This is a genomic window from Sphingomonas sp. HMP9, from assembly GCF_013374115.1.
Taxonomy (GTDB): Bacteria; Pseudomonadota; Alphaproteobacteria; order Sphingomonadales; family Sphingomonadaceae; genus Sphingomonas.
In genome coordinates, this window is the sequence record NZ_AP022673.1 from 3242501 (window position 1) to 3298964 (window position 56464).

A 56464-nucleotide genomic window follows, 5' to 3' on the forward strand; every position below is an offset into this window, starting at 1 on the left:
AGGCATGACCAGGATGAAGGTGCAGTAACATGCACTGGAGGTCCGAACCGATTAACGTTGAAAAGTTACCGGATGAGTTGTGTTTAGGGGTGAAAGGCCAATCAAGCCGGGAAATAGCTGGTTCTCCGCGAAAACTATTGAGGTAGTGCCTCGCACGAACACCTTAGGGGGTAGAGCACTGGATGGGCTAGGGGGTCGCGAGATCTACCAAACCTAACCAAACTCCGAATACCTAAGAGTGATATGCGGGAGACAGACGGCGGGTGCTAAGGTCCGTCGTCAAAAGGGAAACAGCCCTGACCTACAGCTAAGGCCCCCAAATCGTATCTAAGTGGGAAAGCATGTGGGACTTCCAAAACAACCAGGAGGTTGGCTTAGAAGCAGCCATCCTTTAAAGAAAGCGTAACAGCTCACTGGTCTAAACAAGAGGTCCTGCGGCGAAGATGTAACGGGGCTCAAGATACGTGCCGAAGCTTAGGGTGTACCACTTATGTGGTACGCGGTAGCGGAGCGTTCCGTAAGCCTGTGAAGCGATCTGGTAATGGGTCGTGGAGGTATCGGAAGTGCGAATGCAGACATGAGTAGCGATAAAGAGGGTGAGATGCCCTCTCGCCGAAAGACCAAGGGTTCCTGCGCAAGGCTAATCCGCGCAGGGTGAGCCGGCCCCTAAGACGAGCCCGAAGGGGGTAGTCGATGGGAACCACGTTAATATTCGTGGGCCTGGTGGTGTGTGACGGATCATGTGTGTTGTCATCCCTTATCGGATTGGGATGGCTTCGAAATGGTTCCAGGAAATAGCCCCACCGTATAGACCGTACCCGAAACCGACACAGGTGGTCAGGTAGAGTATACCAAGGCGCTTGAGAGAAGTGTCCTGAAGGAACTCGGCAAATTGCCTCCGTACCTTCGGAAGAAGGAGGCCCTCACTATGCGCAAGCACTTTGAGGGGGCACAGGCCAGGGGGTAGCGACTGTTTAGCAAAAACACAGGGCTCTGCTAAGTCGGCTTCAAGACGACGTATAGGGCCTGACGCCTGCCCGGTGCCTGAAGGTTAAGTGGAGGGGTGCAAGCTCTGAAATGAAGCCCAGGTAAACGGCGGCCGTAACTATAACGGTCCTAAGGTAGCGAAATTCCTTGTCGGGTAAGTTCCGACCTGCACGAATGGCGTAACGACTTCCCCACTGTCTCCAGGACATGCTCAGCGAAATTGAATTCTCCGTGAAGATGCGGAGTACCCGCGGTTAGACGGAAAGACCCCGTGCACCTTTACTGCAGCTTCAGAGTGGCATTAGGAAGAAACTGTGTAGCATAGGTGGGAGGCTTTGAAGCATCGGCGCCAGCTGATGTGGAGCCATAGGTGAAATACCACCCTGTTTGTTTCTGATGTCTAACCTCGTTCCGTAAGCCGGAACAGGGACCCTCTGTGGCGGGTAGTTTGACTGGGGCGGTCGCCTCCTAAAGAGTAACGGAGGCGCGCAATGGTGGGCTCAGGACGGTCGGAAACCGTCTGTTAGAGTGCAATGGCATAAGCCCGCCTGACTGCGAGACTGACAAGTCGAGCAGAGACGAAAGTCGGTCATAGTGATCCGGTGGTCCCTCGTGGAAGGGCCATCGCTCAACGGATAAAAGGTACGCCGGGGATAACAGGCTGATAACCCCCAAGAGCTCATATCGACGGGGTTGTTTGGCACCTCGATGTCGGCTCATCACATCCTGGGGCTGGAGCAGGTCCCAAGGGTTTGGCTGTTCGCCAATTAAAGTGGTACGTGAGCTGGGTTCAGAACGTCGCGAGACAGTTTGGTCCCTATCTGCCGTGGGCGTCGAAATTTGAGAGGAGTTGACCCTAGTACGAGAGGACCGGGTTGAACATACCTCTGGTGTACCAGTCGTTCCGCCAGGAGCGCAGCTGGGTAGCTATGTATGGACGGGATAACCGCTGAAAGCATCTAAGCGGGAAGCCTCCCTCGAGATAAGATTTCATAGAGCCGTCGGAGACCACGACGTTGATAGATCGGATGTAGAAGTGCGGTAACGCATGGAGCTAACCGATACTAATTGCTCTATTCGCGCTTGAGAGTCTCACACCATCAATGACAACACTGGGCCTAGCCCAACGCGTCTGATGCGTGCGGATGATTAAGACGACGCCAGATTGCCAATCCCCTCGCCGTCGAGGGATTGGTCCAAATACCAATACACCAGCACTCGGTGTTCCGAGAAGTTGGTCTACAAAATGCACGGTATCGATTTTAAAACCCTCAGGCTTTGCAGTAATGCGAAACCCGAGGGACCCAGATATTCACAGTCACGCATGTCGCACCGGCTTCATTGCCTGGTGGCTATAGCGTCGGTGTCCCACCCGATCCCATTCCGAACTCGGCCGTGAAACCCGACTGCGCCAATGGTACTATCGCTCAAGCGATGGAAGAGTAGGTCGTCGCCAGGCATTGAAGCCCGTGCGACATGCAACGCACAACACAATATCAAAACCCATTCACACACGTCTCATACCCCTTCGCTAACGCGAATGTCGCGGGGTGGAGCAGCCCGGTAGCTCGTCAGGCTCATAACCTGAAGGTCACAGGTTCAAATCCTGTCCCCGCAACCACCGCTATAGAACTACAACCGCCGCCCTCACGGGCGGCGTTGTCGTTTGTGGCAAACGCTAGCAAATCGGCGACCTTTGCGAGGACCTCTGCCTCGGGACCATCCGTGCCGTCCGGGTAGATCGTCACGCTCGATAAGCGTCGCCAGTATCTCTGCCGATTCGCCGCGGGCCGCCTCGGTATCGAGCGTTTCGCGCAAGCGGCCGACCTTCTCTTCGAACAGTTGCAGCAGAGCCGGATGCGGCAGGACCTTGGCCGAAGGCACGGCTGTGGTTGGCGTATGCAACTGTCCTTCCAAGCGCGCTTTCTCGGTCTCCCGTTCGCTAAGGAGCTTCAGCAGGGTAGGGCTGGCTACTGCCGCCAGCATGTTCGCAGCCAGCGCGTCGATCTCGCGGGTGACCACGGCAAGGCGGTCGATGACCAATTGGTCATGGTCCGCCGACGTGCTGATGAGTTGCGCCATCTCACGCTTGAATTCCTCGGCGAATAGCCGGGCGTGGTCCCCGGTTAGCAACCGGTGTTGGAGGATCGAGAGGGTTGCAGTTTCGAGTGGCCCCTTGCGGACCGACACCGTGTTCGAGCAGGTGCCGCGCTCCTTCTGGCCGGCACAACGGTAATAGTCCTTGCCGGATATCGTGTAGGCCGACCCGCAGCAGCTACACATGATAAGGCCCGACAGGAGGTGCTTCTTACGGTTCTGGCGGGCGACCGGAACGTTTGTGCTGGGACGTAGACGCCGCGTGATCTGGGCCTGAACCGCGCTCCACTGCGAGTCGTTGACGATACGAAGATTGGGCACTGAACCGCGCCGGGTTTGCCGGAGGCTCCAACTCCTGAGAAGGTGGAGCCTGTATGAGCAAGACGACGAACAAGTTTGCGCCGGAAGATCGCGAACGCGCGGTACGGATGGTTTTCGACCACGAGCGGGATCATCCCTCGCGATGGGCAGCGGTGGTGTCGATCGCGGAGAAGAGCGGCTGCGTTCCGCAGACGCTGCATGAGTGGGTGAAGAAGGCTGAGGTCAACAGCGGCAAGCGTGCCGGTGTCCCGACCGAGGTTGCAGACAAGTTGAAGGCGCTCGAGCGCGAGGTCCGTGAGCTGCGGCAGGCCAACGAGATTCTGCGCAAGGCGTCCGCATATTTTGCGCAGGCGGAGCTCGACCGCCCGTTCCGGCGATGATCGCGTTCATTGACGATCACCGCGATGCCTATGGGGTCGAGCCGATCTGCCGCGTCCTGCCGATCGCCCCATCCACCTACTACGAGCGCGTCGCGCAGCGATAGGATCCGACACGCCTGTCGGCGCGGGCGCGGCAGGATGCGGTCCTAAAGCCTGAGATCGCGCGCGTGTTCGCCGAGAACTTCGCGGTCTACGGCGTGCGCAAGGTCTGGCGGCAGATGATACGGGAGGGCGTACCCGTCGCCCGCTGTACGGTCGCGCGACTGATGCGCGAGATGTGCCTGGCAGGCGTGATCCGGGGCAAGCCGGTGCGCACCACGATCAGCGACAAGGCGGCGCCGTGCCCGCTCGATCACGTCAACCGCCAGTTCTACGCGCCAGCGCCTGGACTTGCCCCGATAAAGTGGAGAGGCATTTGCTCAGCGTGACGCAGTTCGTTCGAACTGGGCGGGGCTGATGTAGTCGAGCGCGGAGTGGCGCCGGACGGGGTTGTAGAAGCCGTCGATATAGCGGGCAATGGCCTGTGCGGCTTCGTCGCGGGTATAGAAGACGGTGCGCCAGACGAGCTCGGATTTGATCGTCTTGAAGAACGTCTCGACCATCGCATTATCGTAGCAATTTCCCTTTCCCGACATGGAGATACGGATGCCGTGGCGGCGCAGCTCGGCCTGGTAATCCACCGAACAATATTGACTGCCGCGGTCCGAGTGATGGATGAGCCCTTCAGGCGGACGCCGCATGACGAGGGCCTTGCGCAGCGCGGCGAGCGCCAGATCACGGTGCAGCCGGTCGCCGACGGCCCAACCGATCACACGTCGGGAGAAGAGGTCGATGACCACGGCCAGATAGAGCCATCCCTCCCGCGTCCAGACATACGAGATGTCCACGCCCCACTTCTGGTTGGGTGCCGTTGCAGTAAAATCCTGGTCGATGATATTCGGTGCGATCGGCCAGCTGTGCTCGCTGTCGGTCGTTCGTTTGAACCGGCGTTTCTGCCGGCCCCGTAGGCCGTTCTCACGCATCAGTCGCGCCGTGCGCCTGCGTCCGATGGCGAAGCCATCATCCTGCAACTCGCGTGTCATACGCGGGCTGCCATAGGTGCCGTTCGACAGCGCGAACGCAGAACGGACATGCGCCAGCATCACCATATCGTCGCGTTGACGCCGACTGGCAGGTCGATCTTTCCACGCGAAATAGCCGCTCGGGCTGATGCCGAGCACTTGGCAAAGGCGGTGTACGGGGAAATCCTTCTTCGCCTGATCGACGAGCGCGAACCTCATCGACTTCCCTCCCGGGCGAAAAAAGCGGTCGCCCGCTTCAGTATGTCGCGCTCTTGTCGGAGGATCTCGTTCTCCCGCCGAAGGTGCTTCAACTCGGCAGCCATATCTGCCTGCGGCGCCTCGCCGGGCATCTCCATCAATCGATCACGACGACGGCCGATCCAGCGTACCAGCGTAGACAGGCCAACGCCCAGATCCTCCGCCACCGCACGCTGCGTACGCCCGCTGGTCGCCACCAGCCGGACCGCCTCGTCCTCGAATTCCTTCGTAAATCGTCGCTGCTTCGTCATCGAGTTCACCTTTCATCTCAGGAAAACTCTCCACTTTTCTGAAGCAAGTCCAGCCGAACATGCTGTGGGTCTCGGACTTCACCTACGTCGCGACCTGGGCGGGGTTCGTCTACGTAGCCTTCGTTATCGATACCTATGCTCGGCGGATCGTCGGCTGGCGAGCCAGCAGGATGGCTCATGCCAGCTTCGTCCTTGATGCCTTGGAACAGGCGCTTCACGATCGTCGGCCGACCCATCGGGGCGGCCTTATCCATCATAGCGACCGTGGGTCGCAATATGTGTCCATCAAGTACACCGAGCGCCTCGCCGAGGCCGGGATCGAGCCCTCGGTCGGCAGCGTCGGCGACAGCTACGACAACGCTTTGGCCGAGACGATCAACGGTCTCTTCAAGGCCGAGGTCATCCATCGCCGTGGACCCTGGCGATCCTTCGAAGCGGTGGAATACGCGACCCTCGAATGGGTCGACTGGTTCAACCATCGCCGGCTGCTGGAGCCCATCGGCAACATCCCGCCTGCCGAAGCCGAAGATCAATATTATGCTGCCGCGGACAACATCGATATGGCGGCGTGACTCACAACCCAACGCCTCCGGTAGACCCGGCGCGATTCACTCACCCTCCTGATGACCGCTTTCAGCGTCTGTCGCACCGAGTGCTACGTCCGCTATTGGGCGTTTTCGGCCAATCCCCCTTTCCCAAAAGGATGGTGTTTTGGGAATCCTTCGTCATGCCAGAAGCATAAGGATGCTGCTCCGCTCTACGCGTGAACGGCGTGAGCGGAGTAGCACAACGGAATGGCCTACATCGTCTATCTCTCTATGATTGGAGGGCTTCGACTTCGTAGTTCTTCGCCCAGGCGTTCAGCTCACCCGGAAATATGTCATGAACGAGAAAGAAGCGATCCCAAAACGGCGTCTCGCGTAGCTTCTCGCAAAAGAGCTGGTAGCTGTGATGATCCTTTGACTCGATCATCCATATATCGCTGATCTTGGCCGTATAGAACTCAACGTCGTACCACTTGAGCCGGACCCGTCCCTTAAACTCATCGAGTATGGGCTGGAAGGTCTCGCGCGCGTGAGCCAATCGGGTTTCGAACGTAAAACTCAGCCATTCCGGCGAGGTCTTGACCATGAAGAACGTTGTGAGGGCGGCTTCGAACTGGGTGGGTTGGGTATCCATGATGCGTCCTTGCTTCGTTGATTGACGCTCAGGAAGATGCGAGCATACGCTCACCTTAGCTACTCGCATTGGCTCTCATGACCGCACAGCCCCAAGATCAGCGCACCCGCCCACGCAAACAGCCAAGGCAGGCGCGCGCGCAGCACACCGTGAACGCGATCATCGAAGCCTCTGCTCGCATTTTAGAGGAGCAGGGGCATGGTGGTTTCACTACGAACGCGGTGGCTGAACTGGCCGGCGCCAGTATCGGCACGCTCTACCAGTACTTTCCCGACAAGGATGCGCTGCTCGGCGCGCTGATCGCCCGCGAAACATCCCGCCTTGTCGAGGAAGTCGAGGCTGCAAGCATGGTAGCTACCGGACGGGGGGCTCTCGATGGTGTCATCGAAGCCGCTGTTCGACACCAGGTGCGTCGCCCTCGGTTGGCACGGTTGCTCGATTTCGAGGAAGCGCGCTTACCGCTCGATGGCGACACGCAGCTTGTAAGGGCGAAGATTGTGACGCTCTTGGCAGACATTCTCAGCCGGCCGGACCTTCCTCAACAGTCCGACATGCCGTCCGCCGCGGGCGACGTTCTGGCGATCATCCGAGGAATGCTCGATGCCGCTGGCGAACGGGGTGAGGAGGGACAAGCGCCGCTCATAGTGCGGGTTCGTCGCGCCGTGCTTGGATATCTGGCGATGCCCGACAGCGTCGAGGCTTGACCGCTATTCATCAAACCCAAGAAAGCGCGCTGATTTAGCGTTCCCGATTAAGATCGAATTTTGGGAAAGGGGCGACTTGTTCGCTGCGACAGCGCAAAGGAACGACGCCGCCCTCTACCAAGCTATTTCAGTGGCAGGAACAATTCCGCGACCGCCTCATGCTCCGGCACTTCCGGGAAGAAGGCGACGCGCTGGCAGTAGAGCGGAAAATCCCGCGCCTCCTCACCAGTGGCGGGTAGCCAATCTCGGTAAAGGTACAGGGCGGCCGGCTCCAGATTTTCGGTGTTGCCGACGACGCGCAGCACCGCGCAGCGTCCGCCGGGGATGATGCCTGCCTCGATCCGCTCGCCGTTTGCCTCGATCGGCCGATCGGTGCCGACGCACAGGTCCATGCGATACTCGGCCGGGGGCGTCGTGCAAGGATCGGAGTAAAAGACGTTAAATGTCGGGCTAACCTTCGGCGACAGGCCGGTTCTCTTCCGCCAAGCAATAAACCGCTGGATGGTAGCGCCGATCGTCGCCGGATCGCCGCGATGCTCCATGATCGCCACCGGGGTCGGGGCTACGTCGCGGATTGTCACATCGTCGGGTGTGTAGGTGGTCTGCATGAGCTTACTCCTCGCGGTGTTGAGAGGCCCGAAGGCCGCTAGCCACGGCTCCCAATCGGGAGCCTTCCTGAACGACGACGGCGATTGCCCGACCCGTTGCCGGAAGGCGCGGGCAAAGGCATCCGGGGCGTCGTAACCGGCGTCCATCGCTATTTCGGTAATGCTCTGCGCGTCCCTGTAGGCCAGCCGATAGGATGCACGCTTCATGCGGGCGAGCTGGACGTAGCGATGCACGGATAGCCCGAAGGTCGCCGTGAACTGCCGGTGGAAGTGGAATTTCGAAAAGGCCGCGATGCCGCTCATCGCATCCAGGTCTAGATCATCGCCCAAATGCCGGTCGATGTGATCTAATACCCGCTGCATCCGGGCATGGTAGTTGGGAAGCGCCGCCTTCATCGTCCTGTCCTCCGTGGCGTCGCCAGCTAGGCGCTCCCGGATATGACGCGCTCGACCGATCTTGCGGTTCTAGCATGGCTCACGGGCTTTCCCGAAAACGAACCCGGCATGGGAACGGCGGGCAACCACGACGAGTGAACTGCCCTCGCTGCAAGCCGCTTTCACAAAAACCGTTCCTAAAACGTTTTCCCGAAATGGCGTCATCTCGACGGAGTTACGGGAATGACTGGCACGCTCTTTAGGCGACGCAAAACACATGATCGTCGTCAGGCGGCAGGTTAGGCGACCGGCGCTGCCCCAACCGATGCGTGGTCGATGCGACAAACCCTGTCGCCTTGTCCGATTATGCGGAAACTAAAGTTCGGAGGTTTTCCGTCACCCACCTGAAGGGGGGAGAAGTCGCTCACGGCGTCAATTCAGGGTACGCCTTGGGTGACTACCTGATGTGGTACACAAATGCCGTTCAAACAGAAACGGTAGCAGCGAAAATTGAACGCCTCACTAGATGGTCTAGAGTTAGATTGAACGACAGGATGCGTAGCTAAGCGCCCTGGATTGCCCCATGAGTCATTGCTTTAAACGTCAATAGCGAGCACTCTTGGCGAGCAACGTTCGGCGTCACGCAGTCGCACTCATGATATCTCGCCAACTTCGACTATCTCAAAGGCGGCTAGAGATGGCGATCTTGCGTGTCTTGTTGTCAGAGGGCTCCTATAATGACTTACCGCCTCAGCTTTTGCAGTGCGTTCAGCTTGCCGACGGCGCCGATTCTTAGAGTCTTTGCGTGCGACCGCGCTGAGTACGCCAAGCATCGTGGCGTTAACCGCTGCGAACATCTGACCGGCAAAATCGTCGGCTGGTGCCGCTCGGCTCCACGGCGTCGGCAGGTCGAGCGCGATGACCCGAACCTGCTTGAAGCCGATCAGCTTTCCCAGCTGGTACACGCCGAACTAACTAATGGCGTCAGCAACGACAGTGGGTCAACAATCTAAAGGGGCTGCGCGTCCCCGCAACCATCCTTGCACAACGCCTCCGAGGGAATACCTGCGGAGGCTTTTCGCGTTTCTGGCCTGGCGTATGGCTGCAGTATGGACGCAAGCTCACCGCGCAGCTCGATGTTCAGGTTCCCGCCTCTATGGGCCGCAACGCCGCTTTGATCAGCGCACACACGCGTTCCAACGCCCACGCCGTCAGCGTGGTGTACCGGAACGCCGCGGTGAGCTGCCCGACCATCAATGCAGCATGTTATGTACGACCTGTCATCGACCCGGCGTTCAAGTGCGTCGTCGCTATTGCCGCTCGCCGCGCGGTGACGTGACTCCCGTTTTTGCCTCCAGTTGGCGCGAAAGTCCGACTTCGGAAAGGGACGGACTGAACTTGCCCCGATAAAGTGGAGAGGCATTTGCTCAGCGTGACGCAGTTCGTTCGAACTGGGCGGGGCTGATGTAGTCGAGCGCGGAGTGGCGCCGGACGGGGTTGTAGAAGCCGTCGATATAGCGGGCAATGGCCTGTGCGGCTTCGTCGCGGGTATAGAAGACGGTGCGCCAGACGAGCTCGGATTTGATCGTCTTGAAGAACGTCTCGACCATCGCATTATCGTAGCAATTTCCCTTTCCCGACATGGAGATACGGATGCCGTGGCGGCGCAGCTCGGCCTGGTAATCCACCGAACAATATTGACTGCCGCGGTCCGAGTGATGGATGAGCCCTTCAGGCGGACGCCGCATGACGAGGGCCTTGCGCAGCGCGGCGAGCGCCAGATCACGGTGCAGCCGGTCGCCGACGGCCCAACCGATCACACGTCGGGAGAAGAGGTCGATGACCACGGCCAGATAGAGCCATCCCTCCCGCGTCCAGACATACGAGATGTCCACGCCCCACTTCTGGTTGGGTGCCGTTGCAGTAAAATCCTGGTCGATGATATTCGGTGCGATCGGCCAGCTGTGCTCGCTGTCGGTCGTTCGTTTGAACCGGCGTTTCTGCCGGCCCCGTAGGCCGTTCTCACGCATCAGTCGCGCCGTGCGCCTGCGTCCGATGGCGAAGCCATCATCCTGCAACTCGCGTGTCATACGCGGGCTGCCATAGGTGCCGTTCGACAGCGCGAACGCAGAACGGACATGCGCCAGCATCACCATATCGTCGCGTTGACGCCGACTGGCAGGTCGATCTTTCCACGCGAAATAGCCGCTCGGGCTGATGCCGAGCACTTGGCAAAGGCGGTGTACGGGGAAATCCTTCTTCGCCTGATCGACGAGCGCGAACCTCATCGACTTCCCTCCCGGGCGAAAAAAGCGGTCGCCCGCTTCAGTATGTCGCGCTCTTGTCGGAGGATCTCGTTCTCCCGCCGAAGGTGCTTCAACTCGGCAGCCATATCTGCCTGCGGCGCCTCGCCGGGCATCTCCATCAATCGATCACGACGACGGCCGATCCAGCGTACCAGCGTAGACAGGCCAACGCCCAGATCCTCCGCCACCGCACGCTGCGTACGCCCGCTGGTCGCCACCAGCCGGACCGCCTCGTCCTCGAATTCCTTCGTAAATCGTCGCTGCTTCGTCATCGAGTTCACCTTTCATCTCAGGAAAACTCTCCACTTTTCTGAAGCAAGTCCAGACAGATGAAGCGGAAGCAGTCTTCTGAAGAGCAGATCATCGGCATCCCGAAGGAAGCCGAGGCAGGTGCGGTGGTGACGGATCTGTGTCGCCGGCACGGGATGTCTAGCGCAACCTATTACACCTGGAAGGCCAAGTTCGGCGGTCTAGAGGTGTCCGACGCAAGGCGTCTACGGGCGCTTGAGGAAGAGAACGCCCGGCTCAAACGGTTGCTGGCGGACACAATGCTGGACAATCCTGTCCTGAGCGAAGTCGAAGGGGGGACCGAACTGACCTCGAACGCAGTGCTTGCATGGTCGGGCGATGCCGGCGTCGAGTGGCACTATATCGCACCAGGCAAGCCTACGCAGAACGGGTTCGTCGAAAGCTTCAACGGTCGCATGCGCGACGAACTGCTCAACGAGACGCTGTTCTGCACGGTCCGCCAGGCGCGCTCGATCCTCGCGCGCTGGGTCGATGATTACAACACTGAGCGGCCGCACTTCTTGCTCGGCTACGCCACACCAGCGGCTTTCGCCGCCGAACTCTAAAAAGCGACGGGCGGGCTTAAACCCGGCCGTTGCTCCACCCGCGCTGTTGCGCGACAACAACGGTCGGTCTCTGGTTGCCGCTGGATGAAAGGCGGGGGGCACGTCAAACCGCGCTCCTACGGGGAAACAGTTGGACTAACGATTTTACCTACCCGCACCCGGCAGCAATGGTGAAACGCCCGGCATTCGATCGAACCTTGAGCAGGCCATTTCCGATCGCGGGCCTACGCCCCGGCGTCGCTACGCGACATCTGAATACCGATGTTCGACCTCCATCATCTCGAAGACCGCCTTCGCCGTCGATCATTGCGTGTTCGACGAACGGACCAATCTCGCTGCGAGGGTTGCGCTCGCGCCATCGGTGAAAAGATCGGCTTGCACAGCATCGTTGCCAGCCAATGCTCTGGCGGCGCGGGGAAAAGCGGCTAGGAACGAGGCAAAGATCGAGGAGAGAGACATGAGCGTGACGGAACAGGCGGTCGGCGTGATCGGCGCCGGACAGATGGGCGCAGGCATTGCGCAGGTATCGGCGCAGGCAGGGTACCGCGTGCTGCTGGCCGACGTGTCGCTGGACCAGGCGGCCCAGGGTAAGGCGGGTATCGCCAAGGCACTCGGCCGGCTGGTCGAGAAGGAGAAGATCGGAACCGAAGCGCGCGATGCGGCGCTCGCGTTGATCGAGCCGGTCGCGAGTGTCGCGGCGATGGGCGACTGTGCGATCGTGGTCGAGGCGGCGACCGAGCGCGAGGCGGTGAAGCGCGCGATCTTTGCGGAGGTCGGCAAGGTACTGGGGCCGGACGCGATCCTGGCATCGAACACCTCGTCGATCCCGATCACGCGGCTGGCGCAGGCGGCGCCCGATGCGGCGCGGTTCATGGGCGTGCACTTCTTCAACCCAGTGCCGGTGATGCGGCCGATCGAGCTGATCCGCGGCCTTGCGACGTCGGACGCCACCGTAGCGGCGGTCGAGGCGTTTGCGGAAAAGCTCGGCAAGCAGGTGGTGCATGCGAACGACGCGCCGGGCTTCATCGTCAATCGCGTGCTGATGCCGATGATCAACGAGGCGTGCTTCGCGCTGGGCGAGGGCGTGGCGACCGTGCGTGACATCGACCTCGCGTGCCAGCTTGGATTGAACCATCCGATGGGCCCGCTGACGCTGGCTGACTTCATCGGCCTCGACACCTGCCTGGAGATCACGCGCGTGTTGTTCGAGGGGACGGGCGATCCGAAGTTCCGGCCCGCGCCGGTGCTCGTCAAATATGTCGAGGCCGGGTGGTTCGGTCGGAAGACCAAGCGCGGCTTCTACGATTATTCGGGTGCCGAACCGGTGCCTACCCGGTAATGACCTGCGCGCCGGTTGGAGCGTCCGGGTCGTCTCTGATGTCAGCGCGCACGGAGTAGGATCGGAGGCGGTCCTACCGGCGCGGCGCGGTAGGTCGAACGCGGTCGGCGCAGCAGCCTCGACCGCGTTCGACCAGCGCCGTCGCGCACTGCACTAGGTCACGTCATCGCGTCATTGGGCCGCGCCATCGAGCAAGACGACGGTGGCGGCAAGCGGCGCGGACAAGGCATGGTAGCTCGATACGGCGGCGAAGCCTGCGACACCTGCGCCGAGCGCGACGATGCAGAGGAACTCGAACGCGGACGATCGGTGCCTGCTGCTGGCGGATCGATCGACCGTGCGCCGGGCCGAGTCTGAGCGCGGCGCGCTGCGTCGATCGATCGTCTTCTGACGGCGATCGAGTACGGGCTCGCTCAACAACGCGGCGAGACTGATCGGGTCCTGCGTTCGCACGCCGAAACGGCTGCCCCCGTTCCACACCACGCGGCCGATGATGATGAGCGTCCCGCGGCGGATCTCGACATAGGTACCGAGCGGGGGTGGTTCGCTGCTCGAGACGAGCATACCCTTGTCCGACAGCTCATGAATGCATCCGCTCGACCATTTGCCGCCGACATTCATGCGACAGGGAACGGAGAGTTCCTTCATAGCCTGATATTCTCATTCGATCTGGATGGATCCTCGTCGAACATTGGTATTCCGGCGACGGGTTCGCCCCAATCCGGGAAATATACGGATACGACGCCGGTGCTGCCGGCCACGTGCGTGGCGCAGCATCCGTGCCGGCCTATCGGGCCAGCGCGATCAGTTGGGCGATGCCGTTGGTCCCGGTCTTCGCGACGATCGCGGCACGGTGATCCTCGACCGTCTTGGGACTGATGTCGAGCGCGGCGGCAATCGCCTGGTTGTTGTGGCCCTTCACGAGCAGGTCGAACACCTGGCGCTGGCGTGGCGTCAGCGTCGCGGTTCGCGCGTGCGCGGAGCGTTGCGCCTTGGACCAGGCCACCCCTTCGGCGATCGACGCGAGCAACCGGTCCTCGTCGATCGGCTTTTCGAGATAGTCGAGACCGCCGTAGCGACGGACCGAATCCACCGCGTTGGCGGTCGTCGGCCAGGCGGTCATGAAGATGATCGCGACCGCCGGATCGAGGATCCGCACGCGATCGGCAAAGTCGAACCCGTCAATGTCGTTCATCATCACGTCGGTGACGATGCAGTGCGCCGGCGCGCGTTCATAGATTTCGATCAAAGGGGCGGGATCGAGGAACGGCTCCGCGATATGGCCGTGACGACGCAGCAGCCGCGCGACGGTGGCGCCGAGATCGTGATCGTCGTCTACGACATAGACCAGACCGTGCGCTGGGTCGGTCATTCGGGCTCTCCAACGAGCGGAAGGGAGATGGTCGCGCGCGTCTCACCGGCGGCATCGGTGGTCCGGGTCAGGCTGCCGCCATGCGCCTCGACGATCGCGCGGGCGACCAGGATACCGACGCCCATGCCCGGTTGCGCGCGCTGGGGGGGCTTGCTTCCGTTGACGACGGCAAGGTGAACGCGGTCGGCGGTCCGGGACACCGCGAGCGACACGCGGCCGTCGTCACAGGCCTGGACCGCGTTGCGCACCAGGTTGACGATCGCCTGCGCGAGTTCGACCTCCTGCGCGAGGATGACCAGATCCGGCGCGACGGTGCCGATCGACAGCGTCACGCCGTGCGCCTTCGCCTCGGGTTGCGCGAGTGCCGCAACGGTATCGATCAACGTCGCGAGCGGCAGGGGCGAGGGCAGGTCGACCGTGCGACCGCCGAACCGCCGCAACCGGCGGACCAGCGTCGACAAGGCGGCGGCCTTGCGATCGATCAGCGCCGCAGTGGTGGCGATCTCGACATCGGCGGAGACGGTCAGTTCGTGCAGATGCTTCGCCTCGATCGCCAGCGTCGAGAGCGGCTGGCTGATCTCGTGGATGACCGCCACCGACATCGCGCGCAACGTCTTCAGCCGCTCGGCCTGGAACAGCAGGCGATCGCGGCGTTCGAGATCGACCCGAACCCTCGCCTGCGCATCCGCGAAACTGCCCGCCAGATATCCGACGACCATGATCGAGGCGAGGCTCATGTGCAGCGCGAGGCGTTCGCCCATGTCCATCGGCATGGCGGTCTGCGGCAGGACCATCGCCGCCACGACGACGATCGCCAGCCAGCTCGCCAGTCGTCCGAACCGCAACCCGATCCATGCGACCGCGAGCAGCACGGGCGTATGCGGCGTCCCCAGGCCGATCCTCGCGAGCAGGATCTCGATCGCGAACGACGATGCGAGAATCAGCACGGCTTCCGCAACCGACGCTGCGCTAGGCCATTTTGGCCGCAACGCGCTTCCCGCCGCGAGGTCCGCGACCCAGAGCAGAGGCGGCGCAAGCAACAGGACGCCGAGCAGGTCGCCGACCACGAACCCGGTCAAGGACGTCACTGTCTCGCGCAGGCCGAAAACGCCGGTAAGGTCGGGACGCAGCAACGACCAGGGCAGCGCGGCCAACGCGGCGGCGGCCGGCGCACCGACCGCGGCAAGGCCGAGCGGCATCGGAGCCACGCTCATGCTCGTCTGCGCGCGGTCCGCCATCGTCCGGACCATCAGCACGACGAGCCCGTAGACAAGCGGCGGCCGTATCACGCCCAGAAGCTCAGTTCCCCATCCCGCGGACTCGAAATCGATCACGCCGGTTGCGAACTGCACGACCGTCTCGGTTGCCACGATCGCAAGGATCAGCCGGGGCCCGCGTCGCCACAGCAGCGCGATGCGCAGGCCGGCCGCGGGATAGAGCAGCGAATAGAAGCCGCGCCCACCCCAGCCTGCGGCGATGTGATGCGCCGCCCAGAAGGCGACCGCGTAGCCGAGCAACCAGGGAAGGTCCGCGACTTTGGGGAGGGCGACGGTGGCGGAAGACGGGAAGCGGGACGCCGCAAAGGGCTGGGCGAGCGTGGTCATTGCGGTCTCCCTGCCAGATCGCCGTGTCCTGGGGTATCCGGGCGAATCCCGGAATGCGATCCTGGGGAAGGATTGACCTGGCGCTGCGGCTCGGTGGCGGTCTCGCTTGCCGAACGTCGCTCTTGGGCTGCAGGTCAAGGCAGTGGTCTTTTGCCAAAGCGCTGCGCCTCCGCAAGCAACGCTTCTTCGAAGGGAAGCAGTTGATGCCTCGGAAGTAAACCGCCGTGCTACTTCGTCACCGGCCGATCGCCGGCCAGCGCACGCCGGAGTGCCGCCACTTCCGCATTCAACGCCGCGAGCCGATCGGGCGTCATGCCCGAACGCTCGACGATCAGCGGCCCCAGGCACCCGGTCTCCGTCCACCGCGCCCGTCCGGTCTCGGTCAGCCGCACCCGCACCTGTCGTTCGTCGGCGGGGTTGCGGATGCGAGTCACCAGCCCCGCAGCCTCGAGCCGTTTCGCCAAGGGGGTGATCGTGCTCGGTTCGAGCGCGAGCCGTTCGGCGATCGCACCGATCGAGCAGCCATCCTCCGCTTCGTTCAGCGTCTGGAGGACGAGAAACTGAGGATAGGTGATGCCGAGCTTGTCGAGCACCGGCTTGTAGGCGCGATTGATCGCGATCGTCGCCGCATAGAGCGAAAAGCAGAGCTGGTCGTCGAGGGGTAAGGGGTTGGACACGGCAAGCTCCTTCAGGCGTCCTCTACAGATAATTGGTTATCGCGGCAAATGTTACTGGACTTGCCTATCATGCACACTTAGATAGTTATCGCGATAAGCAATTTGGAGATTTCAACATGTCCGTCGATGTCAAATACACCACCGAAGCCACCGCAACCGGCGGCCGTGATGGCCATGCACGGTCGCAGGACGGTCGCCTCGACGTCGCGCTCTCGACGCCGAAGGAACTGGGCGGTGCTGGCGGCGACGGCAGCAACCCCGAGCAGCTGTTCGCCGCGGGCTATTCCGCCTGCTTCATCGGCGCGCTCAAGGTGGCGTGTCAGCAATTGAAGATGAAGCTGCCCGACGACGTCGCGGTGACGGCAAAGGTCGGTATCGGCCCGCGCTCGGCCGGCGGTTTCGGTATCACCACGGATCTGACCGTGTCGCTCCCGGGGATCGAGCGAGCCGAGGCACAGCGTCTGGTCGATGCAGCTCACCAGATCTGCCCCTATTCCAACGCGACCCGCGGTAACGTCGACGTCGGCCTGACTCTCGCCTGACGTCATGACCAGCGGGCGGCGCGATAGGCGCGGCCCGCTGGTGTATTTCACTGCACTGGCTGCTCGCCATCGGCAGGAGCGGTCGGAATAGTCGCTGTCTTCCAGACCGATCCGATACCGTGGTGTGCGGTCGACGATGCTGCGGCACCATCGACCGGATCCGATCACGCTTCCTGGTAATATTCCGAATATTGCTTCGAATGATAATAATAGGATCCGACCGCGATGCACGGGCGTTACGTAGCGCCTCGGCATATTACGACGTCGGCTTGTCGACCACGATATCGGCAGGATGGTCCTGCCGGATATTCGGAATCGCGGCGATCAACGGCACGCCGAGTTCGCTTTCGACCTCGTCGATACTGCGCATGCCGGTCACCAGCATGTCCTGCGTCACGATGACCGCGATGCCAACGCCGAACCCGGCAATGAGCGACAACAGGAACAGCAGCGGGCGGTTCGGCCAGCTCGACGACTGTGGCGGCTCGGCATTGTCGTTGATCTGCGCCTGCGCGATCGAGTTCTGCGCGGCCTGACGCGATTCGAGCGCTATAAATTGAACGGAGAAGATCCGGATCGGCAACCGACCGGCCGTGCTTCGCAAGCGACACGGTTGTTACCCGTGCGCCGCGCCGACCGATCGTTCAGATTTGTACAGTCGCAGACGATAGCGCGCGGACCGCAGCGTTCCGCTCCGGGTCGGTCAGCGCCAACGGCACCGTCGCGCCCGTCTTGGCGGACAGGATCGCGGCCTCGACGACCGCCATCACCGCCAGCGCTGCGATAGGTTCGACCGGGTTCTTTGCCGATTCCCGAAGCGCCGCCGCGATGCCGCGGTAATACTGGCGTTGATCGCCGGGGATGGCAGGCTGCTCGCGGTGCCCGTTGCCGTCATGGATCACGAGCGGATCGGGATCCTCGCCCCAGCCTGCGTCCCCCGGCCGCATCCCGGCGAGGAGTTGCGCCTCCTGCCGGTCGGCGCACCGCTTCGTCATGCTGCCCGCGGTACCGTGCACGGTGAACCGGTCGACGCCGCCCGCGACCAGCATGCTTGCCTGGAGGATCACGCGGCGCTGGCCGTAGGACAGGACGACATGCGCCCAATCGTCCGTCATCGCGCCCGGCCGCTGCGTCGCGATCGAGGCCTGCACGCCCTCCGGCAGACCGAACAGGAGCAAGGCCTGATCGACCAGATGCGGGCCGAGATCGTACCACACGCCGCTGCCCGGCCCCGACCGCTCGCGCCAGCGATCGCGGACGTCCGGCCTGAACCTATCGAAATGCGAGTCGAACTGCGTGACGGTGCCGACGAGACCAGCATCGATCGCAGCGCGCACGGTGCGGAAATCGCTGTCCCAGCGCCGGTTGTGGAAGACCGAGAGCAGGCGGCCGTGACGATTCGCCAGCGCCAGCAGGTCGCGCGCTTCATCAAGGTCGAGCGTGAACGGCTTGTCGATGACGACAGGCTTCCCCGCCGCGATCGCTGCCCGCGCGAGCGGTGCGTGCGTCGCGTTCGGCGTGGCGATTACGACCAGGTCGATGTCCGCTGCGGTGATCAGCGCACGCGGATCGGCGTGGACCGTCATGCCCGGAAAATCCGCATGAACCTTGCCGGCATCGCGCGACGACACTGCGCGGAGTTCGAGCCCTGCGACCGAACGGATCAGCGGGGCATGGAAGGTCCTGCCCGAAAATCCGTACCCGATCAGCCCCACGCGCACGGCGTCCGCTTGCCCGTCGATGCCGGTCATCGCCTCAGTCCATGCCCGCGCGGATCGCCGCGGCGGCGAGGAACGGTGCGCCCGCGACGAGCACGAGGCTGACCGCGGCGAGCAGCTTGACCGCACCCGCGCCACCGGCCGGGTCGAGCGATCCCGCACCGAAGATCAGCAACGGGACCGCGAGCGGGAGCATCACGAGGCCCGTCACCGCTCCGCCGCCGCGCACCCCCGCGACCAGCGCGCTGGTCGCGACCGCAAGCGCGGCGAGGCCGGGCGTGCCGAGCAACAGGCCGATCTCGACGCGGAGCAATGTGTCTGCGGACAGGTCGAGCAGGCCGGCGGCGATCACCGCGGCGAGCATCAGCGGCGGGCCGAAGCTCAACCAGTGCGCGATCGTCTTCGCCATCGTCACCGACGTCATCGACAGGCCGCGCACCGCGAACTGGTCGAAGATGCCGGCTTCGAGGTCGGGTCCGATCAGCCGCTCCACCGGCAACAGCGCTGCGAGCAAAGCTGCCGTCCAGATCACGCCCCCGCCGATCCGCGCGAGCAACGCGCCGTCGGGGCCGATCGCGAACGGGAACAACGTCGCGACCAGCAGGAAGAACGCGACCACCAGAGTCGCGCCGCCACTCGATACGCTGCGGCGCAGATCGCGGCGGATGAGCGCGATCACAACGCGATCTCCTGCGCGCCCGGGATCGCCAGCGGTAGGTGCGTGGCGACCAGCGCAAGGCCGCCGGTGGCGCGATGCCGTGCGATCAGCGTTTCCAGTCGCGCGATCGAAACCGTGTCGAGCCCGTTGGCGGGTTCGTCGAGCAGCCAGACCGGCGCGCCGCTGGCGGCAACGCGCGCGATCGACGCGCGGCGGCGTTGCCCGGTGGACAGCAGGCGGACCGGAATGTCCGCGAGCGCGTCCAGGTCGAGGGCGGACAACGCTTGCGCGATCCGGGTATCGGGGGCGGGCGCATCGTCCAGCGCGGCCCAGAACCGGAGCGCCGCAATCAGCGTGCGGTCTGCGTCGAGTGCGCTGGCTTCGGTCAGCAGCGCCTTCGCCGCATCGCACGTCACGCCGCCTTCGAACGGCGCGAGCAAACCGGCGGCGATGCGGATCAGGCTCGACTTGCCGACGCCGTTGGGCCCGGTGACGATCGCCGCATCGCCGGGGCCCAAGTCGAACGACACGCTCGAGAACAGCATCCGCCCGCCTCGCACGCACGCGACGTCGCGAACGCGAAGGCTCATATGGCCTGATCGTCGGCGGACTCTTCCAGCGCGTGCATGTCGTCGTCGCTCAGGCCGAAATGATGGCCGATCTCGTGGATCGTCACATGCGCGACGAGATCGTCGAGGCGCACCCCGGTTTCGATCCATTCCTCCAGGATCGCGCGGCGGTACAGCATGATGCGGTCGGGCATGCCGCCGGAGTCCATCGACGATTTCTCGCCGAGCGGGCGGCCGTGATACACGCCCGACAGGTCCAGCGGATGTTCGATGCCCAGCGCGGCCAGCGTTTCGTCGTCGGCAAACTCCTCGACCGCGAAGACGATGTCGCCGAGATGCTCCGCGAACTGCTGCGGCAGCCGGGCGATCGTCGCTCGCGCGATCCCCTCGATCGCATCGGCGTCGGGGGCTTCCCCGGATATTGTCGCTTGCCCGCTCATGCCGCCAGCCATACGCGTCGGCGAACTGTTGCGGCAAGGGAGAGCCCGATGATCGAAGCGCTGAACGATACCGAGCGGGCCGAGGCGCTCGATGGGCTCGACGAGTGGGATTACGACGATGCGCGCGACGCGATCACGCGGACGATCGTGTTTGCCGATTTCGTCGAGGCATTCGGCTTCATGACGCAGGTCGCGCTGATCGCCGAGCGCGCGAACCACCACCCGGAGTGGAAGAACGTCTGGAACCGCGTGGAAATCCTGCTGACCACGCACGACGCGGGGGGCCTCAGCCCCCGCGACATCGAGATGGCCGAAGCGATCGACGCGATCGTCGGCGACGCCTGAGCTCTATCGATCCTCCCCCGCCAGGGGGAGGTGTCACCGAAGGTGACGGAGGGGGAGGACACGGAACCGAGCGTCTTGCGTGCCTCCCCCTTCGTCTCGCTGCGCGATCCACCTCCCCCTTGCGGGGGAGGATCGAAGCGGGTCAGCGCTTCCGCATATCCCGCCGCATCCGCTTGCGCAGCGCACCCGGCATCCACCGCGCGGCGAACGCCATGCGGTGCGCGGTCTTCCCCACAAAGGTGTGCACCTTGTCGCCGTGCACCGCATCCCAGGCCGCCTCCGCGACCTTGTCCACGCCGGTCAGTTCGAGCCCCGCACCCGTCACCGTCTCGCGGATCGAGTGGTTGGAGTTGCCCGCCGCGGAATCGAGCAGCGGCGTGTCGATGAAGCTCGGCACGATCGCGCGCACCTTGATGCCGTCCGCCGCCCATTCGCCGTCGAGCGCCTCGGTGATCGCGCGCACCCCGAACTTGGTCGCGGAATAGGGCGCGAGCCCCGCCGAGCCGTAGATCGCCGAGGCCGATGCGGTGTTGAGCAGGCACGATCCCGGCGTCCGCTTCAGATAGGCATGACCGATCCGCGCCCCGTTCAGCACACCGACCAGGTTGATCGCGATCACCCGGTCGATCTCGGCGAAGTCGGTCTCCGCGAGCGGTCCGCCCGACCCGATCCCGGCATTGTTGAACAGCACGTCGAGCCGCCCGCCGGTGGTCGCGACGAACGCATCGAGCGACGCCACCCACGCATCGCGGTCGCGCACATCCATCTGATAGGTGGTGGCCATGCCCGCGGGCAGTAGCGCGGCGGTTTCGGCAAGCCCCGCGACGTTGACGTCGGCGAGCCCGACCCGCCAACCCTTCCGCGCGAACACTATCGCGGTGGCGCGGCCGATCCCCGATCCGCCGCCGGTGATGAAAATGCCCTGCTGGCTCATACCCTCTCCATTTGATTTTCCGGTATGTTTCCCGCATCCTGCGCGCAGATGCCAGACAATTCCCCAGCGCTCGCTTTCGAACGCGTCACCAAGCGATATGCCAGCGCCGAGGGGACGACGATCGCCGTCGACGCGGTTTCGCTGGAGATCGCGCGCGGCAGTTTCGTCGCGCTCGTCGGCACGTCCGGATCGGGCAAGTCGACGCTGCTCAAGACGCTCAACCGTCTGGTCGAGCCGAGCGAAGGCCGCGTGACGATCGACGGTTCGGACGTCGCCGCCGAGCCCGCGCCCGAACTGCGCCGCCGGATCGGCTACGTCTTTCAGAATATCGGCCTGTTCCCGCACATGACGATCGCGGAGAACATCGCGATCGGGCTGCGCATCGCCGGCCGCCGCGAGGAGGCGAAAGTGGGCGAACTGCTCGACCTCGTCGACCTTCCCCGCGATATCGCCGGCCGCATGCCCGACGCACTCTCGGGGGGGCAGCGCCAGCGCGTCGGGATCGCCCGCGCGCTCGCACCCGGCGCGAAACTGCTGTTGCTCGACGAGGCGTTCGGCGCGCTCGACCCGGTCACGCGCGATGCGCTCGGCACGCGGATCCGCGAACTGCACGACCGGCTCGGGTTGACCACCATCCTCGTCACGCACGACATGGCGGAGGCGCTGCTGCTCGCCGACCGCGTGCTGGTGATGAAGGCGGGACGGATCGTCGCCGACGCCACGCCCGCCGACCTCGTCGCCGGCAAGGGGGGCGACGACGCGCAGGCGCTGGTCCAGGTGCCGCGCGCGCAGGCCGAACGCTTGCAGGCGCTGGTCGCATGAGCGCCTTCCTCGATGCGCTTGGCCGCGTGCCGCCGTTGCTTGCCAACCACGTCCTGCTCTCCGCGGCGGCGTTGCTGCTCGGCATCGCGATCAGCCTGCCGCTGGGCATCTGGTCGGCGCGCAACGCGACCGTGGCGCGGGTGTCGCTCGGCTTCGCGAGCCTCGTCCAGACGATCCCGAGCCTCGCCTTGCTGGCGCTGTTCTACCCGCTGTTGCTCAGCCTGTCCGCGCTGGTCGGCGGCGGCATCCCCGCGCTCGGCTTCCTCCCGTCGCTGATCGCGCTGACGCTCTACGCGCTGCTGCCGATCCTGCGGAATGCAGTGGCGGGGCTGCACGGCATCGACCCCGCGGTGATCCAGGCGGCGGACGCGGTCGGCATGACGCCCGCGCAGAAACTGCGTCTGGTCGAGGCGCCACTGGTCGCGCCCGTGCTGATCGCCGGCATCCGTACCGCGGCGGTCTGGACGATCGGCGCCGCGACGCTCTCGACCACGGTCGGCCAGCCGAGCCTGGGCGACATGATCTTCGCCGGATTGCAGACGCAGAACTGGGCGCTGGTCCTCGCCGGCTGCGTGTCGGCGGCCGCGCTCGCGCTGGCGGTCGACGCGCTTATCGGGGCAATCGAATACGGCATCCGCGCGCGGCGGCGCTGGCTGTGGATCGCGAGCGCGGTGGTGCTGTTCGTGGGCACCGCGGCGGCGACCGCCCCGCTCTGGCCCAGGGGTGACGCGGACCGCATTATCGTGGTCGGCGCGAAGAACTTCTCCGAGCAATATATCCTCGCGCGGCTGATCGGCGATCGGCTCGAACATGCCGGCTACACCGTCGAATATCGCGATGGTCTCGGCTCGGCGGTGGTGTTCGGCGCGCTCTCCGGCGGCGATATCGACGTCTATGTCGATTACGCCGGGACGATCTGGGCGAACGAGATGAAGCGCAACGACGTCCCCGAACGCCCGGCGATGGTCGCTGCGATCGGCGAGTGGGCGCGGCGCGAGCATCACGTCGGGCTGATCGGCTCGCTCGGATTCGAAAACGCCTATGCCTTCGCGATGAAGGGCGACGCCGCCAAGGCGAAGCGCATCGCCAGCCTGGACGATCTGGTGAAGGTCGCACCCGGCATGACGCTCGGCAGCGATCTCGAATTTCTCGAACGTCCCGAATGGGCCGCAGTGAAGCGCGCCTATCCGCTCCGCTTTGCCAAGACCACGCCGTACAGCCCGACCTTCATGTACCGCGCATTGGAGAGCGGCAATGTCGACGTCATCTCCGCCTTCTCGTCCGATGGCCGGATCGCGGCGGACGGCCTGACCGTGCTGACCGACCCGCGGCACGCGATCCCCGGCTACGACGCGATCCTGATGGTGGCGCCGAAGCGGGCAGGGGACGCGCAATTCCTTGCCGCGCTGAAGCCTATGGTCGGCCGCATCCCGGTCGAGGCGATGCGCGCCGCGAACTACCGGGTCGATCGCGATGCCGACAAGGAGACGCCCGAGGCTGCGGCGAAATGGCTCGCCGCGAAGACCGGGCTTCAGGAATAGGCGCGGTAGAAGAACACGATCGTCGTCGCGATCGTCACCAGCAGCGTCCAGACGCGGATCACCTGCGGCGACAGCAGCAACCCCAGTTTCGCGCCGAAATGCCCGCCGACGATGCCGCCGATCAGCATCGGCACGCACAGCGCCCACACCACCATCCCGGTCGCGATGAAGATGATCGTCGCGGCAAGGTTCGCGACCGCCAGCATCAGCGTCCGCGGCGGCGCGAGCGTCGCCGGCGTCGCGCCGGACAGCAGCCCCCACGCGGCGGTCAGCATCAGCCCGACGCCGCCACCGAAATAGCCGCCGTAAATCCCAAGCAACGCCTGCACCGCGACCAGCGACTTTGGCCCGATCTCGACCCGCGACCTGAGCCAGAGCGATGCGCGCGTGCCGAACGCGATCGCCAGCGTCGCGAACAGCAACAGCCACGGCACGATCAGGTCGAACGCGCGCGCCGACGTGGCGACCAGCAACAGGCTGCCCACCAGCCCGCCGACGAAGGTGATCGCCGCCATCGTCTTCATGCTGACGCCGGAGATCGGCTGAAGCCCGTGTCGATACGCCCACGCGCTCGCCATCGCGCCCGGCTGTAGCGAGACGTTGCTGGTCGCGTTGGCGATCGGGGAGGGCAGGCCGAGCCCGATCAGCGTCGGCATCGTCGCGAAGCTGCCCCCGCCCGCCAACGCATTCATCGCCCCGCCGAGAACGCCTGCTCCTGCCGCCAGTGCGACCGCACCCCACTCAAGCAAAAGCGTCGGACTCGGCAGCGGCTTCGCGATCGAGCTGCGCGCGGCTCTTCTTCTCCGACGCGGTCTTCAGTTGTCCGCACGCCGCATCGATATCGCGACCGCGCGGCGTCCGCACCGGCGCCGAAATGCCCGCGCCGAACACGATGCTCGAGAACGACTTGATCCGCTCGGGCGTCGAACACTCGTATTGCGCGCCCGGCCACGGGTTGAACGGAATGAGGTTCACCTTCGCCGGCAGCTCATACTTGCGCAGCAACCGCACAAGCTCGCGCGCGTCGTCGTCAGAGTCGTTCTTGTCCTTCAGCATCACATATTCGAACGTGATGCGCCGGGCATTGTTGGTGCCCGGGTAGTCGGCGCAGGCCTGCAGCAGCTCCTCGATGCCGTATTTCCGGTTGAGCGGGACGATCTCGTCGCGCACCTCCTTGGTCACCGCGTGGAGCGACACTGCGAGGTTCACGCCGATCTCCGCGCCCGCGCGCGCCATCATCGGCACGACGCCGCTGGTCGACAGCGTGATCCGGCGCCGCGACAGCGCGAGGCCCGCACCGTCCATCACCAGCTTGAGCGCATCGCGGACATTCTCGAAATTATACAGCGGCTCGCCCATCCCCATCATCACGATGTTGGTGAGCATCCGCCCCTCGGGCTGGCTCGGCCATTCGCCCAGCGAATCACGCGCGAGCATCACCTGGCCGACGATCTCGGCGGGCGTCAGGTTGCGCACCAGCCGCATCGTGCCGGTGTGGCAGAAGGTGCAGTTGAGCGTGCACCCGACCTGGCTCGACACGCACAAGGTGCCGCGATCCGCGTCGGGGATGAACACCATCTCATAATCCTGCGCGTCGTCACTGCGCAGCAGCCACTTGCGCGTCCCGTCGGTCGACACCTGCGCCTCGACCACGTTGGGGCGGCTGATCACGAAGCGCTGTTCGAGCCACGGGTGCATCGTCTTCGAGATATCGGTCATGGCCGAAAACTCGGTCGCGCCGCGATTGTAGATCCAGTGCCACAGCTGCTTCGCGCGCAGCTTGGCCTGTTTTTCCTCGAGCTGCGACGTCTCCAGCGCCATGCGCAGATCGGCGAGCGACAGCCCGAGCAGGTCGATACGCCCATCGCTGCGCGGCACGAAGCTGCGGGGAACGGGCACGGGATCGATGTGCCCGGGGATGGGCATGAGGTTCGCGGCGGTCTGCATGGCCGGGCGCATAGCGGAAATTTCCCGATTTTTCTACAGGGTGCGGAAGAAGGGGGTTGGGCGGCGAAGTAATGCAGAACGCCCCCCAACATCCGCACCACCCCGGCGAAGGCCGGGGCCCAGTTGGGAGACGAAGGTAAGGACGGTCAGCCCGTCGTTACGACCACCTTTCCAACTGGGCCCCGGCCTTCGCCGGGGTGGTAGAAGGGAGCCTACCCCCCGCTGCACGCCAGGACGGCAGCATCCATCGCCGTCGCTGCCCCGGACAGTGCGTACACATCCGCGAACGGCCGCCCGCCGACCCCGACCGCCTCGACGCTCATGCTGCGCCCCGATCGCAGTGCCGCGACGATCGCGCGGTCGCTCGGCGCATCGCTCGCCCACGCATCCAGACCGTTCGCGACCAGCGCGAATCGGCGTTCGCCGACCGTCAGCGTCACCCCGGCAGACCGATCGCGCTCGCGACTGAGCCGCACATACAAGGACGCCCGCAAACCCCGCTTCGGCCACGTCGCAACGCTGGCAAACCCAGAAGCCCGTCCCCCCGCCATCACCGGCCGCGCGATCGCATAGCAGCGCGCCGGCACGGCATCACGGAACGCACCCCACCCCTTGTAGATGCCGATCGTCTCGCGCGCTGTTGCGGGCGTGGCGACCGCGAGCAGCATCAGGACGGCAAGCTTCACGCGCTGTGGTTCACGCCGGCGCAAAACCGGTGCCGCGGTGCGGAACCGACGCGCGCCCGGCCTCGACCAGCGTGACCGACCCCTGCGGCAGCCCCGGCGCGATCGGCGTCCCAAGCATGGGGTCGATCGCAGCGCCGGTCATCGCCCCCAGCATCACCCGGCTCGAAATCCCGTGCATGATCACCAGCCGGTCGCCTGCATCGTCCGCGGTATCCGCCAGCCAGCCGCCGACGCGCGCCGCGATCTGCGGATAGGTCTCGCCGTCGGGCGCGGTCTTCAACAGCCCGCCGGGCAGCATCACCGGCCCGACCTCGTCGACCACGTCCGCATAATAGCGACCGCCCCAGGACCCCATGTCGATTTCGACCAACCGCGGATCGGTTCGCGCATCGTGCCAATCGAGCTCGAGATGCTCGCAGATCACCGCCAGCGTCTGCAACGCGCGTCCGGTCGGCGACGCCCACAAGGTCAGTGCAGGCTTCACCCCGAGCAGCGCCCGAAGCGCACGGCCAAGCTCGTCCGCCTGCGCAAAGCCAGCCCGCGTCAACGGCGTATGCGCGGCATCGCCCTGCAACCGGTGCGCGGCGTTGAACACGGTTTCGCCGTGGCGCGCAACGAAATCGCGACCCTTGCGCGGCGCTGGAATATCGCTTGAGCGGGCGTCCGCTTCACCCTGCCGATGGCTTGGAATCATAGCTCGCGTTTCAACCCCCTGTGGCGCAAAAGCAACGGATTTCCGCGTTTATCTGGGGTTCATGCAACGCGCTGCGGACTGGTCCATTGGAGCGGTCCGCCCCGCGTAATGGGGTGCAAGATCAGTAAGGAGTATCCCAATGCGTACGCTCATCGCCGTCTCGTTGCTTGCCACCACCGCCGTGGCCGCACCGGCGCTTGCCCAGACCAACCCGACCTTCACCGGCCCCCGCGTCGAGGCCACGCTCGGCTACGACCACACCGGCGCCGGCAGCAGCGTGTCGAACGACAACGGGCGCGACGACCAGAAGATCGACGGCCTGCTGTACGGCGGCGGCATCGGCTACGACATCGCGACCTCGGACAACATCGTGCTCGGCGCCGAAGCCGAACTGACCGGCTCGACCGCCAAGAGCGACCGCAACGATTACACCAGCGACTTCGGCTATGGCCGCGTCAAGCAGGGCCGCGACATCTATGTCGGCGCGCGCGCGGGCTATGTCGTTGCACCGACAACGATGCTGTACGTCAAGGGCGGCTACACCAATTCGAAGCTGAAGGTGCTCGCGGGCGACACCAGCCAGACCACCGACAATAATTTCAAGCTCGGCGGCTGGCGCGTCGGTGCCGGCGCCGAGCATGCGGTCGGCCCGAACAGCTATGCCAAGCTCGAATATCGCTATTCGAACTATGAGCGCGGCAACATCGACTATGCGACCGGCGGCACCAGCAGCCGTTTCGACGTCGATACCGATCGTCACCAAGTGGTCGCAAGCTACGGCTTCCGCTTCTGATCGCGTTTTAACGCGACGTTTACCGTGATCAAAGAAGGGTCGGGGCGCTTGCTCCGACCCTTTGTTGTTGGGTAAGCCATCTGCGGATTGCCCCCAGCCCCGAGTCCGGCTGCGGTGGCGGGGGGAATTTTGATGAAGGCGACGATCGAACGCGCAACGCTCCTCAAGGGGCTGAGCCATGTCCAGTCCGTGGTGGAGCGGCGCAACACCATCCCCATCCTGTCGAACGTGCTGATCGAGGCGACCGCCGAGGGCACGCTGAAACTGATGGCGACCGATCTTGATCTCCAGATCAACGAATCGATCGCCGCAGCCGTCGACCAGCCCGGCGCGACCACGGTGTCGGCGCACACGCTGTTCGACATCGCGCGGAAACTACCCGAGGGTAGCCAAGTCCAGCTCGCCGCATCGGAAGGCCGGATGAGCATCGTCGCCGGCCGCGCGCGCTTCTCGCTCGGCACGCTGCCCCGCGACGATTTCCCGGTGATCGCCGAGGGCGAGCTGCCGACACAGTTCGAACTGCCCGCCGAGACCTTGAAGCAGATCATCGACAAGACGCGCTTCGCGATTTCGACCGAAGAGACGCGCTATTATCTCAACGGCATCTTCCTCCACGTCGCGGACGGCGACAGCTCGACCCCGGTGCTGAAGGCCGCCGCGACCGACGGCCACCGCCTCGCGCGCGTCACGCTGCCACGGCCCGAGGGTGCCGAATCGATGCCCGACGTGATCGTGCCGCGCAAATGCATCGGCGAGCTCCGGAAACTGCTCGACGAGGTCGACGGCTCGGTCGGCGTGTCGCTGTCGCCCACCAAGATCCGCTTCGACCTCGGCCAGGCGATCCTGACCTCAAAGCTGATCGACGGCACCTTCCCCGATTACAGCCGCGTGATCCCGACCGGCAACGACAAGATCCTCAAGATCGACCCCAAGAGCTTTATGGAAGGCGTCGACCGCGTGTCGACCATCGCCACCGAGAAGACCCGCGCGGTGAAGATGGCGCTCGATCGCGACAAGATCACGCTGTCGGTGACCTCGCCCGAAAATGGCACCGCCGCGGAGGAGGTCCCCGGCGATTACGTCGCGCTCCCGTTCGAGATCGGCTTCAACAGCCGCTATCTGATGGACATCCTCGCGCAGATCGACGGCGACATGGTCGAGGTCCACCTCGCCGACGCCGCCGCCCCGACGCTCATCCGCGAAAACGACAAGTCGCCCGCGCTCTACGTGCTGATGCCGATGCGGGTGTAAGCGACACGCGCTGACGATCGATCGAAAGGCCATCCTGCGGGGTGGCCTTTTTCGTTTGAACGCACCGCCGGATCTGATACTAACAGCAATGTCAGTAAGGAGTCGATTCGATGGCGAAGCTTCCTCCCTTTCCCGGTACGACGGGTCGTCGCGATTGGCGCACCGCGTTCGACGCAATCAAGAAATTGCTCGCGAACGGTGACGACACGACTCAGGTGTTCCGGATCATGCGCGCGCTGAACGTCGGCAACGCACCGATGAACTATGCCCGGCTGATCGCCACCGAACAGGGCGGGCGGATCGCCTATGACCAGGTCGAGCTCGCGCGGCGGTTTTCCGACCCCGCGTTCGTCGCGAGCTTCGCGCCCGGCACGGTCGGTGCGGCGTATCGCGACTTCCTCGAGACGACGGGCTATTCCGCCGACGGCCTGGTCGAGGTCTCGCGCCTCGTGCCGAGCGAGGACGATCTGGCGCACCCATACGCCTGGTTCGGCCGGCGGGTGCGCGACACGCACGACATCTGGCACGTGCTGACCGGCTACAAGGCGGACGAGAGCATGGGCGAGGCGGCGCTGGTCGCGTTCAGCTATGCGCAGGTCGGCGGGCTCGGCTGGGCGCTGATCGGTTCGGCGGCGGCGCTCAAAAGCATCCGCGTCACCGGCAGCCGGCTGTTCGCGAACGCGGTCTGGGAAGGCTATCGCCACGGCCGCAAGGCGAAATGGATTTCGGGCGAGGATTATCTGACGCTGTTGCACGAGCCGCTCGACGCCGCACGCGCACGGCTCGGTATCGCCACGCCGGTCGCGTATCTGCACGCCCAGCGCACGCTCGGACCCGAACTCGCCTCGTATCTCAGCACGCAGCGCGCTGCGACCGCGGCGGCCATCGCGCCGGAGCGGATCGCCGCCTGACGCGACGGTCGACCAGACCAACCCCTTACCCCGTTCGTGCTGAACGAACGGAAAAGGGCGATGCAATCGGCTTCGAAAGTCCTTTAAGGCGGGGGCAATGCTCTCGCGCCTCGTCCTTACCGATTTCCGCAATCACGCCGACCTGACGCTCGCACCGGGCGCCGGGTTCGTGGTGCTGACCGGCGAGAACGGCGCGGGCAAGACCAACATCCTCGAAGCGGTATCGCTGCTCGCCCCCGGCCGCGGCCTGCGGCGCGCGGCGCTCGGCGAGATGGCGCGCCAGGGCGGGGCAGGCGGCTTCGGCGTCGCCGCGACCTTGTCCCCCGAGGGGTCGGCGCAGGACGCCGCCAAATCCCCCTCCCGCTTGCGGGAGGGGCTAGGGGAGGGTGCGACGTACGTACCGGCGTCCGGTGTCGAGGAAAACGCGCCCCTCCCCCGACCCCTCCCGCAAGCGGGAGGGGAGGGGCAACCACCCCCGGCGGGCGAGGTCGACGTCGCAACCGGCACGCTCGCCTCCGCGCCCGAACGCCGCATCGTCCGCATCCAGGGCGCCACCACCACCGCCAACGCGCTGGCCGAGTGGCTCACCATCCTGTGGCTCACGCCCGCGATGGACCGGCTGTTCGTCGCGCCCGCCGGCGAGCGCCGCGGCTTTCTCGATCGCCTCACGCTCGCGCTCGCGCCCACCCACGCGCACCACGCCGCGCGCTACGACGCGGCGATGCGCGCGCGCAACCGCCTGCTCGCCGACGAAGGCCGCCCCGATGGCGACTGGCTCTCGGCGCTCGAAGCGCAGATGGCCGAACACGGCGCCGCCGTCGACGCGGCCCGGCGCGAGACGGTGGTGTTGCTCGGCGATCGGCTCGTGCACCAGGACGATGGCCCGTTTCCGCGCGCAGGGCTGGCGCTCGACGGCTGGAACGGCGACACGACCCGCCTGCACGCCGACCTCGCCCAGGCACGCGCGCGCGATGCCGCCGCCGGGCGCACGCTCGCCGGCCCGCACCGCGTCGACCTGATCGTCACGCATCGCGACAAGGCGCGCGCCGCCTCGCTCGCGTCCACCGGCGAGCAGAAGGCGCTGCTCCTCGGCCTCGTCCTCGCGCATGCCGATCTTGTCGCCGAACGCACCGGCACCCCGCCCGTACTCCTCCTCGACGAGGTCGCCGCGCACCTCGACCCGGCCCGCCGCGCGGCGCTGTTCGCGCGTCTCGCAGGCCGCGGCCAGGTGTGGATGACGGGCACCGAAGACGCGCTGTTCGACGCGATCGATGCACAGGCAACGCGGATCGCGGTCGGGCATTAGGCTGAACGCGCGCTGTCGATCGACGTCACCGCGCGTTCAAGCGGACGCGCCCAAAGCGCCGTCCATCGACGACCTGGAGAGACAGCAATGACCCGGACATTCACGCGCGCCGCCCTTGGCGCCCTGATGATCGCAGCGACCACCGCGCCCATCCTCACGGCGCCCGCCGTTGCGCAGGTCGGCGAAGGCGCGCGCGACGGCGCCCGCCCAGAGGGGCGCTACGACATGAGTCGCGCGCGCTGGTTGCGCCCCGGCTACCGCCTTGAGGGTGCAGGCGTGCCGATCCTGTTCCCCGAACTCCGCAATACGCCACGTGGCCGCGCGTTCGTGATGCCCAATTTCGACGCGAACGGCGACGGCCGGATCAGCCGCCAGGAAGCCGACGACGCCAACCGCGAATTCGCGCGCATCGCCGGCCCGCGCCGCGACCGGTTCGACTGGGACGCCTATGGCCGCGACCCGGGTGGCTATCGCGGCGACCGCGGCGGCAGCACCACGGTGGTCGAGACCACCACGACGTGGGATCGCGGCGCGATGCGCAACTACGGCTTCCGCCAGACCCCGCGTGGCGCGACGCTGACGCTGCAGGAGGACGTGCTGTTCCGTACCGATAGCGACGTGCTGCGCCCCGGCGCGATCGAGAAGCTGCGGCCGCTCGCCCGCTATTTGCGCGGCAATCCGGGCGTCCGCGTGGCGATCGACGGCTTCACGGATTCGCGCGGCACCGACGCGCACAACCAGGATCTGTCCGAGCGCCGCGCGGCGAGCGTCCGCCAGGCATTCGACGACATGGACGTCGTCCGCGCGCGTTTCAGCGTCGTCGGTCACGGCGAGAGCCAGCCGGTCGCGACGAACACGACCGCCGCCGGCATGCGCCTCAACCGCCGCGTCGAAGTGACTCTGCTAGGCCAGCGGGCCGACCGCTTCTAAGCGCGGACTCCCTCTCCCCCCGGGGGAGAGGGAAGGGGCCCGCGGCGCTTGCCGTGGGAAGGGTGAGGGGATTGAGGCTCGGGACGTACCCGCCAAAGCCCCTCACCCTTCCGTCGCCTACGGCTCCTCCTTCCCTCTCCCCCAAGGGGAGAGGGACAGGTCAAGCTCCACCACCCCGGCGCAGGCCGGGGCCCAATTGGAAAGGTGGCAATAACGGCGCGCTGTCCTTTGTTGGCAACGCCCCCAATTGGACCCCGGCCTCTGCCGAGGTGGTATTTCAGATTGGCTGACGGGAATGACTACCCCCCACCCAAACCCACCGCTGTCCTACACCCGAGCAACCTGCCACCGTCCCCCACATGGCAACTCCGACGCCCTCGAAACCGTCCACCCGCGACCCGCACCCGCATTCGCCCCACAAAACGCTCCCAGCGTCTATACTTCCTATACTTCACTCCCCCACGCCCCCGGCGCCACAGGCCATTTCGCTTCCGTTTCGGCCGTCCGATGCCTATATGCTGGGCATGGCATCCAACCCTGAATCCAATAATCCCAACCTGCCCAACCAGGGCGACTATGGCGCCGACTCGATCAAGGTCCTCAAGGGCCTCGACGCAGTGCGCAAGCGCCCCGGCATGTATATCGGCGATACCGACGACGGGTCGGGCCTCCACCACATGGTGTTCGAGGTCAGCGACAACGCGATCGACGAGGCGCTCGCCGGGCATTGCGACCGGATCGACATCGTCCTCAACGCCGACGGATCGGTCAGCGTCACCGACAACGGCCGCGGCATCCCGACCGGCATCCACACCGAGGAAGGCGTCTCGGCAGCCGAGGTCATCATGACCCAGCTTCACGCCGGCGGTAAGTTCGAGAACACCAACGACGAGAACGCGTACAAGGTCTCGGGCGGCCTGCACGGCGTCGGCGTCTCGGTCGTCAACGCGCTCAGCGAATGGCTCGACCTGACGATCTGGCGCGACGGCAAGGAGCATTACATGCGCTTCGCGTTCGGCGACGCGGTGATGCCGCTCAAGATCGTCGGCGACGCGGCCGAGGGCCAGAAGGGCACGCGCGTCACCTTCTTCCCGTCGCCCGCCACCTTCAAGATCACCGACTTCGACTTCGACAAGCTCGAGCATCGCTACCGCGAACTCGCGTTCCTCAACTCGGGGGTCCGCCTGTTCCTCTCCGACGCCCGGCACGAGGAGATGAAGACCGTCGAGCTCTATTACGAAGGCGGAATCGCCGCATTCGTGAAGTATCTCGATCGCGCCAAGGTGCCGTTGATGCCCGAGCCGGTCGCGATCACGGGCACGCGCGACGACGTCACGATGGACGTCGCGCTGCAGTGGAACGACTCGTACTACGAAAACGTCCTCGCCTTCACGAACAACATCCCCCAGCGCGACGGCGGCACGCATATGGCCGCGTTCCGCGCCGCGCTGACGCGTACGCTCAACAACTATGCCGAGAAATCGGGCATGTTGAAGAAGGAAAAGGTCCAGCTCACCGGCGACGACATGCGCGAGGGTCTCACCGCGATCGTCTCGGTCAAGCTGCCCGATCCGAAGTTCAGCAGCCAGACCAAGGACAAGCTCGTCTCGTCCGAAGTCCGCCAGCCGCTTGAGTCGCTGATGGCCGACAAGATGGCCGAATGGCTCGAAGAGAACCCCGCGCACGGCAAGGCGATCGTCGCTAAGATCATCGACGCCGCCGCCGCGCGCGAGGCCGCCAAGCGTGCCCGCGAACTGACGCGTCGCAAGGGCGTGATGGACATCGCCTCGCTGCCCGGCAAGCTCGCCGACTGCCAGGAGCGCGATCCCGCCAAGTCCGAACTATTCCTGGTCGAGGGTGACTCGGCAGGCGGCTCGGCCAAGCAGGGCCGCGATCGCCATTTCCAGGCGATTCTCCCCTTGCGCGGCAAGATCCTGAATACCGAGCGCGCGCGTGAAGACCGCATGTTGTCGAGCCGCGAGATCGGCACGCTCATCACCGCGATGGGCACCGGCATCCGCGACGACTTCAACGCGGACAAGCTGCGCTACCACAAGATCGTCATCATGACCGACGCAGACGTCGATGGCGCGCACATCCGCACGCTGTTGCTGACGTTGTTCTACCGTCACATGCCCAAGATCATCGAGGGCGGCTATCTCTACATCGCCCAGCCGCCGCTCTACAAAGCGACCAAGGGCCGGTCCGAAATGTACCTGAAAGACGACGCCGCGCTCGACGAGTATCTGGTCGACGCGGGTGTCAACACGATGGTCCTGGAAGGCCCCACGGGCTCGCGCACGGGCGATAAGCTCAAGGATCTGGTCGATCATGCGCGCCGGATGCGGACCCTGATGCGCTACGTCCCCAAGCGCTACGACGCCGGGATGATCGAGGCGCTGGCGCTTGGCGGCGTGTTCGATCCCGAGGCCTCGGTCACAGATCGCACCTCGCGTCTCGAAACCGTGACGCGTCGTCTCGAACTCGACGATAGCGAGGCCCGCTGGACTGCCGTGCTGACCGAAGAGGGCGGCATCCACTTCCAGCGCGCATGGCGCGGCGTGACGGATCACCACATCATCGAGGCCAGCTTCCTGGTGTCGGCGGAGGCGCGCAAACTGCATTCGCTGTCGGCCGAACAGGCCGAGAGCTATGCGCAGACCTCGAACCTGATCCCGGCGAGCAAGGCGACGCAGACCGACGAACCCGAGCCCGAACTCGAAGAGGGCGCGGAACCCGAGGCCGGCGTGATCGGCTCAGCCACGACCGTCGTCGCCACCCGCGGCTCGACCCAGGTGTCGCGCCCGAGCCATCTGCTCGACGCGATCCTGACCGCCGGCCGCAAGGGTCTCGCGATCCAGCGCTACAAGGGTCTCGGCGAGATGAACGCGGAACAGCTCTGGGAAACCACGCTCGACCCGACCGTCCGCTCGATGCTGCGCGTGACCGCGGTCAACGCCGAGAGCGCGAACGAGATCTTCACCCAGCTGATGGGCGAAGTCGTCGAACCCCGCCGGGAGTTCATTCAGGACAACGCACTCAACGTCGCCAACCTCGACGTCTGAGCCGGCTTCAGCGCGAGCCGCCGCGAGGCGGTCCGCGCGAAACGGCGAGGTCGCTGGTCGGAAATGGCCGGAACCGCTTTTGCTAGGTCAGGCGATCACGGGTTAGGAGTGCCGCAACTGAAGATAAGCCGCGGCATCAACCAAAGCCGCGACAGCCGGCCATTACCGCAGCTACTCACTACCCCCCGTCATCCTGACGAAAGTCAGGATCCAGAGCCAAGAACGTCAGCGCCCGCCACTCTGGATCCTGACTTTCGTCAGGATGACGGAGTGGGTTGGGACGATGTCTCTAATCCACGCCCGAAGCGCCGAACGAGATCCCGACACCCAGCCAACCGCTCTAGTTGAGCGTCGTCATCTCCACGGGCTTGCCCTTGGTGGTCGGGTTCGACGCATTCGCCTTGGGGGCTTTCTCGGCCTTGGGTTTGCGAACTTCCTTGCTCGATTTCTTCTGGCTCTTGGCCATGACCACACCTCATGGGGCGGAAGGCCCCGCGGCGATGCTACACCTTTCCCCGGCGATATACCCGTCTTATCGCGGGCGCGCCGCAAGCAGGTCCAGCGTCGCCTGGTCGTCTTCGCCGCCGAAGAACCGGTCGAGCGCAGCGCGGTACGGTGCCGGGTCGTCGGCAACCGCCGCGAACAGCGTCATCGACGACCGCAACTTGACGGCATCGATACCGCCGAGGATCGTCTCGGCCGAGCCAAGCGCGGCCATCACCGCCTGCGTGACTTCGATCAGTCGTGCTCCGAGCACCGGATGCGCGAGATATGCCTTTGCCTCCTCCGCCCCGGCGATCGCGTAGGTTCGCGCCATCGCACTGCGACCCAGTCCGGCGATCTGGGGAAAGATGAACCACATCCAGTGGCTGCGCTTTGCCCCGCGCTGCACCTCGGCGAGCGCCTGCGGATAGACGCCGTGCTGCGCCGTGACGAAACGATTCAGATCATACTCCATGCGCAGCAGATGGTCGTGTCGGCTCGCCGCCGCAACCACGGCGCCGGTCGATGCGTTGCAGGCGTGGTTCAGGAGATCAGGCGATGACGACGGTGCGATCATGAGGACGGCAATCGCGGTCGCGTTGCTCGCGGTGCCGCTTCTCGTCGGGGGATGCGGACGCAGCGACGATCCCACCAAGACCGCGTCGCCCAGCGGTTTCACGCCGCCCGAAACCCGCGCACCCACGCCGATCGCAGGCCAGGCGCAGACCACGCCGATCACCGCCTATGTCGGCAAATACCCGCATGACGCGGTTGAGGGCGTCGATTTCTTCGACCGAACCGACGTCGCAACCGGGCTGGTCAATGCGGTCGGCGACGCGAAGCTGCGCGCGATGATCCGCGGTCGATCGGGGCCTGCCAACCCCGTGTTCAAGATGGGCGACCGAGTCGCGGCCTGGGGCTGCGAGGAGCATAATTGCGGCGACCACAATTGGACGGTGATCGTCGACCCCAAGCGCGGCAAGACGCAGGTCTGCTACCATGACGCGGCGACGATGGGCCCGCAGAGCGACTGGTATGACGGCGCGGCACCTGCGCGTCGGGCCGAAACCTGCCCTTCCGAAGGATAAGCCATGCTCGAACACATCCCTGCCTGGCTTGGCCATGCGATGAGCAATCTGCGCGCCGGTATCGACAAGCTTGCGATCGTCCAGCTCGGCGAAAACTTCGACACGTTGAATCTTACCAGTCCGGCATTTGCACATGAAGCGCGCCTGCCGCCTCGCTTTACCGCGGACGGAGACGGCGTGTCGCCGCCGCTCGTGTGGAGCGAACCGCCGGCTGGGACCCAGCGCATCGTGCTGATCGTCGAGGATGCCGACGCGCCGACCCCGCAACCTCTGGTCCACGCGATCATCTGGGGCCTCGAAGCGGATGCGGGCCATCTGGCCGAAGGTGCGATCGCCGCAGACGGCGAGGGGGACGCGAACGGTCGCGACGTCGGGCGCAATTCCTATCTGCGCGAAGGCTGGTTGCCGCCCGATCCGCCCAGCGGCCACGGCGAGCATCGCTATGCATTTCAGGTCTTCGCGATCGGCGCGGGAGCAGGGGAGGTTGGCGCGACTCCCGGGCGCTCGGCGGTGATCGAGGCCATTACGGGCCATGTGCTGGCGGCGGGGCTGTTGATCGGGACCTATTCGCGCGACGAGGAAGCACCGGTCGGCCTAGTGGGCGTCAGCGCGCCTGCCTGAACCTGACGCCGGATGGGCGCCTCGTCGTTCAGGCGAGCGCGCCGCCGGTCTGGGTGGCGAGCAGCAGGACGGTGGTCGAAAAGGCGATCACGCCGATGAGGATGCTGCGGGTCATGACGCGGTTCTCGATCAGGCGATGGGGGTGATGGGGACGGCCGAGCCGACTGCGATTGCGGCGAAGAACACGGCGCCGACGAGCGAGAAGGCAATGCGCTGAGCGGTTTCGAAACGGATCGACATGAGATGTTCCTTCGATGGTCGGGCGCCGGACCATCCGGCTGCCGATATCGAATGATTTGCATGGCGCGTGCCAGTTTTTTACCTCGTTGATTTTGCTGAGTTTCTTGTTTCTTCAGAGCCAGAGTTGGTGAAATCCACCATTTTTTGACGGCAAATTCCACAAAGTCTTGGGATCACCCCGCGCAGACCCGATCGCGGCCATCCTTCTTCGCCGTGTAGAGCAACTGGTCGGCGCGCTGGAACGCGGTTTCCGCCGCCTCGTCGGCATGGATCGCGGTCACGCCGGCCGAAACCGTGATCACGCCGAGCGGAGTATCGGTCTCCCGGTTGCGAAAACGCTTGGCGGCGACAGTCGCGCGTACGGCATCGAGTATCTCAGCAGCTTCGGCCAGGGCGATGCCGCCGAGCAGCACCGCGAACTCCTCGCCCCCGTGGCGGACGACGAGGTGCGGGGCGCATTCGGCCGCCATCGCCTGGCCGATCGCGGTGAGCACGCGGTCGCCGACGCCGTGACCGTGCACGTCGTTGATCCGCTTGAACCGGTCGATATCGCACAGGGCCAGGCAATACGGCCCCGCCTCCCGATCGCGAGTCGCGAACGCTTCCGCGAAGGCACGACGGTTGGGCAGGCCGGTCAGCACGTCGCGGCGCGCGGTATCGCGTGCTTCGACCAGCTTCGAGCGTAGCGAATCGGCCTCTGCGGTCGCTACGGCCAGCCTTACTTCGCTGTCATAGATGCGCGTGATCATCGCGCTCGTAATCCCCACGATCTCGTCGATTTCCGCCAGTTGCGTGATCGACGCCGCGCTCTCGGCCAGTTCGCGACCAAAGCCATGCGTCTCGGCCTGGATCGTGCGGACGATCTGCACGAACCCGTCGACCTGCTGTTGCGTCTCGATCACCAGCGCGATCGCGGTATCGGGCGTCCGATCGGCGCTGGTGTCCACAGTCCCGCTGGGTCGCCGTGAACCGCCGGTGGAAGGCTCGTCCCCTACCGTCGCGCCAAGTCGCTCGATATCCGACCGGGTCAGGCGAACGCCGTCTTGCGTCAACGCGTCGACCCGCAAGGCCAGCGCACTTTCGGGCGCCGACAGCACGGCATAGGCAAACGCATAATGCGCGGGATCGGGGGTCAGTTTGTGCGCGGCGAGAAACGCGCCGATCCGCGCGAACAGCGTCTCGTCAGGCCTTGCGTCCGGTATCGATCCGGCCACTCGTGCATCACGCATGTCGTCCCCCGCGTCCCCGCCGAAGCGATAGACCCGAAAGCGTTAGCATAATGTCACCGAACCGGCAGGTATTTGCCGGTCCGGCATCGATCGATTACTTGCCCGTGAGCTTCTGCACCGCGGCAAGCGTCGTCGCGACGTGTTCCGCAGGGTTCATGTCGTCGTGGACGAAGGCGATGCGGCCGTCCTTGGCGATGACGTAGCTGGTGCGCTTGGTCACGTCGCGACCCGAGATCTGCTTGCCGAGCGCGACGTCGTAACCCTTGACCACGTTCGGGCCCGCGCTGGCGACGGCGAACTTGCCCGCGCACTTCTCGGCCGAGAACTTGCTGAGCGTCTCGACATTGTCGGCCGACATGCCGATCACGGTGCCGCCTGCCTTGGTGAACGCCGGGATCGCCTCCGCGAACGCATGCGCCTCGGCGTTGCAGCCGCCGGTATATGCCGCCGGGAAGAAGTAGAGCACGACCGGGCCCTTCTTGAGCTGTTCGGCGAGGTGGACGGTGAACGCCTTGCCCGCGATCGCGCCGCGTGTCGTGAAGTCGGGTGCCCTGGCACCGGGAGCAAGTGCGGCCAGTGCAGGCGCCGCGACGAGGAGGGCGGCGGCGGTTGCAAGTGTCGAGACGAGGCGCATGAACGATACTCCGGTTGGATTGCAATGACCTACGCCGGTCCGAACGATCCGTCCATTGCTCGCGACGCTTGCGCCCGATAGGCTTGGAAAATGCCAGTAACCCAAGCCGATATCGACCTCGCCCACCGCCTCGCGGATGCTGCGGGCCACGTCATCCGACCCTATTTTCGCCACGAGCACGGCGTCGAGATCAAGGACGACCAGTCCCCCGTCACGCGCGCGGACCGCGAGGCCGAGGCCGCGATGCGTAGGCTGCTCGACGCGGAGCGCTCGGGTGACGGCATCGTCGGCGAGGAGTTCGGCGAGAAGCCGGGCGTCACCGCCCGCAAATGGGTGCTCGATCCGATCGACGGCACGCGCAGCTTCACCGTCGGCCGCGCGATCTTCGGGACGCTGATCGCGCTGGTCGAGGACGGCTGGCCGGTACTCGGGATCATCGACCAGCCTATCCAGCGCGAGCGTTGGGTCGGCGTCGCGGGGCGTCCGACGACGCTCAACGGCGTCCCCGTCCGCACGCGCACCTGCCGCGAACTCGCCGGTGCGACGATCGCCACCACCAGCCCGCATCTGTTCGACGAAGGCGACGTGCCGCACTATCTCGCGCTGGTCGCTGCGATCTCGGGCGGCAACCCGCGGCAGGGGCCGGTGTATGGCGGCGACTGTTATAATTACGGCCTGCTCGCCAGCGGCCATCTCGACGTGGTCTGCGAATCCGGCCTCAAGCTGTACGACTTCGCCGCCCTGGTGCCAGTGGTCGAAGGCGCGGGCGGGCGCATGTGCGACTGGAACGGCGACCCGCTGACGGCGGACAGCGAGGGCCATGTGCTCGCGATCGGAGATCCGGCGCGAATGGACGACGTGCTGGAGGCGATGCACCGGTTACAGTCCGATCCGCATGATCATGACGGGCACGACCACGGTCCACACGACCACGGTCCACACGACCACGGGCACTAAATCTGTACCGGTGGCCGACGGGCATCGCCCTGCATACCCAGCGCTACATCCCCCAGCATACCTCCGTCATCCCGGCGAAAGCCGGGACCCATGGACACGGAACGTCCGCCAACCGCGCAGGCCGTAACCACGGGCCTCTGCGTTCGCCGGGGTGATGGGGGAAGTGGGCGTGGACGGGCCCGAAGCGTGAAATGCGCACCGCTCGGTAAGGAGTTACACATCGCCCCTTACAAACGCGACCGCAGCCAAAGACTCGCTCCTCAGAAAATTCCGAGAAACTTCTTCTTCTGCCCCTTCTTCTCGGCATCGGAGGTCTTGCCGTCCTCGGCCTTGGCTGTCGTTCCCCGGCCTACGTCGTCGCGCGCTTCGCCCTTGGTCGTCCGCTGCGCCTTCGCGGTTGCCCCCGCCAGCACGGGGCCGCACGCGGTCGACTTCGCATCGCCGACATCCACGAACGCGAGGATACCTGCGACCGGCGTCGCCACCAGCGCCAGCCCGAGTCCGCTCCCGACCCGCGCGAGCAGGTCCTTCGAGATCACGTTCAGCTTCGGTGCCGCGAACATGCCCTCGACCCCGACCGGCGACTGGCCGGCAAACAGGCTGAACTTCTTCGAATCCGCCCGGAACGCCAGGTCCACCGCCTCATTCCGGAAGCTGAAGCCACCGCGGCCGACGATCACGTTCTTGCGCGTGTCGATCAGCACCGGGTCCGCCGCCGCGACTCCGCCGCGCACGGTAAAGCCGATCAGGCCGCAGTTCACCTGCACCGGCTCCTTCAGCTTCCCCTGGAACATCCGTTGCGCAAACGTGCCGATGTCGAGCTCGGCGAGTTGGATGTTGCGCACCGACAGCGCGCCCGACGGCATCACGAACGCGATCCGGCCGTGCGAGGATGCCAGCGAGTCGTGGATAGAATCGCCGCGCCCGTCGAGCTTGATGCGACCCTTGATCGTCCCGGTCGTCCCCGCCTCGGTCAGGCCATAGCCCTTGAGCAGCCGCGCGAGCGGGGTCGGTGCAAGGCGGATGTCGTAGGAAACCGCGCTCGGCCGCGCCCGCGTATCGAAGATCATATCCGAGGCGACGTTCCCACGTGCCATCGAGAAGGTCAGCGGCGAAAGGGCCAACCGCCCACGCTCGAGATCGAGCGTCATGTCGATGTTCGAGATCGGCAGGTTGCGCGACCTCACCGTGCCGATCGTCCATTTCAGGTCGGCGTCGAACAGTTTCATCGTCTCGATCGGCAGGTTTCCGTCGGGCAGCAGGCGCTGCGGTGCGGCGCCCGTTGCAGCGGCGGCCGCCACCGCACCGCGCGTTTCGACGATGTCGGGATTGAACCCGATAAACGGGGCCGCATCGATGATGTCGAGGCTCTTGGTCGTGAGGACCGAATCCAGATGGATGCGGTCACCGTTGGTGATCGTCAGCTTCCCCGCGAGATCGGTCCGGCCCGCCGTGCCGCGCACATGCGTGAAGGCGTATTCGTCACCCTGCTTGATGAGCTGTGCCCGCAGTTTGTACGTCCGCGTGTTGGGGATCGCGACGTCGATCACGCCGAGCAACGTCGACAGATTGGCGCCGCGTGCGGTCACCGCGAGCGGCACGTTCTCGACATCGGCGATGCTCGGCAACGTGCCCGCGACGTCGATCACGTTGCCTGCCGCACGCATCCGCGCGACCAGCTTGTTCTGGCCCCGATTGGCGGTCGCGTCGGGCGACAGGAGTTGCGCGGTCACGGTGAACGGCGTCTCGCGGAGGCGGCCAGTGCCCTTCAGCCCGACCGCGCGGCCGATCGTCGCGTCGACCGAGCGGATGTCGGCGACCTTGAGGTCGGCCAGCACGCGCATCCGCGGATCGAGATACCGCACCGTCGTGCCCGTTACCGTCGCGACGTCGATCCGGGGAAACTCGAGCGGCTTGCCGCCCTTCTTCTCGCTGAACGTCCAGGTGTTCGCCGAGTGCGCGGCGTTCCACTCCAGGTCGACCGCGCCGTTGACCAGGTCGAGCCAGTAGAGGCGCCGCTTGCCGAAGAGCAGCGAGAGCGGTGCGATCCGGGTGTCGAGCTTGTCCGCCTGGAACAGGGTTGGCCTGCTCGCCCAATCGGGGTTCGAGAGCGTGAAGTTTTCTGCGTACAGCTTGATTCGGAACGGCGCGAAATAGAGCTGGAAATCGCCGCGGACGGTCAACGTCCGGTGTGTCAGCGAGCCGACGACGCGCTCGAACGGGTGCTTCAGGAAGCGCCCCTTGGTGATGTACAACACCAGCCAGATCGCGACGATCACCGCGACGATCCCGAGCAAGATGTTGCGCAGTATCCGCCGCTTGCGACGTTTTTGTGTCTCGACCGCAATCGGCTCCGGTGCGGGAGCCGGGGAGGGGGCGTCGATCGGCGGCGTCGGGCTGGCGTCCATGCAGGCCCTATCGCATGGCAATCGCGCGAGTTCCACAATGCCGGTTCCGCGACGGTTGATATTTGCGACCAATGCGGATAATGCGCCCGCTTCCTCGAAGGAAACGCGTTCGACGAATCGCCCGGCCAGTGTGGGCTGCCGCGGCGATTTCAGCGTCCTCCTTCGTAACCGAAAGGATAAAAATGCCCAAGCTGAAGACCAAGAGCGGCGTCAAGAAACGCTTCAAGCTCACCGCCACCGGCCTGCTCAAGCACGGCGTCGCCGGCAAGCGTCACCGTCTGGCGCATCACAACGGCAAGTACATCCGTCAGAACCGCGGCACCAAGCTGCTGTCCAAGGCCGATACCGCAGCAGTGAAGGCCTGGGCGCCTTACGGCCTGCGTTGAGCTGAGAAGGAATTAGACAATGGCACGCGTAAAACGGGGTGTTACCACCCGCGCCAAGCACAAGCGTATTTTGGTTCAGGCGAAGGGCTATTATGGCCGTCGCAAGAACACCATCCGCATCGCCCGTCAGGCCGTCGAAAAGGCCGGACAGTACGCTTACCGCGACCGCAAGGTTAAGAAGCGCACCTTCCGTGGCCTGTGGATCCAGCGCATCAACGCCGGCGTCCGCGCCGAGGGTCTGACGTACTCGCAGTTCATGCACGGCGTGAAGCTTGCGGGCATCGAACTCGACCGCAAGGTCCTGGCCGACATCGCGATGCACGAGGGCGCAGCCTTCAGCGCGATCGTCGCCCAGGTGAAGGCGGCACTCCCCCAGGCCGCGTAATCCGCGACTGAGGTGAGTTTCGGGAGGGCGTCGGTAGCAATACCGGCGCCCTTTCTGCGTTTTGCGGGCGCGCGGATTATTGTTCGTGGTTCTTCGTCATTCCCGCGAAGGCGGGAACCCATAAACTCCGAACCGTTGTGATTGCCCCAGAGGTCAGCCAATATGGATCCCCGCCTTCGCGGGGATGACGGGGGATAGTGGTAGATGGACTGGCAGCCCTGCATCTACATCCTCGCCAGCGGTCGCCACGGCACGCTCTACATCGGCGTCACCTCGAACCTGCTCGGCCGTATTCACCAGCACCGCGAAGGCTTGATCAAGGGCTTCACCTCCCGCTACGGCATCTATCGGCTTGTCCATTACGAGATGGCCGACACGATGGAAGCGGCGATCACGCGCGAGAAGCAGCTGAAAAAGTGGAACCGCGATTGGAAGCTGCGGCTAATCGAAGAGACGAACCGCGATTGGGACGATCTGGCGATAGGATTGGGACTACCGCCAATTCGTCGTGACGGATCAAGCGTTGACGATGCGCGAAATTAGGATGGCGAAACAGTGACCGAAGACCTGAACCAGATGCGCGAACACATGCTGACGGCGATCGGCGCCGCGTCCGGCCTCGACGCGCTCGACGCGTGCCGGGTCGAGGCGCTCGGCAAGCAGGGCACGATCACCGCGCTGCTGAAGACGCTCGGCAAGATGACGCCCGAAGAACGCCTCGTCCAAGGCCCGCAGATCCAGGGCCTGCGCGAAGCCGTCGCCAACGGCATCGCCGAGCGGAAAGCGACGCTCGAACGCGCCGCGCTCGACGCGCGCCTCGCCAGCGAAACGCTCGACATGACGCTCCCCGCCGACGCCACGCCCGCCGGCACGATCCACCCGGTCAGCCAGGTCATGGACGAACTCGCCGAGATCTTCGCCGACCTGGGTTTCGCGGTCGCCACCGGGCCCGAGATCGAGACCGACTGGCATAACTTCACCGCGCTCAACATCCCCGAGACGCATCCGGCGCGCGCGATGCACGACACCTTCTATCTCCAGCAGGGGATCGACGCGAAGGCCGCGGGCACCGCCGACGAGAAGACGACCTTCTCGCTGCTCCGCACGCACACGTCGCCCGTCCAGATCCGCACGATGGTATCGCAAAAGCCGCCGATCCGCATCATCGCCCCCGGCCGCACCTACCGCTCGGACTCCGACGCGACGCACACGCCGATGTTCCACCAGGTCGAGGGCCTCGTGATCGACAAGGGCATCACGCTCGGCCATCTCAAATGGACGCTTGAGACGTTCGTGAAGGCGTTCTTCGAGCGCGACGACATCGTCCTGCGGATGCGCCCGAGCTACTTCCCGTTCACCGAACCCTCGGTCGAGATCGACGTCGGCTACACGCTGGTGAAGGGCAAGCGCGTCGTCGGCGGCGCCGAGCCCGATGGCTGGCTTGAAATCCTCGGCTCCGGCATGGTCCATCGCAAAGTCATCAAGGCATGCGGGCTCGATCCCGACGAATGGCAGGGCTTCGCGTTCGGCTGCGGGATCGATCGCCTCGCGATGCTCAAATACGGCATGGACGACCTCCGCCCGTTCTTCGACGGCGATATCCGCTGGCTCAAACATTACGGCTTTTCGAGCCTCGACGTCCCCACTTTGTCCGGCGGAGTCGGCGCATGAAGTTCACGCTCAGCTGGCTCAAGCAGCACCTCGACACCACCGCCACGCTCGACCAGATCGTCGAGGCGCTGACCCGCATCGGCCTCGAAGTCGAAGGCGTCGAGAACCCCGGCGAGAAGCTTGCCGCGTTCACGATCGCCAAGGTGCTCAGCGCCGAACGCCATCCGCAGGCCGACAAGCTCCAGATTCTCTCGGTCGACGCCGGTAACGGCCCGCTGCAAGTCGTCTGCGGCGCACCCAACGCGCGCGCCGGCCTGATCGGCGTGTTCGGCGCACCCGGCGCCTATGTCCCCGGTCTCGACGTGACGTTGAAGCTCGCCAGCATCCGCGGGGTCGAATCCAATGGCATGATGTGCTCGACGCGCGAGTTAGAACTCGGCGAAGATCATGACGGCATCATCGAACTCCCCGAAGACGCGCCGATCGGCACGCCGTACCCCGACTATGCCGGCCTGACCGACCCGGTCATCGACGTCGCGATCACCCCCAACCGCCAGGACTGCATGGGCGTCCGCGGCATCGCGCGAGACTTAGCGGCAGCGGGTTTAGGCACGCTGACCCCGCTGGTCATTCCCACTCCCTCCGTCATCCCCGCGAACGCCGGGACCCAAGGCGCGGCAAGCGCGAACGGTGAGGTGGATTCCCGCGTTCGCGGGAATGACGGACGTGGGGCTGGGCCGGACGTCCGCACCGATGACCCGGAAGGCTGCCCCGCCTTCTTCGCCCAAACCGTTACCGGCGTGCGCAACGGCGAATCCCCCGACTGGATGCGCCGCAGCCTCATCGCGATCGGCCAGAAGCCCATCTCCGCGCTCGTCGACATCACCAATTACCTGATGATCGACCTCGGCCGTCCGCTCCACGTCTACGACCGCGCGAAACTCTCCGGCGGCCTCGTCGCACGCAAGGCGAAGGCCGGCGAACAGGTCGTCGCGCTCAACGGCAAGACCTACACGCTCGACGACAGCATGACCGTTGTCGCCGACGACACCGCCGTCCACGACATCGGCGGCATCATGGGCGGCGAGCATTCGGGCGTGTCGGCCGACACCAAAGACGTGCTGATCGAATGCGCCTATTTCGATCCCGACCACATCGCCCGCACCGGGCAAAAGCTCACGCTCACCTCCGACGCGCGCAGCCGGTTCGAGCGCGGCGTAGACCCCGCCTTCCTCGAAGACGGCCTGGCCATTGCCACCGCGCTCGTGCTGCACGTCTGCGGCGGCACGGCCAGCGACGTCACCCGCTCGGGTACGCCCCCGCTCGAACCGCGTGTGATCCATTACGACCCCCGCCTTAGCGCCGACCTCGGCGGCCTCCACGTCGCCCCCGAACGCCAGGCGCGCACGCTGTTGTCGCTCGGCTTCACGATCGGTGCGATCAAGAGCGCGGACGCGTTCAGCGACGCGCTGTTCTCAACGATCGAAGGCAAATGGCCGGTCACGGTCCCGAGCTGGCGCCGCGACGTCGACGGCCCCGCCGATCTCGTCGAGGAAGTCGTCCGCATCGAGGGCATCGACTCGATCCCCTCGACGCCGCTCCCTCGCATGCCCGGCGTCGCCAAGCCGACCGCCACGCCCGAGCAGAAGCTCGAACGGCGCGCGCGTCGCGCGGCCGCTGCCCGAGGCCTCGACGAAGCGGTAACGTGGAGCTTCCTCTCCGACGCCGAAGCCGAGCCCTTCGGCGGCGGCGCGTGGACCCTCGCCAACCCGATCAGCGAAGACCTCAAGGTCATGCGCCCCTCGCTGCTCCCCGGCCTGCTCGCCGCGACGGGGCGCAATCTCAAGCGCGGCCAGCAGAGCGTCCGCCTGTTCGAGATCGGTCGCCGCTACCTCGCCGAGGCCGAGCGCGCGACATTGGGCGTGGTGCTGGCCGGCGACCGCCGCCCGCGCGGCTGGCGCGACGGCAAGGCCGCCAGCTTCGACGCGTATGACGCCAAGGCCGAGGCGATCGCGCTCCTGGCCGCCTCGGGCGCACCGGTCGACAATCTCCAGGTGATGGGGGAGGCGGGCGATGCGTGGCACCCAGGCCAGTCGGGCACGTTGCGCCTCGGGCCGAAGACGGTGCTGGCAAGCTTCGGCATGCTGCACCCCTCGGTGCTGAAGGCGTTCGACCTCGATGGCGCGGTTGCGGCAGTCGAAGTCTATCTCGACGCGATCCCGCCCAAGCGCGCCTCTGGCTTCGCACGTCCCGCCTATACGCCGCCGGCGTTGCAGGCGGTCCGCCGCGACTTCGCGTTCCTCGTGCCGGCCACGCTCGCCACCGACACGCTGGTCCGCGCGGTCAAGGGGGCCGACAAGGCCGTGATCGTCTCGGCGCGCGTGTTCGACGTGTTCACCGGCCAGGGGGTCGAGGACGGCCACAAGTCGGTCGCGGTCGAGATCGTCCTGCAACCCACCGCCAAGAGCTTCACCGACGAGGAGATCAAGGCGGTCGCCGACAAGGTCGTCGCGGCGGCAACCAAGCAAGGCGCGAGTCTGCGCGGGTAAGCGTGCCCCGAACGGTACCACCCCGGCGTAGGCCGGGGCCCAATTGGGAAACGTCGCCAACGACGCGCACCGCTCCGTTACCATGGCTTTCCCACTTGGGCCCCGGCCTACGCCGTGGTGGTGTGGGGTGAGCCTTATCGCGCCTCAGGCGTTCGAGCCCAACGGAAGGAACCTCATGACCGACCTGATCACGATCGCCAACGACCACCTCACCGCCGAGATCAACCCGCAAGGCGCGGAGCTCACCCACCTCCACGACGCCGACGGCCGCGAACTCATGACCGACGCCGACCCGGCATTCTGGACCGGCCACGCGCCGATCCTCTTCCCCGTCGTCGGCGTCGTCAACGAAGGCGTCATCCGCCTCGACGGCACCGCCTACCCGATGCAGAAGCACGGCTTCGCACGCCACTCGACCTTCGAGGTCATCGCGCAGACCGAAACGTCGGCCACCTTCCGCCTCACCGACAGCGAAGACACGCGCAAAGCCTACCCCTTCGCCTTCGCGCTCGACATCGTCTTCACACTCGACGGCGCGACGCTGGCGATCGAGGCCCACATCCACAATCGCACCGAAGCGGCGATGCCGGCGAGCTTCGGCTTCCACCCCGCCTTCGCCTGGCCGCTGCCGTACGGCGAGCCCCGCGCCGACCACCGCATCACCTTCTCCGCCGACGAACCCGGCACGCTGAAGGCGATCAGCCCCGACGGCCAGATCGCCGTCGACGATCGCCCCTCGCCGGTAGAGGACCGCGTGATCGCCCTGCGCGACGACCTGTTCGCCAAGGACGCGCTCGTCTGGGACCCGATCCACTCCGACGCGCTCACCTACGGCGCCAGGACCGGCCCGCAGTTGCAGATCGCCTTCCCTGACACGCCGAAGCTCGGCATCTGGACCAAGCCCGGCGCGGCCTATGTCTGCGTCGAACCCTGGCACGGCATCGCCGACCCCGAGGGCTATACCGGCGACTATCGCGCCAAACCCGGCGTGTTCGAGATCCCGGCTGGCGGGGTGAAGCGCATCGAAATGCGCGTGACCCTCATGGCTCCCACCCGCTAACCACCAACGCCGTTCTCCCGCGAAAGCGGGAGCCCAGGGTCTCAAGCGATATCATCCGTTACCCTGGACCCCCGCCTTCGCGGGGAACGGAGAGGGTAGGGACGCCACCACGAACGGGCGCTGTCGCTAGCCCCTCTGTCCTCCAAGCCCCACATCTGCCAAGAGCGCGCATCCTCTTTTCCCGAGCCGGTCGCCCGCGCTCCCCGGACCCACATCATGACCATATCCCCCCGCCGCACCTTCGCGATCATCTCGCATCCCGATGCCGGCAAGACCACGCTGACCGAGAAGCTGCTGTATTTCGGCGGCGCGATCCATCTCGCCGGCGAAGTGAAGGCGCGCGGCCAGACCCGCCGCGCCCGCTCCGACTGGATGAAGATCGAGCAGCAGCGCGGCATCTCGGTCACCTCGTCGGTGATGACATTCGAGCGACAGGGGATCACCTTCAACCTGCTCGACACGCCGGGTCACGAGGACTTCTCCGAAGACACCTACCGCACGCTGACCGCGGTCGACTCCGCCGTCATGGTGATCGACGCCGCCAAGGGCATCGAGCCGCAGACGCGCAAACTGTTCGAGGTCTGCCGCCTGCGCAACGTGCCGATCATCACCTTCGTCAACAAGGTCGACCGCGAGGGCCGCGATCCGTTCTCACTGCTCGACGAGGTGGCCGAGATGCTCCAGCTCGACGTCTGCCCGATGAGCTGGCCGGTCGGCATGGGCGGCGAATTCGAGGGCGTGTACGATCTCTACGCCAACACGCTCAGCCGCCCCGAAGGCGACAGCCGCGAATTCATGGGTAAGGCGATTCCCTTCACCGGCATCGACGACCCCGAACTCGCCAAGATCCTGAGCCCCGAAGCCATGATCCGCCTGAACGACGAGGCCGAACTCGCGCAGGGCGGCTATTCGAGCTTCGACCCGGAAGCCTATCGCCGCGGCGACCTGACGCCGGTGTATTTCGGGTCCGCGCTGAAGGATTTCGGCGTCGCCGAGCTGATCGCCGCACTCGCCGACTACGCCCCGCCACCGCGCGCGCAGCCGGCCGAACCCGCGCCGATCTCCCCCGAAGAGCCCGAAGTGACCGGCTTCGTGTTCAAGGTGCAGGCGAACATGGACCCCAACCACCGCGATCGCATCGCGTTCATGCGGCTCTGTTCGGGCGTGTTCAAGCGCGGCATGAAGCTGACGCCCACCGGCCACGGCAAGCCGATCGCGGTCCATTCGCCGATCCTGTTCTTCGCGCAGAACCGCGAGTTGGCGGACGAGGCGTTTCCCGGCGACATCATCGGCATCCCCAACCACGGCACGCTGCGCGTCGGCGATACGCTCAGCGAACGGGCGGCGATCCGCTTCACGGGCCTGCCGAACTTCGCCCCCGAAATCCTGCGCCGCGTCGTGCTGAAGGATTTCACCAAGACCAAGCAGTTGCGCAAGGCGCTCGACGACATGGCGGAGGAGGGGGTGACGCAGGTCTTCTACCCCGACATCGGCTCGAACTGGATCATCGGCGTGGTCGGGCAGCTCCAGCTCGAAGTGCTGCTCTCGCGCCTCGATGCGGAGTATAAGGTTGCGGCAGGACTCGAACCCGCCCCGTACGAGACCGCCCGCTGGATTTCGGCGGAAGACCCGCAGGAGCTTAAGACGTTCGCCGAGATCAACCGCGGCGCGATGGCCAAGGACCGCGACGGCAACCCCGTCTTCCTTGCCAAGAGCGCGTGGGAAGTGAACTACATCGCCGAGCGTTATTCAAAGATTCGCTTCGCCGCGACGCGCGAGAGATAGGCTATCGCATCGGCCGGCAAGGTCTTCGAAGGCGACACGGTCTTCGAAGGCGACACGGCGTCCTCGAAGTTTTTGCCGGCCCCTGAACGAAAGATCACAGTGTCTGGTCGGTCTTGCCGGCCGAGCTATAGTGACGGCGCTCTTCGACGAGGATGCGCCGGCAGGACGCGATCTCCTCGAAACGTCACCGGATCACGCCCGTTCCCGGCGCCTACTCTAAAGCCGAGGCCGTACGGCCTTCAACGCGATCCGGACCGGCTGCATCGTCTCGATCGGCTTGAACGACAAGAGCATCACAAGCGCCACGCCCGCAATCGATGCCGCGCCGAGGAACCGCACGAAACGCTCGCCCGTCAGCGGTGCGCCACAGTGGAACAGCGCCACTGCGAGAACGAGCGCCGCGACGAGGCGCAGCGCGCGGATCGCGGAGGGGGCGACGATTCCCAGGTCGCGCCGATACCGGAACGCGGTTGCCGCGAGCAGCAGCCAGCCGAAGAAGCACAGCGCGGTGGCTTCAAGCATGTACGGTCTCCGATACGGATTTGCGGATCTTTGCGACGGGTTTGCTCCGGGCGGAGCGCCAGGCGCCGAGTGCGAGCAGCGCGGCGACCGCGAGCATGGCGAAGTCGAACGCCGCGAACAGCGTGTCGCCGGTCAGGATCGATGCCGGCAGCCCGCGCGGCGTGGTCACCGTATCGACCACCGGGATCGCCGCGAACGCGATGGCGCCGATCGCGAACCCGTCGGTCCACGCACGGCGCGCCGGCCGGAGCATTTGCAGGAGCGCAACGCCACCCCATGCCCAGAACATCGTCGCGACTTCGGCGTCGGCGCGGTTTGCGGCTGCGGCGGGGATCAGGCGGTTGGCGAGCAGATAGGCGGCCATCCCGATCGGGAGGCCGGCGATGACGCCGATGTTCAGCCGCTCGACCAGCTTCAGTCCGAAGAACGGCACCGCGCCGGGCTTGCGGCGCTTGGCGGTCCACAGCAGCAGCCCGGTCCCGACCATCGCCGCGCCGGTCAGCCCCAGCACGAAATACGCCCAGCGCAACGCCGGCCCTGCGAACTGTGCGACGTGCAGCCCCAGCATCACGCCGGCGGTGGCGAGCGCGGGGCCGACGCCGCCGGCACCCTCGAGGAACCGCCCGTCGCCGCCCGCATAGGTGACCGATGGACCGCGTCCGTTGAGCGAGGCGCTCGAATGACGGTACAGCGTGACGGTGCTGGCGGCGTCGCTCGGGTTGCGCACCACCAGCGTCGCGACGGGCGCACCGAAGCGCCGCTCAGCGTCCGCGACCAGCGGGCCGATCGCGACCAACGGCGTTGCCACGCCCTTTGCATCGCGCTCGGTCGGTATGCCGAACGCCGCTTGCGCGAACTCGGCGGGCTTGGCGTAGGTCGCGACGACCGGCCACGGCATGTACATCGCCACCAGCGTGATCAGCCCGGTATAGGTGATCATCGCGTGGTAGGGCAGCGCCAGTACCGCCGAGACGTTGTGCGCATCGAGCCAGCTCCGTTGTCCCTTGTTCCAGCGCAGCGTGAAGAAATCGGCGAAGATCCGCTTGTGCGTGATCACGCCCGACACGATCGCGCCGAGCATGAACATCGCGCAGAGCCCGGCGAGCCAGCGGCCCCAGGGATGCGGCAATTGCAGCTGGAAATGGAAGCGATAGAAATGCTCGCCGCCGCGAGTCTCGCGGGCGTGGACGTTATCGCCGGTCGCAGGGTCGAGCACGATTTCGGGCGCGCGACGCTTGGCCGCCTTGGGGTCCGGCTTGCGCAGTTCGAAGACCCGCGTGACCGCGGTGCGCGCATCCGGAAGATAGATATACCATTGGAGGTCGTCCGCGCCGACCCGCTGCATGTGCGCGACCGCCGTCTCCGCCGCGTGGAGCGTCGTGACCGGAGTCGCACGGAATTCCGGCTGCATCCACTGCGTGATTTCGGGCCGGAAATAACTCGCCGTCCCGGTCAGGAACATGGCGAACAGGATCCAGCCGGCCAGCAGGCCGAGCCAACCGTGGATCCACGCCATGCTCTGGCGGACATTGGTCCTCACGGCTCCGCTCAAGGCCGAACGCCGAGTAGCCAGAGCACGCCGCCGCCGATGAGTGCGAGTCCCCATACGAGCGCTGCGACCCGTGCGAGCCGGTGTTCGTGGAAGCACCACAAGGCGATGGCCGCATAGATCGCGAACGACAGGATCATGCCCCAACTCGTCGCCTCGACGCGCGGAACGGGGAGCAGGCGGGCGAGCAACGTCGCCAGCACCGCCGCCGCGGCATAGCCGCCGACCAGCGCGGTCGCGCTCCGGAACAGCGTGCTCCAGACGACCGGACGCACGGTCCGGCGCTTGGGAAATGGGCCGGCGTTCAAGATCCGGCCGTGCATGAACATTCTGTCATTTTTCCTTGCCGTGTTGCCGAACCGCCTTTAGCGGGCTTTGCGAGTCATTATCAATATCAAAGTGGGTATCGCTTATGCGGGGACGTTTCGTGGTCGGGTTGCTGTTGGGGACGACGTTCGGCAGCATCGCGGTGCCGGCCTTTGCAGAAGGCCATCCGCCGATCGTACCGGCGGCGACTGACGTCGGCGTGCCGCCATCGGACGACGATGCCCAGACTCGTAGCGACGAGATCATCGTCAACGGCGAGCGTATCCGCAAGACCGGCAGCACCGGCACCAAGACCGAGACGCCGCTGATCCGCACGCCGCAGGTCATCACCAGCATCGACGAGAAGGAACTGACGCTTCGCAACGCGCTGTCGATCAACCAGGCGCTCGGTTATGTCGCGGGCGTCTCGCCGAACCAGCGCGGCAACGTCGCCACCCGTTACGATCAGCTCTACGTCCGCGGCTTCGCGCCGGGCCAGTATATGGACGGTATGCGGCTGCTGGGCGGGGTCTATTCCACGCCGCAGATCGACTTCCACCTCGTCGAGCGCGTCGATGTGATCAAGGGACCGGCATCGGTTCTGTACGGCAACTCGACGCCGGGCGGGCTGGTCAACCTGACCAGCAAGGTTCCCTATGCCGAATCCGGCGGGCGGATCGAGCTGGCGGCGGGCAATTTCGACCTGTTGCGCAGTGCGATCGACGTGAACCAGCCGCTCGACAAGGATCACAAATGGCTGTTCCGCGTGATCGCGGGCGCCGAGCGGTCGGACGGGTTCGTCGCGATGACCGGCAACCGCCGCTATTACGCACGCCCCATGCTGACCTTCGCGCCCGACGAGGCGACCAGCGTCACGCTGATCCTCAATTACCAGCGCGATCCGGAATCGGCGTCGTACAGCGGCGTGCCGGCCTATGGCTCCGCACTCGCCAATCCGTTCGGGCAGTTCGCGACCGACTTCAACGTGAGCGAGCCTGCGTATGAAGCGTTCGATCGCAAGCAGAAATCGGCGACGCTGCTGTTCCGCCACGACTTTAACGACCGGCTGAGCTGGGCGATCAGTGCTCGCTACCTCGACGTCGATCTCCACTACCGCCAGATCTACCTGTCGGCGTTCGCGACGACCGGTACGGGCGCCAATCGCACCACCGATTTCTCGACGATCGTGCGCGGCGGGGGCGGGTCGGACGAATCGTTCCGGACGATCACGATCGACAACCACGCGACCGCCAAGTTCGCGACCGGGCCGTTGCAGCACACGCTGCTCGCGGGTGTCGACTGGCAGAACAACCAGGGTAGGAACGCGCAGCAGTTCAACACCGGCGTGACCGGCAATCCGTCCACCAGCATCCCGAACCTCACGCTGTTCGCACCGGTCTATGGCGGCGTGCAGCCCAGCTTCCCGCTCACCCAGACGCGCAATTTCCGCAAGATCGACCAGGTCGGCGCCTATGTGCAGGACCAGATCGCGATCGGCGGGCTGCAACTCATCGCGAGCGGGCGCTACGACTGGTACGACCAGACGACGGTGAACCGCAACGCCGCGGCAGGGCTCGCCAGCGGTGTGACGCGTCTCCACCAGACGGCGTTCACCGGCCGCCTCGGCGCGCTGTACGAGACCAAGGTCGGCCTGGCGCCCTTCGCCAGCTATTCGGAAAGCTTCGAGCCGCAGACCGGCACCGGCTTCGACGGCGCATCGTTCGTGCCCGTCACCGGTCGCCAGTACGAAGCGGGCCTGAAATACCAGCCGCGCGGCACCAGCGCGCTGTTCACGCTCTCGGCGTTCGATCTGCGGCGCCAGAACGTGCCGACGACCGATCCCGCCAACCCCAATTTCTCGATCCAGATCGGCGAAGTCGCGGTGCGGGGCATCGAGCTCGACGGGCGGGGCGAGATTACGCCGGGCCTGACCGTCACGGTCGCCGGCACCTATACCGATCCCGAGGTCACGCAGGGCACGCCGGTCGTCGGCACCGGCGATCAGCTCAGCGGCGTCACCGGCACCAGGCCGCTCGGCATATCGACGTGGAGCGCATCGAGCTTCGTGAACTACGACCTGTCACGGACCGGGGGCGGCGCCTTGTCGGGGTTCAACATTGGCGGCGGCGTGCGCTATGTCGGCAAGTCCGATGGCACCGCGACGCGCGTGGCCGCCAACCAGACCGTCGTCACCCGGTTCCAGTCGCCGGGCTATGTGCTGGTCGATGCGGTGCTCGGCTATGATCTCGGCAAGTTCGACGACTCGCTCAAGGGCATGAGCCTGACCGCGAACGTCGCCAACCTGTTCGACAAGCGCCACATCGCCAGCTGTTTCTTCGTCGACAGCTGTTACTTCGGCGCCTCGCGGACCGTTGTCGGGTCGTTGCGCTTCAACTGGTAGCCGCAGTGCTGACATCGGGGGCAATGCCCCCGATGTCAGCGTACGTCCTCGATCGGCGCGCTCAGGATCACGCGCAATCCGGGCATGTTGTCGTCCTGCTCGATCTCACCCGACAGCCCGGCGACGATAGCGGTCATCATGCGGCTGCCGAAGCCCACGCGGCTCCCGGACTTGCCGACGCCATTGTCCGCGACGATCAGCCGCATTCGGTTGCGATGCTGTTCCAGGATGATCTGGATCGGGCCGGCCTGTCCGCGATACGCATATTTGCTGGCGTTGATGACGAGTTCGGTCAGCACCAGCCCGATGTTCACCGCACGATCGGTGGCGACCAGGACCGGCGCCAGGTCGAGCGTCATCTGCGACGCCCAGTCGTCGCCGAGCGAGGTCTTCATGTCCTCCGCCAGTTCCTCGATATACCGGGACAGATCGACCGACTCGACCTGATCGTCGCGGTACAGCCGCCGATGGACCAGCGCGACCGCCGCGAGCCGGGCCTGGGCTTCGGCGAGATGCTCCTTCACCTTGGCGTCGTCGGACGATTTCGCCTGCAACGACAGGAACGCGGCGACCAGCTGGAGGCTGTTCTGCACGCGGTGATTGACCTCCTTCATCAGGACGTCCTTCTGCGCGATCAACGCGTCCTTGTCGGCGAGCGTGCGCTGCAGGTCGGCGTTCAGCGACCGCAGCCGCTGGTTGACGTACGCGTCGTGGAACGCCCGGCG

General features: G+C 65.4%; 53 protein-coding genes, 1 tRNA gene, 2 rRNA genes, 2 pseudogenes and 1 other annotated feature (2 of these 59 cut by a window edge). Of the genes and pseudogenes, 30 read left to right on the plus strand and 28 right to left on the minus strand.

All coding sequences use genetic code 11. The features are described 5' to 3' along the window. The 3 genes from HMP09_RS14625 to HMP09_RS14635 all read left to right on the plus strand — a co-directional run. Positions 1-2075: ribosomal RNA gene (locus HMP09_RS14625) — 23S ribosomal RNA — on the plus strand; it begins 722 nt to the left of the window's first position. A 256-nt stretch (positions 2076-2331) separates the two neighbouring features. Then, a 5S ribosomal RNA gene (gene rrf / locus HMP09_RS14630) occupies positions 2332-2446 on the plus strand. Positions 2447-2531: 85 nt separating this feature from the next. Further along, positions 2532-2608, plus strand: a tRNA-Met gene (locus tag HMP09_RS14635). A 26-nt stretch (positions 2609-2634) separates the two neighbouring features. Here HMP09_RS14635 and HMP09_RS14640 read toward each other — a convergent pair. Next, on the minus strand, positions 2635-3405 hold the full coding sequence (locus tag HMP09_RS14640; protein WP_176500968.1) for a zinc ribbon domain-containing protein: 771 nt from the start codon (positions 3403-3405) through the stop codon (positions 2635-2637). A 53-nt stretch (positions 3406-3458) separates the two neighbouring features. Here HMP09_RS14640 and HMP09_RS14645 point away from each other — a divergent pair. Further along, positions 3459-4171 (plus strand): annotated as a pseudogene (locus tag HMP09_RS14645) (IS3 family transposase); the annotation flags it as partial. Beyond that, positions 3740-3856, plus strand: a sequence feature (AL1L pseudoknot). (Overlaps the previous pseudogene by 117 nt.) A 33-nt stretch (positions 4172-4204) precedes the next feature. Here the strand turns inward: HMP09_RS14645 and HMP09_RS14650 are convergent. After that, positions 4205-5355 (minus strand): IS3 family transposase gene (locus tag HMP09_RS14650; RefSeq protein ID WP_176499007.1). Its coding sequence is split into 2 segments (ribosomal slippage): positions 4205-5091 and positions 5091-5355, totalling 1152 coding nucleotides; the frame shifts between segments, so codons are not numbered across the junction. Between the two features lie 53 nt (positions 5356-5408). On the opposite strand from HMP09_RS14650, the pseudogene HMP09_RS14655 reads away from it, so the two are divergent. Further along, a pseudogene (locus HMP09_RS14655) lies at positions 5409-5927 on the plus strand (IS3 family transposase); the annotation flags it as partial. Between the two features lie 244 nt (positions 5928-6171). On the opposite strand, the gene HMP09_RS14660 reads toward HMP09_RS14655, so the two are convergent. Next, complete coding sequence (locus HMP09_RS14660) at positions 6172-6534, minus strand: darcynin family protein (protein ID WP_176500969.1); 363 nt, start codon at positions 6532-6534, stop codon at positions 6172-6174. A 77-nt stretch (positions 6535-6611) separates the two neighbouring features. Here HMP09_RS14660 and HMP09_RS14665 point away from each other — a divergent pair, with 77 nt between their 5' ends. Further along, entirely contained in the window at positions 6612-7238 is a 627-nt protein-coding gene (locus tag HMP09_RS14665) for a TetR/AcrR family transcriptional regulator (RefSeq protein WP_176500970.1), read from the plus strand. 122 nt (positions 7239-7360) lie between these two features. Here the strand turns inward: HMP09_RS14665 and HMP09_RS14670 are convergent, their stop codons facing one another. After that, positions 7361-8242 carry an AraC family transcriptional regulator gene (locus HMP09_RS14670; RefSeq protein WP_176500971.1) on the minus strand — a complete coding sequence of 294 codons (882 nt, stop codon included), beginning with the start codon at positions 8240-8242 and terminating at the stop codon, positions 7361-7363. Between the two features lie 716 nt (positions 8243-8958). Between HMP09_RS14670 and HMP09_RS14675 the strand changes: the two genes are divergently transcribed. Continuing rightward, positions 8959-9234: a hypothetical protein gene (locus HMP09_RS14675; protein ID WP_176500972.1), complete on the plus strand. Its 276-nt coding sequence runs from the start codon at positions 8959-8961 to the stop codon at positions 9232-9234. Between the two features lie 414 nt (positions 9235-9648). On the opposite strand, the gene HMP09_RS14680 is transcribed toward HMP09_RS14675, so the two are convergent. Continuing rightward, a protein-coding gene (locus tag HMP09_RS14680; protein ID WP_176499007.1) for an IS3 family transposase occupies positions 9649-10799 on the minus strand; the annotation gives its coding sequence in 2 pieces (ribosomal slippage) (positions 9649-10535 and positions 10535-10799; 1152 coding nt in all). 57 nt (positions 10800-10856) lie between these two features. On the opposite strand from HMP09_RS14680, the gene HMP09_RS14685 reads away from it, so the two are divergent. Further along, entirely contained in the window at positions 10857-11381 is a 525-nt protein-coding gene (locus tag HMP09_RS14685) for an integrase core domain-containing protein (RefSeq protein ID WP_443026420.1), read from the plus strand. A 457-nt stretch (positions 11382-11838) separates the two neighbouring features. Further along, a complete protein-coding gene (locus HMP09_RS14690) occupies positions 11839-12720 on the plus strand; it encodes a 3-hydroxyacyl-CoA dehydrogenase NAD-binding domain-containing protein (RefSeq protein WP_176500973.1) in 882 nt (293 codons plus the stop codon). A 171-nt stretch (positions 12721-12891) separates the two neighbouring features. Here the strand turns inward: HMP09_RS14690 and HMP09_RS14695 are convergent, their stop codons facing one another. From HMP09_RS14695 to HMP09_RS14710, 4 genes are all read right to left on the minus strand, one after another. Further along, a complete protein-coding gene (locus HMP09_RS14695) occupies positions 12892-13368 on the minus strand; it encodes a PilZ domain-containing protein (RefSeq protein WP_176500974.1) in 477 nt (158 codons plus the stop codon). A gap of 139 nt (positions 13369-13507) precedes the next feature. Further along, positions 13508-14092, minus strand: a complete 585-nt coding sequence (locus HMP09_RS14700) for a response regulator transcription factor (RefSeq protein ID WP_176500975.1) — start codon at positions 14090-14092, stop codon at positions 13508-13510. Then, positions 14089-15696: a sensor histidine kinase gene (locus HMP09_RS14705; RefSeq protein ID WP_176500976.1), complete on the minus strand. Its 1608-nt coding sequence runs from the start codon at positions 15694-15696 to the stop codon at positions 14089-14091. Before HMP09_RS14705 ends, HMP09_RS14700 begins: the two co-directional genes overlap by 4 nt. A gap of 227 nt (positions 15697-15923) precedes the next feature. Next, on the minus strand, positions 15924-16373 hold the full coding sequence (locus HMP09_RS14710; RefSeq protein WP_176500977.1) for a MarR family winged helix-turn-helix transcriptional regulator: 450 nt from the start codon (positions 16371-16373) through the stop codon (positions 15924-15926). A 116-nt stretch (positions 16374-16489) separates the two neighbouring features. Between HMP09_RS14710 and HMP09_RS14715 the strand changes: the two genes are divergently transcribed. After that, positions 16490-16915 (plus strand): organic hydroperoxide resistance protein, encoded by a 426-nt coding sequence (locus tag HMP09_RS14715; RefSeq protein ID WP_176500978.1) that lies wholly within the window; start codon positions 16490-16492, stop codon positions 16913-16915. A 256-nt stretch (positions 16916-17171) separates the two neighbouring features. Here HMP09_RS14715 and HMP09_RS14720 read toward each other — a convergent pair whose 3' ends face one another. The 5 genes from HMP09_RS14720 to HMP09_RS14740 are packed head-to-tail and all read right to left on the minus strand — an operon-like array spanning position 17172 to position 20300. After that, complete coding sequence (locus tag HMP09_RS14720; RefSeq protein WP_176500979.1) at positions 17172-17519, minus strand: hypothetical protein; 348 nt, start codon at positions 17517-17519, stop codon at positions 17172-17174. Positions 17520-17559: 40 nt separating this feature from the next. Further along, positions 17560-18666 (minus strand): oxidoreductase, encoded by a 1107-nt coding sequence (locus HMP09_RS14725; protein WP_176500980.1) that lies wholly within the window; start codon positions 18664-18666, stop codon positions 17560-17562. A gap of 4 nt (positions 18667-18670) precedes the next feature. Next, positions 18671-19312, minus strand: a complete 642-nt coding sequence (locus HMP09_RS14730) for a heme exporter protein CcmB (RefSeq protein ID WP_176500981.1) — start codon at positions 19310-19312, stop codon at positions 18671-18673. After that, positions 19309-19881 (minus strand): heme ABC exporter ATP-binding protein CcmA, encoded by a 573-nt coding sequence (gene ccmA, locus HMP09_RS14735; protein ID WP_176500982.1) that lies wholly within the window; start codon positions 19879-19881, stop codon positions 19309-19311. Before ccmA ends, HMP09_RS14730 begins: the two co-directional genes overlap by 4 nt. After that, entirely contained in the window at positions 19878-20300 is a 423-nt protein-coding gene (locus HMP09_RS14740; protein WP_232090344.1) for a metallopeptidase family protein, read from the minus strand. Before HMP09_RS14740 ends, ccmA begins: the two co-directional genes overlap by 4 nt. Positions 20301-20348: 48 nt before the next feature. Between HMP09_RS14740 and HMP09_RS14745 the strand changes: the two genes are divergently transcribed. After that, positions 20349-20645: a 4a-hydroxytetrahydrobiopterin dehydratase gene (locus HMP09_RS14745; protein ID WP_055881974.1), complete on the plus strand. Its 297-nt coding sequence runs from the start codon at positions 20349-20351 to the stop codon at positions 20643-20645. A gap of 142 nt (positions 20646-20787) precedes the next feature. Here the strand turns inward: HMP09_RS14745 and HMP09_RS14750 are convergent, their stop codons facing one another. Then, entirely contained in the window at positions 20788-21579 is a 792-nt protein-coding gene (locus tag HMP09_RS14750) for an SDR family oxidoreductase (RefSeq protein ID WP_176500984.1), read from the minus strand. 48 nt (positions 21580-21627) lie between these two features. Between HMP09_RS14750 and HMP09_RS14755 the strand changes: the two genes are divergently transcribed. Beyond that, the gene (locus HMP09_RS14755) at positions 21628-22401 is read left to right on the plus strand and encodes an ATP-binding cassette domain-containing protein (RefSeq protein WP_176500985.1); all 774 of its coding nucleotides are present in this window, start codon (positions 21628-21630) and stop codon (positions 22399-22401) included. Next, positions 22398-23942 carry an ABC transporter permease/substrate-binding protein gene (locus HMP09_RS14760; RefSeq protein ID WP_176500986.1) on the plus strand — a complete coding sequence of 515 codons (1545 nt, stop codon included), beginning with the start codon at positions 22398-22400 and terminating at the stop codon, positions 23940-23942. Before HMP09_RS14755 ends, HMP09_RS14760 begins: the two co-directional genes overlap by 4 nt. Here the strand turns inward: HMP09_RS14760 and HMP09_RS14765 are convergent. The 4 genes from HMP09_RS14765 to HMP09_RS14780 all read right to left on the minus strand — a co-directional run bounded on the left by HMP09_RS14765 (position 23933) and on the right by HMP09_RS14780 (position 27269). After that, the gene (locus HMP09_RS14765; RefSeq protein WP_176500987.1) at positions 23933-24691 is read right to left on the minus strand and encodes a sulfite exporter TauE/SafE family protein; all 759 of its coding nucleotides are present in this window, start codon (positions 24689-24691) and stop codon (positions 23933-23935) included. The genes HMP09_RS14760 and HMP09_RS14765 overlap by 10 nt on opposite strands. After that, the gene (rlmN, locus tag HMP09_RS14770) at positions 24684-25889 is read right to left on the minus strand and encodes a 23S rRNA (adenine(2503)-C(2))-methyltransferase RlmN (RefSeq protein ID WP_176500988.1); all 1206 of its coding nucleotides are present in this window, start codon (positions 25887-25889) and stop codon (positions 24684-24686) included. The genes HMP09_RS14765 and rlmN overlap by 8 nt, the downstream gene beginning before the upstream one ends. A 212-nt stretch (positions 25890-26101) precedes the next feature. Beyond that, positions 26102-26557, minus strand: coding sequence for an invasion associated locus B family protein (locus tag HMP09_RS14775; RefSeq protein WP_176501799.1), 456 nt, complete (start codon positions 26555-26557; stop codon positions 26102-26104). Positions 26558-26585: 28 nt separating this feature from the next. After that, positions 26586-27269: a histidine phosphatase family protein gene (locus HMP09_RS14780; protein ID WP_176500989.1), complete on the minus strand. Its 684-nt coding sequence runs from the start codon at positions 27267-27269 to the stop codon at positions 26586-26588. A 139-nt stretch (positions 27270-27408) separates the two neighbouring features. Between HMP09_RS14780 and HMP09_RS14785 the strand changes: the two genes are divergently transcribed. The 6 genes from HMP09_RS14785 to gyrB all read left to right on the plus strand — a co-directional run bounded on the left by HMP09_RS14785 (position 27409) and on the right by gyrB (position 35525). Next, positions 27409-28062 carry an outer membrane protein gene (locus tag HMP09_RS14785; protein WP_176500990.1) on the plus strand — a complete coding sequence of 218 codons (654 nt, stop codon included), beginning with the start codon at positions 27409-27411 and terminating at the stop codon, positions 28060-28062. Positions 28063-28194: 132 nt separating this feature from the next. Beyond that, complete coding sequence (gene dnaN / locus HMP09_RS14790; RefSeq protein WP_176500991.1) at positions 28195-29313, plus strand: DNA polymerase III subunit beta; 1119 nt, start codon at positions 28195-28197, stop codon at positions 29311-29313. A 110-nt stretch (positions 29314-29423) separates the two neighbouring features. Further along, positions 29424-30224: a Coq4 family protein gene (locus HMP09_RS14795; protein ID WP_176500992.1), complete on the plus strand. Its 801-nt coding sequence runs from the start codon at positions 29424-29426 to the stop codon at positions 30222-30224. Between the two features lie 97 nt (positions 30225-30321). Further along, positions 30322-31530: a DNA replication/repair protein RecF gene (locus HMP09_RS14805; protein WP_232090346.1), complete on the plus strand. Its 1209-nt coding sequence runs from the start codon at positions 30322-30324 to the stop codon at positions 31528-31530. 87 nt (positions 31531-31617) lie between these two features. Beyond that, the gene (locus HMP09_RS14810) at positions 31618-32460 is read left to right on the plus strand and encodes an OmpA family protein (RefSeq protein ID WP_232090347.1); all 843 of its coding nucleotides are present in this window, start codon (positions 31618-31620) and stop codon (positions 32458-32460) included. Positions 32461-32984: 524 nt separating this feature from the next. Continuing rightward, positions 32985-35525, plus strand: a complete 2541-nt coding sequence (gene gyrB, locus HMP09_RS14815) for a DNA topoisomerase (ATP-hydrolyzing) subunit B (protein WP_443026421.1) — start codon at positions 32985-32987, stop codon at positions 35523-35525. Between the two features lie 340 nt (positions 35526-35865). On the opposite strand, the gene HMP09_RS18560 is transcribed toward gyrB, so the two are convergent. Continuing rightward, entirely contained in the window at positions 35866-35991 is a 126-nt protein-coding gene (locus HMP09_RS18560) for a hypothetical protein (protein ID WP_259457500.1), read from the minus strand. A gap of 66 nt (positions 35992-36057) precedes the next feature. Next, positions 36058-36483: a DUF1810 domain-containing protein gene (locus HMP09_RS14820; protein WP_176500994.1), complete on the minus strand. Its 426-nt coding sequence runs from the start codon at positions 36481-36483 to the stop codon at positions 36058-36060. Here HMP09_RS14820 and HMP09_RS14825 point away from each other — a divergent pair. Next, a complete protein-coding gene (locus HMP09_RS14825) occupies positions 36482-37096 on the plus strand; it encodes a hypothetical protein (protein WP_232090349.1) in 615 nt (204 codons plus the stop codon). The two genes, HMP09_RS14820 and HMP09_RS14825, sit on opposite strands and share 2 nt — an antisense overlap. 3 nt (positions 37097-37099) lie before the next feature. Beyond that, positions 37100-37717: a YbhB/YbcL family Raf kinase inhibitor-like protein gene (locus HMP09_RS14830; RefSeq protein WP_176500995.1), complete on the plus strand. Its 618-nt coding sequence runs from the start codon at positions 37100-37102 to the stop codon at positions 37715-37717. 413 nt (positions 37718-38130) lie between these two features. Here the strand turns inward: HMP09_RS14830 and HMP09_RS14840 are convergent, their stop codons facing one another. Both HMP09_RS14840 and HMP09_RS14845 read right to left on the minus strand, forming a co-directional pair. Beyond that, positions 38131-39186, minus strand: coding sequence for a GGDEF domain-containing protein (locus HMP09_RS14840; RefSeq protein ID WP_176500997.1), 1056 nt, complete (start codon positions 39184-39186; stop codon positions 38131-38133). Positions 39187-39280: 94 nt separating this feature from the next. Beyond that, entirely contained in the window at positions 39281-39820 is a 540-nt protein-coding gene (locus HMP09_RS14845; RefSeq protein ID WP_176500998.1) for a peroxiredoxin, read from the minus strand. Positions 39821-39910: 90 nt separating this feature from the next. Between HMP09_RS14845 and HMP09_RS14850 the strand changes: the two genes are divergently transcribed. Continuing rightward, the gene (locus HMP09_RS14850; protein ID WP_176500999.1) at positions 39911-40777 is read left to right on the plus strand and encodes an inositol monophosphatase family protein; all 867 of its coding nucleotides are present in this window, start codon (positions 39911-39913) and stop codon (positions 40775-40777) included. 260 nt (positions 40778-41037) lie between these two features. Here HMP09_RS14850 and HMP09_RS14855 read toward each other — a convergent pair whose 3' ends face one another. Continuing rightward, positions 41038-43185: an AsmA family protein gene (locus tag HMP09_RS14855; RefSeq protein ID WP_176501000.1), complete on the minus strand. Its 2148-nt coding sequence runs from the start codon at positions 43183-43185 to the stop codon at positions 41038-41040. A 182-nt stretch (positions 43186-43367) separates the two neighbouring features. On the opposite strand from HMP09_RS14855, the gene rpmI reads away from it, so the two are divergent. From rpmI to HMP09_RS14890, 7 genes are all read left to right on the plus strand, one after another. Continuing rightward, entirely contained in the window at positions 43368-43571 is a 204-nt protein-coding gene (rpmI, locus tag HMP09_RS14860) for a 50S ribosomal protein L35 (RefSeq protein ID WP_031395289.1), read from the plus strand. Positions 43572-43590: 19 nt separating this feature from the next. Beyond that, the gene (rplT, locus tag HMP09_RS14865; RefSeq protein WP_056054375.1) at positions 43591-43956 is read left to right on the plus strand and encodes a 50S ribosomal protein L20; all 366 of its coding nucleotides are present in this window, start codon (positions 43591-43593) and stop codon (positions 43954-43956) included. A 204-nt stretch (positions 43957-44160) separates the two neighbouring features. Continuing rightward, a complete protein-coding gene (locus tag HMP09_RS14870) occupies positions 44161-44499 on the plus strand; it encodes a GIY-YIG nuclease family protein (protein WP_176501001.1) in 339 nt (112 codons plus the stop codon). 33 nt (positions 44500-44532) lie between these two features. Beyond that, positions 44533-45627 (plus strand): phenylalanine--tRNA ligase subunit alpha, encoded by a 1095-nt coding sequence (pheS, locus tag HMP09_RS14875; protein WP_176501802.1) that lies wholly within the window; start codon positions 44533-44535, stop codon positions 45625-45627. After that, on the plus strand, positions 45624-48116 hold the full coding sequence (gene pheT, locus HMP09_RS14880; protein WP_176501002.1) for a phenylalanine--tRNA ligase subunit beta: 2493 nt from the start codon (positions 45624-45626) through the stop codon (positions 48114-48116). The genes pheS and pheT overlap by 4 nt, the downstream gene beginning before the upstream one ends. 175 nt (positions 48117-48291) lie before the next feature. Then, positions 48292-49176, plus strand: a complete 885-nt coding sequence (locus HMP09_RS14885; RefSeq protein ID WP_176501003.1) for an aldose 1-epimerase family protein — start codon at positions 48292-48294, stop codon at positions 49174-49176. Between the two features lie 216 nt (positions 49177-49392). Continuing rightward, complete coding sequence (locus tag HMP09_RS14890; protein WP_176501004.1) at positions 49393-50961, plus strand: peptide chain release factor 3; 1569 nt, start codon at positions 49393-49395, stop codon at positions 50959-50961. A 216-nt stretch (positions 50962-51177) separates the two neighbouring features. On the opposite strand, the gene HMP09_RS14895 is transcribed toward HMP09_RS14890, so the two are convergent. From HMP09_RS14895 to HMP09_RS14905, 3 genes are read right to left on the minus strand one after another with little or no spacing between them, the layout of a single operon-like run. Then, positions 51178-51483 (minus strand): DUF3325 family protein, encoded by a 306-nt coding sequence (locus HMP09_RS14895; RefSeq protein WP_176501005.1) that lies wholly within the window; start codon positions 51481-51483, stop codon positions 51178-51180. Beyond that, a complete protein-coding gene (locus HMP09_RS14900; protein WP_176501006.1) occupies positions 51476-53023 on the minus strand; it encodes a PepSY-associated TM helix domain-containing protein in 1548 nt (515 codons plus the stop codon). The genes HMP09_RS14895 and HMP09_RS14900 overlap by 8 nt, the downstream gene beginning before the upstream one ends. An 8-nt stretch (positions 53024-53031) precedes the next feature. Then, on the minus strand, positions 53032-53355 hold the full coding sequence (locus tag HMP09_RS14905; protein ID WP_176501007.1) for an iron transporter: 324 nt from the start codon (positions 53353-53355) through the stop codon (positions 53032-53034). 89 nt (positions 53356-53444) lie between these two features. Here HMP09_RS14905 and HMP09_RS14910 point away from each other — a divergent pair, with 89 nt between their 5' ends. Further along, on the plus strand, positions 53445-55739 hold the full coding sequence (locus HMP09_RS14910; protein ID WP_176501008.1) for a TonB-dependent siderophore receptor: 2295 nt from the start codon (positions 53445-53447) through the stop codon (positions 55737-55739). Between the two features lie 35 nt (positions 55740-55774). Here the strand turns inward: HMP09_RS14910 and HMP09_RS14915 are convergent, their stop codons facing one another. Continuing rightward, positions 55775-56464: the 3' portion of a histidine kinase dimerization/phosphoacceptor domain -containing protein gene (locus HMP09_RS14915; protein WP_232090353.1), read on the minus strand. The gene runs 1500 nt beyond the window's last position; the window shows 690 of its 2190 coding nt (coding positions 1501-2190); its start codon lies off the right edge, out of view; it ends in the stop codon at positions 55775-55777.

Bases quoted from the DNA above. Each gene is read 5' to 3' on its own strand.
- HMP09_RS14750 (WP_176500984.1), bottom strand. From the start codon at position 21,579: ATGAGCCAGCAGGGCATTTTCATCACCGGCGGCGGATCGGGGATCGGC.
- HMP09_RS14660 (WP_176500969.1), bottom strand. From the start codon at position 6,534: ATGGATACCCAACCCACCCAGTTCGAAGCCGCCCTCACAACGTTCTTC.
- rlmN (WP_176500988.1), bottom strand. From the start codon at position 25,889: ATGCAGACCGCCGCGAACCTCATGCCCATCCCCGGGCACATCGATCCC.
- HMP09_RS14785 (WP_176500990.1), top strand. From the start codon at position 27,409: ATGCGTACGCTCATCGCCGTCTCGTTGCTTGCCACCACCGCCGTGGCC.
- pheT (WP_176501002.1), top strand. From the start codon at position 45,624: ATGAAGTTCACGCTCAGCTGGCTCAAGCAGCACCTCGACACCACCGCC.
- HMP09_RS14840 (WP_176500997.1), bottom strand. From the start codon at position 39,186: ATGCGTGATGCACGAGTGGCCGGATCGATACCGGACGCAAGGCCTGAC.
- HMP09_RS14675 (WP_176500972.1), top strand. From the start codon at position 8,959: ATGACTTACCGCCTCAGCTTTTGCAGTGCGTTCAGCTTGCCGACGGCG.
- HMP09_RS14905 (WP_176501007.1), bottom strand. From the start codon at position 53,355: ATGCACGGCCGGATCTTGAACGCCGGCCCATTTCCCAAGCGCCGGACC.
- HMP09_RS14805 (WP_232090346.1), top strand. From the start codon at position 30,322: ATGCTCTCGCGCCTCGTCCTTACCGATTTCCGCAATCACGCCGACCTG.
- HMP09_RS14780 (WP_176500989.1), bottom strand. From the start codon at position 27,269: ATGATTCCAAGCCATCGGCAGGGTGAAGCGGACGCCCGCTCAAGCGAT.
- HMP09_RS14725 (WP_176500980.1), bottom strand. From the start codon at position 18,666: ATGACCGGCATCGACGGGCAAGCGGACGCCGTGCGCGTGGGGCTGATC.
- HMP09_RS14810 (WP_232090347.1), top strand. From the start codon at position 31,618: ATGACCCGGACATTCACGCGCGCCGCCCTTGGCGCCCTGATGATCGCA.
- gyrB (WP_443026421.1), top strand. From the start codon at position 32,985: ATGGCATCCAACCCTGAATCCAATAATCCCAACCTGCCCAACCAGGGC.
- HMP09_RS14700 (WP_176500975.1), bottom strand. From the start codon at position 14,092: ATGACCGACCCAGCGCACGGTCTGGTCTATGTCGTAGACGACGATCAC.
- HMP09_RS14895 (WP_176501005.1), bottom strand. From the start codon at position 51,483: ATGCTTGAAGCCACCGCGCTGTGCTTCTTCGGCTGGCTGCTGCTCGCG.
- ccmA (WP_176500982.1), bottom strand. From the start codon at position 19,881: ATGAGCCTTCGCGTTCGCGACGTCGCGTGCGTGCGAGGCGGGCGGATG.
- HMP09_RS14795 (WP_176500992.1), top strand. From the start codon at position 29,424: ATGGCGAAGCTTCCTCCCTTTCCCGGTACGACGGGTCGTCGCGATTGG.
- pheS (WP_176501802.1), top strand. From the start codon at position 44,533: ATGCGCGAACACATGCTGACGGCGATCGGCGCCGCGTCCGGCCTCGAC.
- rplT (WP_056054375.1), top strand. From the start codon at position 43,591: ATGGCACGCGTAAAACGGGGTGTTACCACCCGCGCCAAGCACAAGCGT.
- HMP09_RS14775 (WP_176501799.1), bottom strand. From the start codon at position 26,557: ATGCTGCTCGCGGTCGCCACGCCCGCAACAGCGCGCGAGACGATCGGC.
- HMP09_RS18560 (WP_259457500.1), bottom strand. From the start codon at position 35,991: ATGGCCAAGAGCCAGAAGAAATCGAGCAAGGAAGTTCGCAAACCCAAG.
- rpmI (WP_031395289.1), top strand. From the start codon at position 43,368: ATGCCCAAGCTGAAGACCAAGAGCGGCGTCAAGAAACGCTTCAAGCTC.
- HMP09_RS14890 (WP_176501004.1), top strand. From the start codon at position 49,393: ATGACCATATCCCCCCGCCGCACCTTCGCGATCATCTCGCATCCCGAT.
- dnaN (WP_176500991.1), top strand. From the start codon at position 28,195: ATGAAGGCGACGATCGAACGCGCAACGCTCCTCAAGGGGCTGAGCCAT.
- HMP09_RS14755 (WP_176500985.1), top strand. From the start codon at position 21,628: ATGCCAGACAATTCCCCAGCGCTCGCTTTCGAACGCGTCACCAAGCGA.
- HMP09_RS14670 (WP_176500971.1), bottom strand. From the start codon at position 8,242: ATGAAGGCGGCGCTTCCCAACTACCATGCCCGGATGCAGCGGGTATTA.
- HMP09_RS14760 (WP_176500986.1), top strand. From the start codon at position 22,398: ATGAGCGCCTTCCTCGATGCGCTTGGCCGCGTGCCGCCGTTGCTTGCC.
- HMP09_RS14745 (WP_055881974.1), top strand. From the start codon at position 20,349: ATGATCGAAGCGCTGAACGATACCGAGCGGGCCGAGGCGCTCGATGGG.
- HMP09_RS14885 (WP_176501003.1), top strand. From the start codon at position 48,292: ATGACCGACCTGATCACGATCGCCAACGACCACCTCACCGCCGAGATC.
- HMP09_RS14850 (WP_176500999.1), top strand. From the start codon at position 39,911: ATGCCAGTAACCCAAGCCGATATCGACCTCGCCCACCGCCTCGCGGAT.
- HMP09_RS14715 (WP_176500978.1), top strand. From the start codon at position 16,490: ATGTCCGTCGATGTCAAATACACCACCGAAGCCACCGCAACCGGCGGC.
- HMP09_RS14685 (WP_443026420.1), top strand. From the start codon at position 10,857: ATGAAGCGGAAGCAGTCTTCTGAAGAGCAGATCATCGGCATCCCGAAG.
- HMP09_RS14740 (WP_232090344.1), bottom strand. From the start codon at position 20,300: ATGAGCGGGCAAGCGACAATATCCGGGGAAGCCCCCGACGCCGATGCG.
- HMP09_RS14910 (WP_176501008.1), top strand. From the start codon at position 53,445: ATGCGGGGACGTTTCGTGGTCGGGTTGCTGTTGGGGACGACGTTCGGC.
- HMP09_RS14825 (WP_232090349.1), top strand. From the start codon at position 36,482: ATGCGCAGCAGATGGTCGTGTCGGCTCGCCGCCGCAACCACGGCGCCG.
- HMP09_RS14845 (WP_176500998.1), bottom strand. From the start codon at position 39,820: ATGCGCCTCGTCTCGACACTTGCAACCGCCGCCGCCCTCCTCGTCGCG.
- HMP09_RS14870 (WP_176501001.1), top strand. From the start codon at position 44,161: ATGGACTGGCAGCCCTGCATCTACATCCTCGCCAGCGGTCGCCACGGC.
- HMP09_RS14820 (WP_176500994.1), bottom strand. From the start codon at position 36,483: ATGGAGTATGATCTGAATCGTTTCGTCACGGCGCAGCACGGCGTCTAT.
- HMP09_RS14705 (WP_176500976.1), bottom strand. From the start codon at position 15,696: ATGACCACGCTCGCCCAGCCCTTTGCGGCGTCCCGCTTCCCGTCTTCC.
- HMP09_RS14695 (WP_176500974.1), bottom strand. From the start codon at position 13,368: ATGAAGGAACTCTCCGTTCCCTGTCGCATGAATGTCGGCGGCAAATGG.
- HMP09_RS14690 (WP_176500973.1), top strand. From the start codon at position 11,839: ATGAGCGTGACGGAACAGGCGGTCGGCGTGATCGGCGCCGGACAGATG.
- HMP09_RS14830 (WP_176500995.1), top strand. From the start codon at position 37,100: ATGCTCGAACACATCCCTGCCTGGCTTGGCCATGCGATGAGCAATCTG.
- HMP09_RS14855 (WP_176501000.1), bottom strand. From the start codon at position 43,185: ATGGACGCCAGCCCGACGCCGCCGATCGACGCCCCCTCCCCGGCTCCC.
- HMP09_RS14665 (WP_176500970.1), top strand. From the start codon at position 6,612: ATGACCGCACAGCCCCAAGATCAGCGCACCCGCCCACGCAAACAGCCA.